Raw genomic sequence first — 56736 nt, 5'->3', positions numbered from 1 at the left:
CCTTCCCCGTGGCGGTTGCAGTGGTCATGGAGCGGTTTCCTCTAAGAATTTGTTGCCGGCCGACTTGTGTCCTTCGGATGCGGCCTTGACGATGCGCTCTTCCGTTGCCTCCGAACGGTCGAGGATCGTCGTGATCTTTCCATTGCTCATCACGGCAACCCGGTCCGACAGGGCCATGACCTCTTCAAGGTCGGACGTCGAAAACAGAATGGCCAGCCCCTCGCCTGCGAGCCTGCGCATGGTGCGGAAGACGTCCGCCTTGGCGCCGACATCGATGCCGCGGCTCGGCTCGTCCATGAGCAACACCTTGGGATTGGTCATCAGCGCCTTGCCGATGACGACCTTCTGCTGGTTTCCGCCGGACATGGAGGTGACGTCGAAATCCGGGTTCGGCGCCTTGATCGAGAGATTGCCGATCGCTTCCTTGATCGCCGACTGCTCGCGATCCCCGGAGATGTGGAAGCCGAGCTTCACGAACTTTTCCAGGCTCGCCAGCGTCAGGTTGGCGGCGATGGAGAGAACCTGAACCAGACCTTCCCGCTGCCGGTCTTCCGGGATCAGCGCCAGTCCCTTCTTGATGCGGGTCGAGGTATCCTTGGCGACGATCTCCTCGCCGGCCACGAAAATCTTGCCGGTCGAGTGGGCATGCGCGCCGATCACGCATTCGAAGAACTCGCTGCGCCCTGCCCCCATCAGGCCGTAGATCCCAAGCACCTCGCCGGCGCGAACCGAAATTGACAGATGATCGACGGCAAGGCCGCCGGTCTTGCGCGGCAGGCAGATATCTTCGGCGCGAAACGCTTCCGCACCGAGCTTGTGATCCACCGACTTGGAAAAGTCCTTGGCGTCCGACCCGATCATCGAGCGGACGATCCATTTGGTGTCGATGTCCTTGACCATGGCCTGGCCGGTGATCTGGCCATCGCGCAGAACGGTGATGTAGTCCCCGATCCGCATCAGCTCTTCCAGCCGATGCGAGATATAGACGATGGCCACCCCTTGCGCCTTCAGCTCGCCGATGACCTTGAACAGAATATCGACTTCCGCTGCCGAAAGCGCCGAGGTCGGCTCGTCGAGAATGAGAATGCGGGTATCGAGCGAGATCGCCTTGGCGATTTCGACCAGCTGCTGCTGGCCGATCGGCAGATCCTCGACCATGGTCTCGGCGCTGATGCCGGCATCCAGCTTGTCGAGGAAGTGATTGGCGCGTTCCACCTGCGCCTTGTGGTCGATGCCACGCAGGCCGCGGGTGATCTCGCGGGTGGCGAAGATATTTTCGGCGACCGAGAGATTGCCGAACAGGTTCAGCTCCTGAAACACCATGCCGATGCCGTGCTTCTGCGCATCGGCCGGTGAATGGAACTCGACTTCCTGCCCATCGAGCAGGATTCGGCCGAGAGACGGTTTCTCGACGCCGGCGATCATGCGCATCAGCGTCGACTTGCCAGCGCCATTTTCGCCGACGAGGACGTTGACCGCGCCCTTCTTCAGTTCGAGCGTCGCGTGCTTGACCGCGACAATACCCGAATAGACCTTCGTGACATCGTCCAGCCGCAGAATGGTTTCGTGATTGTCCACCATCTCAGCCGCCGATCGTCAGGGTCGCGGGCGTCAAGAGAGCCGGCTGACCGGTCGGTGGCAGCGGGTAAGCGCCGAGCGCTTCAACCTTCTTGCCCTCGAGCCCTTCACGCGAAAGCTTTTCCAGCGTCAGGCCGTAGACATGGGTGTTGAAGGCCTTGCCGAATTCGGCCCACTGGATCTGGTTCTTGAACTCGTTGAAATTGACGAAATCCAGGCTGTCGCGGATCGCCGTGCCCTTGATGACCGGGCCGATCTGGATGCGCACATCGCCCTTGCCATCGCCATCGACGTCGGCTTCGAGATAGGCCGCGCGGGATTTCGTTTCCGCCTTGACGATCGTGCCGGAGACCTTGGCAGCAAAAGTCCAGGGCGCGGTCCCGTCCTTTTCCTTGTGGCCGTATCTGGCAGCGGCGGCATCGAGGTCGGACTTGGAAAGCGCGAATACCTCCTGAAAGATTCCCGCGCGCTGCTGAAGGAAGGGAATGACTTTGCTGTCCCAGAGGTCGGCAACCTGCTTGTCAGGCGCGAAACCGCCACTCGCTTCGGCGGCGGCCTCTTCAGCCGTCGGGGTCTTGATGATCTTGCAGCCGGGCAACACAAGCGTGATGGCAAGCGAGATTGCAGCAGCGGCCCGGAAATTCGGCATGTAACTCACTCCGTATAGCCAAAAAGACGCGCAGGGCAGAGAGCGTCCGCCCTGCGCGCATCCATTGGGAGGATCAGTCCTTGAGCGCGAAGGTTTCGAGCTTGGCAGCGTTGTCGGCGTTGATGAGAACGCAATCCATCAACTGTTTTTCTTCAGCCGGGCCCTTGCCGGTCTTGATGTAGGTGTCAGCCTGCTCGACAGCCATCTGAGCCTGGGCGTAAGCCGGCTGCAGCACGGTTGCCTTGATGCCGCCCGACTTGATCGAGTCGCGAACGTCGTTGGAACCGTCGAAGCCGACGACGATCACGTCCTTACGGCCGGCAGCCTGAAGCGCTGCGATCGCGCCCATGGCCATCGTGTCATTGCCGGAGATAACGCCCTTGATATCAGGGTTTGCCTGCAGGATGGTCTCCATCTTGGAGTAACCTTCCGTCTGGCTCCAGTTGGCCGACTGCTGGGCGACCATCTTCATTTCCGGATATTCGTCGATGATGTCGTGGTAGCCCTTGGAGCGGATGCCGGCATTGAGGTCGGCTTCGCGGCCGAGCAGTTCAACGTAGTTGCCGCTTTCGCCCATCAGCTTGACGAACTCTTCGGCACCGAGCTGCGCGCCCTGATAGTTGTTGGAAACGATCTGGGAAACGGCAACGCCGGTGGCGTTGATTTCGCGGTCGATCAGGAACGAGGGAACGCCAGCGTCCTTGGCCTTCTGAACGGCTGCGATAGACGCTTCCGAACCTGCGTTGTCGAGGATGATGGCCTTGGCGCCGCGGCCGATGGCGGTATCGATCAGCTGCGACTGCTTGTTGGCGTCGTCATCATGAACGAGAACGAGGGTCTCGTAGCCGAGTTCCTTGGCTTTGGCTTCGGCACCGACAGCTTCCGCCTTGAAGAAGGGGTTGTCATGCGACGGGGTGATGATGGCGATGAGATCGGCGGCGAAGGCCGGCATCGCGACGCCGAGTGCAAGGGTGCCGGCGAAAGCCGCAAGTGTCAGTCTGCGTGTCAGTTTCATGTGGTTTCCTCCCAGGTGTGAAATGAACGGCCCCGTTCCCAGCGGGGCCGAAGGGGTTTGCGGGCGCGAGGCCCTGACGTCAGGTGATGCGCCGAATGCTTTCAGCGATCTCCTCGGGTTCAAAGACTTTCTTCCAGTCGTCCTTCATTAGGACGGGAATGCCGAATTCGATGGCCTTGTTGCAGGCATCGGAGAAGACGCCCGGCGTCTCTTCGAAGATGACCGCGCCGAGCACGTTCATGTGGCCGAGCAGGAAGTCGCGGGCAGCTTCCTTCGGCACACCACGGGCAACGCACTCATCCATGGCCTGACGCATGACGACGAGCAGCGATGCGCAGACGGTCTCGGAAAGACCCGGCTCCAGCAGAGCAATCTGTTCGACCGTGACGCGATGCGACCGCATGACCGGTGCCCAGATGACCTTGGCCACTTCTTCGCCCAGCGCGTAGTGCTCTTCAGGACCCTGCATCAGCGCGGACACGATATGCTGTTTGGCGGCAACGCCACCGAAGAAGTCGCGCTTGGCGGCCGGATCGGTTTCGTCGTTGAAGATCGGCGGATGGCAGGGATGCGTCACGAAATAGGTAAGATCGTCACGCTTCGGCAGATGGCCGGCTGCGGGAGCAGCGGCATCGAGCACGACGACGATGGTGCCGGCGACGAGCTTGTCGACGATGCCGGCCGCGACCTTGCCGATCAGCGTATCAGGAACGGCAAGCACCACAACTTCGGCGCCCGCAAGGCCGGTGTCCGCGTCGACGCACGACACACCGAGATCGTTCTGGAGGCGAGCCTTGCCCGCTTCGCTTACTTCGATGTGGCGAACGTCAAAGCGCGAACCCTTGAGGTTCTTGGCGAGCCGGTAGCCCATTTTCCCGCCAGCGCCGAACAGTGCGATAGAAGTCATGTTGTCCTCACAAAAGAATTGGCTGCGTTTTAGCGCTACTGGTATGATGAGTCAATCACTACATCATTAAGCCGAAAATTAATTCATTCACCGCGCCCGTCGCGCAGCTGGGCGAAGTAGCCATCCGTGCCGATCTGACCGCCTTTCAGCGCAATCTGCAGGCCGTTGGTCGGCGCGTGGTCGCCATAGGCGGTGCACAGCGGTGAGCCCGGCGTCTGCGGCAGCGGAAACAGCATGGTCAGCGCCTCGACCCGAAGCTCCTTCAGGGCATGGCTGGAGGTATCGCCACCGGCAATGACGGCGCGCGGCAGCGCCTCCGCATCGACGAGACGGCGCAAGATCGTGCCGAGAGCCCGGCCGAGGCGATGGCGGGCATCGGGAAGGCGATCGATATCCGCTCCCTGATCAGCCCCCGGCCCAAGAGCCGTGTAGAGAATGGCGCTGCGACCGGATTTCAGGATACCGATGCCCCGGCTGACGGCGCCTTCAATCGCCCGCTCTCCATCCTCGCCCACGAGCGCGAGCGGATCGAGCGACACGCCGTCAAAGCCATTTTCCAGCGCATTGCGGATCTGGCGTTCGGTGGTCGGCGAAACGCTGCCGGAAACGACGGCAAGCCGATCGACTTTTCCGGGTGACGTGAATTGCGGACGCTCGCCAATCAGCCCTTCCGCCCGCCAGGCATCCAGCAGCGCATACTCGACGCCGGATGATCCCGCAACAAAGGCACCGGATTGCCGCAACCGCCAGAGCTGGCGGCCGGCAGCAGCCTGCGACGTCGCGCTATTGACATCCAGCAACAGAATGCCCGGCGCTTTTGCCGCCAGCTGATCCAAAACCGCATCCGCACCGACTGACGCGAGCGCCGCAAGATCGGCGACGGAGACGGGCAGCGCGGTCTGCCTCGACAGATGCACTGCAAGATCGGCCTCATCCATAGGCGTGACGGGGTGACGGCTCATCACCGGATGCCGGTCGATGCGATAGACCTGCCCCTGATAGGCCGCGAACAGATGGCCGAACACCGTATAGCGCTTGAGCTGCGGCGCCCCGACGACAACCGGCACGAAGGGTTGGCCGAACAGCGCCTTGCCGATTTCGATCGCCTTGCCGATGTTCCCGACCTTCGGACTGGAATCGAATGTCGAGCAAACCTTGTAGTGACAGATGTCGGCTTCAAGGCTCTTCAACAATGTGAAAGCCGGGCCGAGATTGGCTTCCATCCACTCCGGCGTCTCGCTGCGGCTGGTGCCGGCGATGCCGATGGCGCGGCAGGACTTGAAGCGCTCCCGCATGGCATCGCTGGGAATGCCGAGAAAGAGCGCGGTTTCGACGCCATTCGAGGCCAGCGCCTCCATCACATCCGTCGAGCCGGTGAAATCATCGCCGTAATAGCTGAGAAGCAGCTTATCCACCGTCATGCTCCCTTGCCGTCGGCGAACTTCTCGATCGATGCGGCAAGCTCCGGATGCGTGCGGGCATAGTCTTCCAGCGGAATATCGGCGACGGCCGCTTCCCAAGCCTGCTGCACGGCACGAACACCGGCCGCCGGGCCGCCTGGATGGCTGACGATACCGCCGCCGCAGAGATAGAGCAGATCGGTCGTTCGCCCGGTGCGCCGATAGGTATCCGGCGCCTGCCCGCCCCACTGCCCCGAGCCAACCACCGGCAGCGGGCAATCGGAAGGATCGAACATCGGCGTGGTCACCGCCTTGAACGACTCCACGAAACTATCGTCCGGCTCCCAATATTTGATGCGGATGCCGTTGATCTGGAACTGGTCCACACCCAACAGGCGCCAGAATTGCTGGTAGACCTTGAAGTCCATGCCGGCGCCGGGATCGCGGGTGAGGATATCCCAGCCATTGCGATGGGCGTGCAGCACGAGGCCTGAACGCTTGCGCAGAAAGCTCATGCCGCCGAAACCGATGGAATTGATGTTGACGACGGCGCAATTGCCGCCGGCCTCCAGCACAATGTCGTGGTTGCGCATCATCTGGTCCGGATCGGCATGGGAAATGCCGAATGCGTACATCACCTTCTTGCCGGTCTTCTGCTCATGGTCGAGGATGCGCGGCATGATCGCCTTCACCCGCTCTTCCAGCGGCGAATAGGCAGGGCTCATCAGCTTCTCGTCATCCTTGATAAAATCGACGCCGGATTCAAGCAGCTCACCGACAAGTGCTGCCGTCTCATGCGGACGCAGACCCAGCGCCGGCTTGACGATGGTGCCGATGATTGGCCGTCCGTCGACGCCCGTCAGTTTCTTCGTACCGGGAATGCCGAATTGAGGCCCGGGATGGGCGCTGCGGAACTCCTGCGGCAGCTTCAGATCGACAATGCGAATGCCGGTCATGCCGCGGATCGAGTAAACGCCGCCGATAGCAATCGTCATCAGGGCGGAAAGATCGGTGCCGACAGCATCCATCGGAAAGGCGATATCGACATCCGCCCGGCGGATCGGTCGCTTGTCAGAGCCCGGCTCCTCCCATGTCGGGCGCCCGGCGTCCTCGAGCGGACGAATCGCCAGAACGCGGGCTGCGACACGCGCCTTCAGCTCTTCCGTCTCGCCCGGCACGTCAACGAAGGTTCCCGTCGACTGATCGCTGGCGATCTTGCTTGCCATCGCCTCCACGCTGCCGGGCGTTTCGATACGGTATGTCACGATAATCGACATGGGTGTTCGCAGCTCCTCTCCGCCCGCGCGCTTTCGGCATGGCGTCATCGCTCGAACTGGTATAATGAGTACATCATCTTCGCAACAAAATTTTTCCCCTACTCTCAAACCCGGTGTAAATGCTAAGCGAGAACGTGCGCCGAAGGAGAAAGACGTGAGCCAGAGAACCGCGACCCGCAAGCCGGCAGAACCGATTGTCCGCCGCAAGCTTTCGGACGAGGTTTTCGACCGGCTGGAGCGCATGATCACATCGGGTGAACTGAAGCCGGGCGATGAGATGCCGTCCGAGCGCGTGCTGATGGAACGCTTCGGCGTTGGTCGTCCGGCGATCCGCGAGGCCATGCAGTCGCTGGCCAATATGGGTCTGGTGGCGATCTCCCACGGCGAGCGCGCAAAGGTGTTGCAGCTGACGGCCCAGTCGCTCTTCCATCAGGTAGACCTGACGGCGAAAATCTTCCTCTCGCAGTCTTCGGATTCGCTGGAGAACCTGAAGAACGCCCGCATCTTCTTCGAGCGCGGCATGGCGCGGGAGGCAGCCTCGCGCGCAACGCCACAGGATATTGCCGACTTGCGCAAGATCATCGAAACCCAGCGGGAATCTCTGGGCGATGCCGAAGCCTTCATCGCCGCGGACATGCAATTCCATACCCGTATCGCGGAGATTTCCGGCAATCCGATCTTCGTCGGCGTCAGCGAGGCAATGCTCGCATGGCTCAAGGCCTACCATACGGACATGCTGATCTGGACCGGCAAGGAAAAGTTCACGCTTGTCGAGCACGAGGAAATCGTCGATCGGCTGGAAGCCAAAGACGGCAGCGGCGCGGAAGCATCAATGCTCAAACATCTCGAGCGCTCACGCGCGCTCTATACTCGCTAGGAAGTCGGCTTGCGGAGCCCACAACCGCGAGCGTTTGGCCTTGATGGCCGGCAAGGTTTACCCGCGGCGATAGCCTGATGCTCATCCGAAGATTGTCATGAGGCGGTCTGCAGACAACAATCCGCACTCATTTTGACGACCGCATTGCGGTGCCTCACTTGACCCGCTGCCATTCGATCCGAATTTCCGTGCCTTCCGGCCTGCGAAATTTCTCGGTCATTCGGTCGCCATCAACGACAAGCGTGAGATCATCGCGCGTTCGCACGCTGCCGACCCAGTTCGGAAATGTCGCGCCTTCGACACGGTTACCGCTGAATTGCCCGTTATCGTCCACGGTGTATGTTCCGAAAAAACCTATGCTGCGCGCCATGGCCATGCGGTTTTCGTCATCCGTTCCCTCACCTCGAGCATTGGAAGCGAACCGCGGGACATCGGCGTCGGCCAGAACTTCCACGAAATGCATATCGGGCGTGAAGACGAGAAGACCGTGGGGCTTCTCACCATAGGCGGGGATATTTTTTCCGCCGGGGTCGATCGTCGCCGACATCATTCGCCAGGTCCCTGACACCTGATTTTTACCGATGAACTGTGCGAAAGCAGACGACGACATGCTGAGGGCGATAATCAATATGAACGGTCGAAGGAACATGGCCTTTCCTTTCTATCGTGGACGATGCTTTTCTGCCGCTGCAAGGTTCACAAATCCTGCCGGTCGGCGGAAATTGCTACCTCCCGCTGCGTCTCAAGAGCAGCCAGACGTGTCGAAAGCGCCTGCGAGATCGAGGAATAGGCTGTGCTTCCCAGCGCCAGTCGCAACGGCGGCACTTCGCTCTCGCTGGCTGCAAGGAGTGCGGTCGCGGTGCGCGAGGCATCTCCCTTGATCTCGAAGTTCCCCTCGCTGATGGCGCGACGAACGGCACCGGCGGGAGTTTCATCATAGACGGGGATGGGGTCCGCACAGACCAGATTGGCTCCGAAATTCGTGCCGGTCGGTCCGGGCTCGGCTATGATGAAGTTGATGCCGAAAGGCGCCACCTCCTGTGCCACGGCTTCTATGAAGCCTTCGATGCCCCACTTGGTCGCGTGATAGAGGCTAAAACCCGGATAGGCGATCTGTCCGCCTTCGGACGACACCTGGACGATCCGCCCGCCTCCCTGCTTTCGAAGACGCGGCAGCGCGGCGCGGATCAGATGGATGGAGCCCAGGAGGTTTGTGGCGATCTGTCGATCGATCTCCGTGTTCGTCAGCTCTTCCGCCGCACCGAGCAGTCCGTAGCCCGCATTGCTTACAATTGTGTCTATACGGTCATGTCGCTGGAAGGCACCGTCGATAGCCAGGCTCATGTCCTCCGGCTCGACCAGATCGAGCTGAACGACATCCAGGCGGTCGCGGTAAGTCTGCGCGAGTTGCGCCAGCGCCTCAAGGCGGCGCACGGTTGCGACTACCGTGTGACCCTGCGCAAGCAATTGCTGCGTCATCTCGAAACCGAGCCCCGAAGAAGCGCCGGTTATGAACCATGTCTTTGGCATGTGATCTCCTTACCTTTCAATCGAATATAGACCTGCCGCATTGGTGCTATAAGATTGGCAATTTGAGATAACATGGTGAGGATAATTCACGAATGGTGCGTCCCAGCCTCAGCGATCTGGCTGCCGTTTCCACGGTGGCCGATCATCAAAGCTTTCGCAGAGCTGCCGATGCCATGGGTGTTTCGCGTTCCGCGCTGAGCCACGCGATCATCAGCCTTGAGGCGAAACTCGGAGTCCGGCTCTTCAATCGGACGACACGCAGCGTCTCGCTGACACATGCCGGCGCACGCCTGCTCGCCCGCCTCGATCCGGTTCTTCAGGATCTTGATCAGGCGCTCGATACCCTTTCAGAGGATCGTGGCACCCCGAGCGGCACGTTGCGGATCAATGCGAACAAGAGCGGCGCCCGCATCCTGCTCAAGGACGTCGTTCCGCGCTTTCTCGATCTTTACCCCGAAGTCGAGCTTGATCTGGTGTCGGAAGGGCGGCTCGTCGATATCGTGGAACAGGGTTTCGACGCGGGAATACGGCTGCTGGAAACCGTTCCAAAAGACATGATCGCAGTGAAATTCGGCGGCGATGTGCGCTTTATCGCTGTCGCAGCGCCGTCATATCTGGACGGAAAGTCGAGACCAGACACACCCGACGACCTCAACGCGCATCACTGTATCCGCCAACGTCTCCCCAGCGGAAAACGATACCGCTGGGAATTTTCCAAACGCGGAGAGGAAATCGCGATCGACGTGCCGGGCAACCTTACTCTCGATGATAGCGATCTTCTCGTGCAGGCGGCGGCACACGGTCGCGGCATTGCCTATGTGCCAGAACACTTCGCGCGGTCGCTCCTCGGATCGGGCCAGTTGGTGACCGTGCTGGATGACTGGTGCCCGCCCAACCCCGGCTTGGCGCTCTATTACCCGCGCAGCCGGCACATGCCGTCGCCACTGCGGGCCTTCGTCGACCTCCTCAAGGTAATGGAAAGGTTGAGGTGAACGGGCGCAGTTCACAATGACGACGCTGACAGTGCGGCGATTATCGCTGAACTTTTGAACAACAAGCTCTCGTGAATACCTCTCACAAGCCTTCGCCGTCGTTATCCGACCGGCTTCGTCTCCGGCTTTAGAGAGTGAAAAGCGACGTGGCCAATTGCCTGGATCGTCTCGGCGGCGGCGGCGCCCCGGCCCATCGTCATAATAGCGATTACCGCACCGGTCAGCGCTGCCACATGACGATCGATGTCGGTATCAACCGCTATTTCGCGCATCTTCACCGCGTCCCGCAATGCTTCGCGGAAAAAGTCCATGATCTCATTGAGGCGCGCTTGGGCAAGGGCCTGCGTTTCCGCGGAATGAGCAGACCGCTCGGCGACTGTGTTGACGATCAGGCAGCCCTTACGCTCGGGATCTTCCGTCGCAAGCCGAACCTGCGTGTCGAGCCACGACCGGATGGCCTCAAGCCCCCGGGCATTTTGAGGCAAACTGGCACGAAACTGTGCCGCATAGGCTTCGAAGGCCTTGCGGAACATGTGCTCTTTGTCTTGGAACGTTACGTAAAGGTTGCCCGGCTTCAGACCCGTCGCCTGGTAAAGATCAGACATGGATGTGGCGACATATCCCTTGCGCCAGAAGACATTCATCGCCGCGGTGATCACGGCTCCCTCATCGTAATTGCGCGGCCGTGCCATGGTTTGCTCCCGTTGAATCCAGTTACCACCGATGCTGTGAAAGTGTGAAAACACAAATTAGTGATCGATCGATCATTATTCAATCTTGTTTGTGATCGATCGATCATTTATTAAGCATCTCACGACGGAAGGCCCGTCGTCGCCGCCGACGCATCGGCTCCCAAGGACCAACGAACATGAAGATCCTCCTGATCGCCACCGTGCTGGCGAATGCTTTCGCATGGCCCATTTTTGCCGCCGCCACGGATCTCCTGCCCGCGCCGCCGGCCGAAAAGGGCACGATTGAATACAATGCGTGGCTCGGCCGCAGCTTCTCAGAGGTCATGCTCAACGAACCGGATCAGAACAAGCGCATCGAGATGCTGAACGTTCTCGTTGCCGAGGACTATATCCAGCACAACCCTCTCGTTCCCGAGGGCCGTCAGGGTCTGATCGACTTCATCCCCGTCATCTATCAGGCGATGCCCGATGCGCGTTTCACCCTGCGGGACGTATTCGCGACGGAAGAGCGGGTGGTCACGCGCTGGACCTGGCAAGGCACGGTAACGGGTGCGCGCCTGCTCGGCATAGAGCCGAAGGGGCAGAAGCTCGAGTTCGATGCTATCGATGTCTGGAGCGTTCGCGACGGCCAGCTGTACGAACATTGGGACCAGTTCGACTGGCCGCGAGCCTTTGCCCAACTCGGCGTCAAAGGCATGCCGCAGGCGTTCTACGACCTGGCCGCCAAGCCGGCTGACCGCTGAAGGAGGTTTACTGTGAAAAAGCTTTATACGACCACGGTGGTTATCAAGGGCGGGCGTGATGGCAAGGCACGGTCCGACGACGCTCAGCTTGATGTCGCACTTGCGTTCCCGAGGGTGCTTGGTGGAAGCGGGCACGGCACAAATCCGGAGCAACTCTTCGCCGCAGGCTTCGGCGCATGCTTCACCTCATCACTCGGTGTCGCGGCCAAGTCGCTTGGCCTCTCTCCCCAGTCGATCGCAGTAAGCGCGACCGTCACGCTGACGGTAAACGAGGCAGGTGCGTACGGGATCGACGCGCTGCTGGAGCCGGTCGTGGAGGGCCTCGGTCAATCCGACACTCTTCGCCTCGTGGACGAAGCCCGCCGGATATGTGCCTATTCGAATGCACTGAAAGGCACGGCGACAGTCGACGTCCAACTGCGATAGACATTTTGCGCGGCGGCAGCAGGTCTTGCTGCCGCCGCCCACGAACCGATCGTTGTAAACGGCTATGCCCCTTCAGCTTGACCATAAAAAATTTCAAGGTGCGTCAGGGCTTAGCGCCTGCCGAAAATAATGGACGGGTACCGGCAAGAGGTCCGATCTACATCGCGCCTAGCCTACCGAAATCGAAGGCCAGTTTCCCGTTCGTCGTCACGGCATTGGTGATGGCGGTTGCCAATGGAAATTCACTTTCCGCATTCTCGATTTGACTCAGCAGGGCGAGGACAACTCGGGCCGTATCGATGCCTTCAACCGTTTCACCCGCAAGCTCGCCGGCTTTCACTTCGGAGACCGAACGCCCCTGCCCCAACCCGTGACCGAGCCTGCTGTTGCGTCCGCCACCGACGGTCACATGGAGATCGCCAAGACCGGCAAGATCGAAGGCGGTGGCACGGCGCCCGCCAATGCGCTCACAGAGCGCCGCCATCTCTTGCGTCGCCTGATTGAAGGCTCCCGCCGTCGGGTTCTTGGATTGCCCGTCCGGTCGCGTCGGGTCGGGGTAGCGCGTCTGCATGGCGCTCACACCGATGGCAAAGAAGTTTTTCAGAGCCGCACAAGCCTCGACGCCTGTTACATCTTCGGTGACCGCAAGCCGATAATAGGGAGTACGCATCAGTTCTGCCGCCCATCCAGTCGCTTCGCGATCTGGGCCGGAATAAACGCTGAGTGTCGGGAGGCGGCTCGCAAGCTCCTTGGCGATACAGGGGCCGCCGATGCCGATGAAGGTTGCCATCCTGCGTATCCGGTGGGGCAGTGTCTCGGCATAGGTCACCACACGCTCTCCGTCGCGATCCAACCCCTTGGTTACGAAAGCGATGGGCTTGTCAGAGGCCAGCAGCCCGTTCAGCCGGTTTACCGCCCAGTCAATTCCGGGGCTGGAGACGCCGACGACAACAAGGTCGGCGGCTTCCGCGTGCTCCGCAGTCAGTTCCTCATTGGCCAGGACCTGTACGGTATTTGGAAGCGGGCTATCGAACTTCGGGTGGATGCCCCCTTTTTGCTTAAGTTGGTCGATGATAGGCGCATCAAGCGGGGTTCCCGCAAGCAGAACGATGTGCCCGTTGTCGCTCGCGGGAACGGCGAGCGCCGAACCCATGACGCCAGCGCCCAGAATGAGGATGGTTGCCATGCGCGATGTCCCTCCAATGCCATTTTCAATATAGCGGCGATGACCGGCACGCCGCCTCGGGAAGCCGCTTTCGCGCTATCGCATCATCGCGGCGACGTTACCCCCATCCACGGTGATGACAGCGCCTGTCGAAGCGCGGGCCTTGGCAAGGTGCAGGAATGCCGCCGCCACGTCCGCAGCCGTTACCTCGCGCTTCAGCATGTTGCCGCGCATGTATTCCTCCGGTGTCAGGCCGCGCGCTTTCGAGCGGTCCTCCACCATCTGGTCTGTCATCAAGCCGGTGCGGATGCGGTCGGCGTTGACAGCGTTCGAGGTGATGCCGGACGCGCCGTGCTCCACAGCATATTGCCGCATCAGCGCCATCAGCGCTGCTTTCGATGTGCCGTAGGGACCGAAATCTGCTCCCGGATTGACCGCCTGCTTCGAGACGTTGAAAACCAGCGCGCCGCCGGTTTGCTGTTTTTCCATCACGCGGACGACGGCCCGTGCAACATAGTGATGGCTCCAGAAATTCAGCTCGAAGGCCTTGCGGAATGTGGCCTCGTCCACCGAGAGAAGCCTGCCCTGAAAGGCCGCGCCGGCATTGGAGATCAGGATGTCGATGCCGCCGAAATGACGGGCGACCTCCGCCACGGCACTATCCACCGCGTCGGGGCTGCTCACATCGCAGATGACAGGCAACGCACCGAGCCGCTTCGCCGCCGCTTTCAGGGGCTCTTCCGAGATATCGAACAGGGCGACGTCTGCCCCTTCTGCCTTCAGCGCTTCGGCGACCGCCAGACCAAGGCCGCTTGCCGCCCCCGTCACAATCGCTACATGCCGGGTGAGCGGCTTCTCTTGAACCTTTGTGAGCTTGGCCTGTTCAAGCGACCAATATTCGATGTCGAAGAGATCGACCTCGGAAAGAGCCTCGAAAGCATCAATCCCCTCGGCATTGGTGATGACCTCGATGGTCGCCTCCGCCACGTCGGCTGCAACGACAGCATTTTTGTGCGCCGCGCCGGCGGCAAAGAGACCTACTCCGGCCACGTAGAAAACACGGGGTTTCGGGTCGAGCATTTGCTTGTTACCGCCTGCACGGGCATTGTTGCGGGTGAAATAGTCGGTGTAATCGGCCTCGTAGCGCGCGACCGCCGCGCGCACCTCTGCTGACCATTCGTCAAGCTTGTCCTTCTGCGGCGCCGGGAGTGCAACGCCAAAGCGCTTGATGTGAATGACGTGTTCCGGGGTTGCGTTGCCGCGATGCACAAGGCTTTCAACCTTATCCGAATTGCAGAAGTCGAGAATTCGTTCGTTCGAACGATGCTCGAGCACGAAGCGCCTGGGCTCACCGTCCTTGCCCGTGTCGATGGCAAGCGCGCCCCGAAGGATGGGTGCGATGTCTGCAGCATCGGCCAGCCCTCCCGGGACAGCGACGCTCCGGAACGGCTTTACCTGGCCTTTGGCGATGCGTTTTTCCGCCTTTTCGATCTTGGCGATCATGTCCTCATAGGAGGTTCGCGGATCGTCCGACCATGTGAAGATGCCATGTTTTAAGAGGATCATGCCGTCGCCCCTGGGATTGGCGCTGTAGGCCGCATCACAGACCTTGGCAAGGTCGAAGCCCGGCATGACATAGGGAACGATGATCGAATCCGGGAAAAGGTCACGGATGATCTCTTCGCCATGGGGCTGGTTGGTCAAGGATACGATGGCGTTCGCATGGGTATGGTCGATATGCTTGAACGGCAGAAGGGCGTGCAGGATCGCTTCGACAGACGGATTAGGCGCGGATGGATCGATCAGCAGCCGGCGCTGCAGCATCACCATGTCGTCATCGGAGAGCGTTTGGAAACCGACCATGGCGCGCAACGGCTCAAGGCGCACGGCTGGCAAACCCTGAGGCTCGATTGTCCCCATATCCCACCCGCTGCCCTTGACACAAAGCACCTCCACTTCGGTCCCATCCATTTCCGTCAGAACGGTTTTAACCGAGGTGTTGCCGCCGCCGTGCAGAACCAGCTCCGGATCGCAGCCGAGTAACCGGGTCGTGTAGGTGCGGACAGCAAGGTCGCGGTTGATGCCTTTGGCAACGTAAGCGTCGACAACGGCGGCAAATTCGGAATCCGACCAGCGCGATTTCATGAAACTTCCTTTCCTGACCGTCCGGGTCCGGCACGGCGCAAAAAACCTGTGATTGAGAGAGCCCGTGAACCTAAATGCGGGCCTCGGTCGCGGCATCGAAAACGTGAACCTTGGAGGTGGGCACACTGAAACGCACATCTGTTCCGGGCGAGAGACGCACGGCCTTGTCGACGACCGCGACGAACCGGCCATCCGGACCGTCGCAGAACAGCTGCGCATCATGCCCCAGACGCTCGACCAGGACCGACTTCGCCGCGAGCGGCCCGGCAGAATCCACCTGGATATCGGTCGGACGCAATCCGATCACGACAGACTGCCCCGGCTTCGCTGCCGTCGATTTATCGAGCGGTACCCGTCCGGTCGCCGTGTCGACAGCAGGAATGCCATCGGCCACGACGACCGTTCCGGGGAGGAAGTTGATGGCCGAGGAGCCGATGAAATCTGCGACGTACTTGCTTGCCGGGCGGTCATAGACATCATCGGGAGAGCCGATCTGTTCGATCTTACCGGCCCGCATGACGACGATCTTGTCCGCCATGGTCATGGCCTCAATCTGATCGTGGGTAACGTAGATGGTGGTCGTCCTCAGACGATTGTGCAGCTGGCGGATTTCCGTGCGCATATGGGCGCGCAGCTTCGCGTCCAGGTTCGAAAGCGGCTCGTCGAAGAGAAAGACCGCTGCCTCGCGCACCATGGCACGGCCCATGGCAACGCGCTGGCGCTGGCCACCGGAGAGTTCCTTGGGATAGCGGCCAAGATAGTCGGTCAGGTTCAGCGTCGCTGCCGCCCATTCCACCTTTTTCCGGATTTCGGCGGCAGGAACCTTGGCGACTTCGAGTGAGAAGGCGATGTTGTCATAAACCTTCATCGTCGGATAGAGCGCGTAGTTCTGGAACACCATCGCGATCGAGCGATCGCGCGGATGCATGTCGTTCACCCGCTTTCCATCGATCAGCAGGTCTCCCTCGCTGACGGTCTCCAGGCCAGCAGTCATCCGAAGCAGGGTTGTCTTGCCGCAGCCGGACGGCCCGAGCAGAACAACGAACTCGTGATCTTCGATCTTGAACGAGACATCGCGCATGATCGTAAAGGCGCCGAAGGATTTTCCGATGCGCTGATATTCCACGGTCGCCATGGTAATCTTCACTCCAATGAGTAGCTTTTCCCGTCCACACGGAACGGAGCTGCGATGCTTCAATATTTCTGCCGGGTTGGCGTGATGACGATTTCCTGGACGATGGCGCGTTGCGGCTTCTGGTAGGCATCGAGGATCAGCTCGGCCACGATATCCGCCGAAATCCCGCCGCCGATCGCCGCCTTGTTGGCCTTGTAATTGGCAAGCGTTGTTTCGTCGCGCACACCATCCAGCACCTCCGTATCTATAATTCCCGGGGAGATGACGATGACACGGACGTCATGTGGAGAGAGGTATTCACGCAGGCTTTCCGACACCGCGTGGACGAAGAACTTGGTGCCGCAATAGACGGTGTGATCGGGATAGACCTTCCGACCGGCGATCGAACTCATCATCATCAGTGTGCCGTGCTTGCGCTCGATCATGCCGTTCATGACGGCATAGACGCTGTTCATCACGCCCTTGGTGTTGATATCGATCATCTCGTCCCAGTCTTCGGGCGGCTGACGGGCAATGTCTCCGAGGCGAGCAATCCCGGCATTGGCAAACATCATATCCACCGGGCCATGTTCGCCTTCGGCCGCCTTGACCGCGGCAACGATGGCATCACGATCGCGGACGTCCGCCTGCCGCAACACCGCATTGGGCAAACCGAGTTTCTCCAGCCGGTCAAGCCGGCGGGCCATCAGCAACAAAGGGTGGCCGGCGACAGAAAAAGCACGGGCGACCGCCTCGCCTATCCCAGAACTCGCACCCGTAATCGCAATCAAAGGCTTTCCCAACGCAACATCCTCCCTTACGTGTTGCAGTGCGCCGATCGAAGGGGCGTCACGAGCATGACGCCCCTTCCAGCTTCCGGCATCAGCCCTTCATAACGGTCTCGATCTGGGAGGCGATGTCGTCCATCGCTTCTTTCGGGGAGCCGTAACTGCCGGCGAAATACTTGCCGAGACCGACGGGAATGGTATCGGAAGAGATCTGTGCCCATTCCGGCAGATCCGGCTCCGAACCCATATACTTGGCGATCGTTTCGCGAACGACCGGCAGATGCCGTGTCGTTCCGGCGCCGACGCGGGCATTGGCCTTGACGCGTGGATCGTCATAGACGGAGGCCCGGGTCGGGCCCGTGCCGCCGCCGAGCGCGGTGATAAGCGCCTGCGTGTCGGCGCAGGTCGCCCACTGCATAAACAGCCATGCGGCGTCAGGGCTCTTGGAATATTTCGACACGGCGAGCGAGGAACCGCCCTGGTGACCGACGCCAGGGATTTCGCCGTAGCCGCACTCCTCGGGCTTGCGAAGCGCGATCGGTTGCGGCGGGATGACCGCCTCGCAGAGACCGGAGACCTTGGTCTGGGTCGGATCGTCGAAATAGGGGAAGAACTCTCCCCAGGAGAGCATGGAGGCGGCAACCCCTTGCGCGACTGCCTGGCCTTGGCCGTCCCAGGTCCAGCCATCGACGCCGGGCGGCATGATTTCCCTGAGCTTGGTGTAGTATTCGAGCGCCTTGATGCCTTGCTCGTCGTTGCCGACGAATTTCTTGTCGGCGTTGAAGATCGAGCCGCCATGGCCCCAGAGCATCGACGTCCATTCGCATTCGAGCGCATAGTGACCGGACTTCATCTGACCGGCATAGCCAAAGGTCGTCGGGCCCATCTCCTTCGTGATCGCCACGGAGTTGGTGAGCAGTTCGTCGAAGGTCGCCGGCGCCTTCAGCCCGAGCTTCTCGTAGATATCCTTGCGATAGATCATGATGAAGATCGGGATGTCGTAGGGAACGCCAACCCACCGGTCTTCGTATTTCGAGATACCGTCGACGAGTGCCGGCAGGAAGTCGTCGATGTTGTAGTTCGGCATGGCCAGCTCGGTCTTGGCCGCGATCTGCTCACGCGGATCGAAGACATCCTGACTGAACGATGCCGACCAGCTCTGGTCGATGTAGTAAAGATCATAGGTGCCGAGCGAAGAGGCAACGTCGAGTGTGAGCTTCTGCAGGACCTGTTCGAGCGGCAGCACCTCGATCTCGACCTTGATGCCGGTCGCTTCCTCAAAATACTTCTTCAGCTGCGAATTGATGGCGTTCGAGGGTGGGGTCGATTCCGTCGCCAGCTTCAGCGTCGTGCCGGCGAAGGGCTTGCCAACGTCCTTCAGCCAGGCAATGACGTCCGGCGAGGGCGCAAGTTGCTCCTGCGCGAATGCCTTGTTCAGCATGAAGGGCCGGTTACCGAAACCCATGCCCAGAGCGGTCGCGCCGAGACCGAGCTTGCTGGCGGTGCGCAAGAAACTGCGCCGGTCCATCTCTCCTCGCACAAAACGATCCGTTACCGAGGCGAGATAGGCTTTTCTGTCATGTTCATTCATGCTTTCTTCCTCCTCCATATCCGGGACCGGGCTTGGTGCCGGAATTTCTCGTTGTTCGGGATCGGCCCTCCTACCGGCTCGATCCCATGTTTTTCTATTGTTTGAGCGACCCCATCGTCAGGCCTCGCACCAGATGGCGCTGCACCAGCAAGATGACGATGAAAGCAGGGACGATGGCGGCTGCGCCAAGTGCAGCCATGTTGCCCCATGCGGTACCGATCGAGGTCACGAAAGTCGAAGACACGACCGGAACCGTTTTCAGGCCTGTCTGGGTCAAGGTCAGGACGAACAGGAACTCCGTCCACGAAAAGATGAAGCAGAGAACTGCGCTGGCGGCGATGCCGCCCTTGGCCATCGGCAGAACGATGCGACGGAAGATCGTCCAGCGCGAAGCGCCATCCAGCAGCGCGCTTTCATCGATTTCGACCGGGATGTCGTCGAAGAAGCTTTTCAGGAGCAGGACTGCCAGCGGCAGGTTCATGAGCCCATGAATGAGGATCACACCGATGTAGGTATCGAGCAGGCTAAACTGCTTGAAGATGAAGAACATGGGAATGGCAACCGCCACTGGCGGCATCATGCGGGTAGAGAGCACCCAGTTGACATATTCATGCCGGCCGCGGAATTGCATGCGTGACAACGCGTACGCGGCAAGGGTCGCCACCACGATGGCAAGCACCGTCGACAGAGAGGCCACGACGATGGAATCCCAGAGGCGCGGCCCCATGTAGAAATTCCCGCCGCCCGGCGTGACCGCCGCGGGCGGCCCAAAGCCGAGGGAGATGCCGAACACCTGCTCGAAATTCTGCACCGTCGGCGAAAAATCGACGAAGATCGGCGGCCAGTTGAAAATGTCCTTGGCATCGCGAAAGGCGACCGATGTCCAGAAATAGATCGGGAAGAAGAAAATCCCGACGACGCACCAGCCGGCGATGGTGCGCAACGTGCGCGCAAATGCACTCTGTTGCATGTTACCACCTCACCTTTGCGATGCGAATGAACAGATTGGCCATGACCATGATGATGACGAGGCTCGTCAGGCTGAGCGTCGCGCCATAGCCCCACTTCAGGAAGGAGAAAGTCTGCTGCCAGGCATAGAGGCTGACCGTATAGGTCGAGGTGCCCGGCCCGCCCGACGTCATCACGAAGACGTAGTCGAAGACACGGAAGAGATCGATGCCGCGCAAGAGAACCGCGACCGCGATCACCTTGGACATCATCGGCAGCGTCAGCCGGCGAAACATCTGGAAGGCAGAAGCGCCATCGATACTTGCCGCTTCGTAAGGCTCGACGGGAAGTGCGCGTAGACCCGCCATGAAGATCAGCACCATAAACGGCGTCCATTGCCATATCTCCGCAACCAGCACGCCTGCGAGCGCGAGCGAAGATGTGGCCAGGATCGGCGTTCCTTTGCCGAGAATGCCGAGTTGGTCGAGCAGGTAGGGCAGCACGCCGAATTGCGGGTCCTGCATCAGCAGGAACATCATGCCGGCGATGGCCGGCGGGATGACCAGGGTCATCGACAGGATGGCGCGCAGGGCACCGAAGCCCGGCAACTCCGCATCGAGCAGCAGAGCAATGGACATTCCGAGAATGATCTCGATGGTGAGCGCCACGATGAAATAGAGGAACGTGACGCCCAGCGCGCTCCAGAAGCGTGTATCGTTCCAGAGCTGTATCCAGTTGGAAAACCCGACGAACTTCAGCCCGCGGCTCTTGGGCACGAATTCATGGAAGCTGAGCCAGATGTTGTAGATCAGCGGATAGATGGTGAAGACGACCAGCAGCGCGGTCAGCGGCAACAACCACGGCCAGGGCGAATCCGAAATCGCAATGCGTTTTACCTGCGCGACAGCCATTGTCTCTACCTCCCGTAACAAACCCATCGCGCATGGTCACCGCGCGTGAGGCCTGTTCACCCATCCATCGGGCGCGATCCTTACAGGCCCGCACCTGTCTCCTGTTTCATCCGAACCGTCTCCCGCGGCCGGATGTCATTTCTCAGCCAACAGTGCGGACGTTGCGTCCTTCGCTGCGCCAGAGCCGCTCATGCCGCTTGCCCTCGGGCTTCAAGAATGCGGTTGGCCACCTCGACGAACCCATAGCCCCCCTTCTTAGCGGCGACATAGGTTGGCTCGCTGTCGAGGTTTCCCAGAAAATCGAGAACATTGGCGACGCCGCAAGCATTGGGGAAGAAGCCGAACATAGGCGCGTCATTGGGGCTATCCCCCACAAAGACGATCCGATGCTTTTCGGCATCGAGATCCATGCCGAGAATATCGGCCGCAAATCGGCGGCTCGTGGTCAGCTTGTCATAGGCGCCATACCAGCCGTTGACGTGGATGGAGGAGATTTTTGCGACCGCGCCCTCTTCCTCGAAAATGTGCTTGATACGATCGACATCGGTGTCGGCAAGCGGCGGAATATCCTCGCAGAAATCGATGGCAAGATCGGCCTCGCGATACAGTTGGTCAGCGGAGATCGCCGCGCCGGGAACCTCCGCCAGTATCCGGGCACTCACCCGCGCGAGCCGTTGCCGGTCGGTGGCACGCTGCGTTTCGCCGATGGCAAAGCTGCGACGCATTCGGCGCGCTTCTTCGTCATAGGCGAAATAGAAGGCCCCATTTTCGCCGACCACCCCGACCACGGGCCACATCCGGGCGATCATATCGCACCAGCCCGCCGGCCGCCCTGTGATCGGGGCAACCGCGATGCCGGCGCCGCTCAGCCGCTCCAGGGCGTCATAGGCAACGGCCGGCAGCCGGCCCTCATTGGTCAGCGTGTCGTCGATATCGGCAAAAAGCACGCGAACAGCGCCCGCGACATCCTTCGGCATTTCGGCGACCGGGCGCATGGTTTACGCCTCCCCGGCCGCAAAGTCCTCGAGCAGCCCCGCATCGGCGGCTATATCGAGAAAGGCATAACGGTTGCGCATCTCGCGGCTATGCACGAGCGCTTCTCTGTAGATGTCTGCCGGCAAGCCGAGGTCGGCCGCCGTCATCGGGCCGCCAGCGTCCCGCAGGAGTTGTTCCATTTCTTCGACAGGAAGTGCAAACGCCTTCAACTCCTGCCGCAGTAACGGCCAGATGTCGGCTAGCTTTTCATTGATTTCGGCGGCAGTCCGCGCATCGAAGACTTTCGGCTGGATTTCCTGCCAGCACTGGGCGGCGATCTCACAGCCCATACGGGCTCTCATTCCTTCGGGGTCGATCCTTGTCGGGCCGATGACCGGTGGCTTTTCGCTGTCGAGGAACAGGCGCTGCAACCGCGCCATGGACAACGTCGCAACGCCGACTTGCTGGCCGTGCAAGGTGCCCGGGTGCCTGTCGCCGGCAAAGCAGTCGATATAGTGCGACACCTGGTGCTCGCCCATCGAGCCATGGTTCGACATGCCGGTGAAAGACACGCCGAGACCACACATCGTGAGGACCCGATGCAGGTAGCCATTGGCAGCGATATCGCCCTCGGCGATACCCTTGGCGCGTGCATTGAGTTCCCGCTCATCCGCGTCCTGTATAACGTAGGGCACTGTCGAATACAGGCTGCCGATCAGGCGATGGGACATCCACCAATCGACCTGCGCCACCGAACGCACAAGGCAATCGGCAAAGCCTGCAGCCGAAAGATAAGCCGGTGCCGCAGCATTGACACCGAGATCAATAAAGAAGCCGGAGGGTGCATGGGACGGCAACGACACCTTCAGACCGTTCTCCAGGGTGATCGAAGCCGTTGTGGACGTATACCCGTTCATCGATGCCGCGGTGCCGAAAACGGCATAGCGGCGATTGCTGCGGCCGGTGATGAACTTGCAGAGATCGTTGATCGTGCCGGAGCCGACAGCGACAACGCCCTCGGCGCCGGCGAGCTTTTCGCTCAGATCGGCAACATGGGCCATGTCGGCATGGGGATGATCGAGGATAACTGTATCCACGGGACCAAGCGAACCCAGAGCTCTCGCCACGCGTGAGCCCATCGCATCCCAGGTATCGGCATCTGCCACGACTGTATAGCGCTCGCCGAGTGCAAGGTCCGCGATCAAATCCGCCTCGCGACCGTCCAGGCTCTCCTCGATGACGATCTTCTCGTAGGGAACGGATGCCAGCATGCCCGTTTCCGGGTTTGTCCATCGACCGCCTACAATGTCGTCAATCAACGCCGTCCAGCCGCCGTCAGGCATCGTGACTGCCATTCGATCCTCCTCGCCCGACCCGCCGATCCCCTCCCAGGGCATGGACAACGCCGTCATCCTGCGTATGTGAAAACAAAAGACAACCGTAATTGTCATTTGTCAATACACATGACAACAAAGATTGACAAATGACAGACCGCTCTGCCAAATAGCGCCATGGGACGAGAAAAATCTTCAGGCAAAAGCGGCGACGAAATCGGGGTATCCTTGCCCACGGAGTTCGATGATGCCGTGATGTGGGCGGCTTGGCTTTATTATGCCGACCAGCTGACCCAGAGCGAGATCGCCAAGCAATTGAATGTCTCGCGCGCCACCATCGTCAACTACCTGCAGGAAGCACGCGAGCGTGGGATCGTTTCCGTCGTCATCAACCCCAAGGCCGGCGGGCGCACCAGCGTTGCGCGGGCGTTGATGAGCAAATACGGGCTTTCCGGCGTCTTCGTCATTCCCAACGGCACGGATGAAAGCTTGTCTCAACGCCTCGGAGACGCTGGCGCCAGGGTACTCGCTGATCAGATTGAGGACGGAGACGTGATTGGCGTTGCATGGGGCCGCACGGTGCTGGCCGTCGCCGACCAGATCGCCTTGACCCGACCGGTATCGAACCTGACGGTAGTGCAGGTTTCCGGCAGTTCCACCGGCGAGCCTGAATTTTCACCGGAGCTTTGCACCTCTCTGCTTTCCAATCGCATCCATGCGCGCTGCGTCAACCTGCTGGCGCCAGCCGTTTTGTCGACGCGCGAGCTGAAGGCGGCGCTGCTCGCCGAACCCGTGCTTAAAAAACAGATGCACCTGGTGCATTCCTCAAATCGCATCCTTTTCGGCGTCGGTGATTTGGGTCCCCGCAGCACGGTACGGGTCTCCGGTATCGCAAGTCAGGAAGAGATTGACGATTACGTCGCCCGTGGTGCTGTCGCCGTGATCATCGGTCGCTTTCTGGATGCCCATGGTGCTGCCGTCGGTGGAGATCATGACGACCGCATGGTCGGCATTACGCTCAACGAATTGCGCCAGGTGCCGAGCAGGATCTGCGTGGCCGGGGGGTCGTCTAAATTGCCCGCCATCGTTGCGACCCTTGAAGCGGGATATGCAACGCATTTCGTGACAGACATCGCCACGGGAGAGGCGTTGCTGGCGCTTTAAGTAAGCATCACGTTCGGCGCAGCGTGTGGAGGTCGGGTAAAGCCGACATGAGGAGGAGCCGGCAAACCGGCAAGGGCGCCTGGCGGAGAAAGCCTCCGCCTGTGGAGGAGAAAGCATGCGGCCCGACGAACGATACGTCATCGGCATGGATTCATCGACTCAATCGGTCAAGGCGGTCGCTTGGACCGCGGACGGCACGCCGCGCGCCGAAGGCCGGGCAGCGCATGTTATTTCAACGCCGCATCCCCTGCATGTGGAACAGGATGCCGACGACTGGTGGACCGCGGCCTGCATGGCGCTTTCATCGCTGATGTGCGAGATCGACCCCGCCCGGGTCGATGGCATCGCGATATCGAACCAGCGCGAAACCATGGTTTTGCTCGACAAGGATCGAAAGCCGCTTGCACCGGCGACGCTCTGGCTCGACCGCCGCGCGAAGGACGTGGTGCGCACGCTTGCCGCGGAGATCGGTGAAGAGCGGCTCCACGCAATCACCGGCAAACCGATCGACGTCATCCCTTGCGTCTACCGCCTGCGATTTTTCCGCGAAACCCAGCCGGACCTTCTCGACAATGCCGCACAGATCCTCAGCGTTCACGACTTCCTGACGCAGAAGCTGACGGGAGAAGCGCAGGCCAGCTGGACCAGCGGCGATCCGTTCGGCATTCTCGATATCGAAAAGAAGGTCTGGTCGCGCGAGATCCTGGACCATCTCGCGATTCCGCTCGAAAAGCTGCCGCCGCTCAACAAGCCGGGCGCCGCCATTGGTCGCGTCACGGCGAAAGCGGCCGCTGCAACGGGACTGCGTGCTGGCACGCCCGTCTTTGCGGGCGGCGGCGACGGAAACTGCGCCGGGCTCGGCGTCAATGCGATCAATCCCGGCGCCGTCTATCTGAACCTCGGCACGGCAGTCGTTGGCGGGGGATGGTCGCAAACGCCGGAGCTCAGCCGCTACTGGCGCACCCTGGCCTCCCCGAGCGGCGAAGGTTATCTCCTGGAAAGCTGCCAGCGCGGCGGCGCCTACTTTATAAATTGGCTGCTGGACACCTTCGCCGGCGGTCGCAACGATGCCCGCATCTTCGAACGGCTGGAGGCTGAAGCAAGTAAGCTCGGCGTCGGCTCCGGCGGCGTTACCGTATGCTCCTATCTTGTGGGCTGCATGGACCCCCACTGGGACGAGAACGCACGGGCAAGTTTCACCGGCATGGGGCCCGAAGCCGGTATGGCGCATCTCTATCGTGCGTCGATGGAGGCGATTACCCTGGAGTTCGTGCGCTCGCTCAATGAAATGCGGCAAAGGGGCGTCGCAGCCGACCGCATCTTTGTCATCGGGGGCGGCGCAAGCAGTCCGCTGTGGCGGAAAATGGTAGCGGATTCAGCCGGGCTTCCAGTCATCCGCAGCCTGTCGAATGAAGCGTCCGCACTCGGTGCCGGCATGTCGGCGGCCGTCGGCGCCGGATGGTATTCCGGTTTCCACGCAGCCGCCGATGCCATGTCACGCCTTGCCGAACAGGTCGATCCGGATTTGGCAACAAGCGCCGCGTGGGCCGAACTGTCCCATCGGCAAGCAAATGTCTATCTCGCGCTTCGGGATCGAACGCCGTGACATGGATGCCTGCCTTCGGCGGGACAGTTTGAGGCAGGCTGACAAAGACAACCTCACAACGACGTCCTCCCAGGACGCTATGTCGAGCGATGGTCAACCCGCTTCATTTTACCTTGGCAACGGCATCGCTGACGGCCGTGAGACCATGCGACTTCCCGACCAGATCAGCCGCCCGCTCCCCGATCACCACGCAAGGCGCCATGGTATTGCCGGTGGTGATCCGCGGCAGGATGGAGGAGTCTGCAATGCGAAGACCCTCTATGCCGTAGACCTTAAGCTCGCTATCGACGACCGACATGGTGTCACGTCCCATCTTGGCGGTGCAGGATTGGTGCCAGTAGGTGACGGCCGAGCGTCTGATGAAATCGATCATGCCTGACCTGCTGCGCGGGCCAGGAGCGGTTTCACCCGTTACCAAGGGCTTGAAACCATCGCTGTTTCCGAGTTCGCGACACAATTCCACTGCGGCCAACGCGGCTGCCATGTCTTCGGGCTCACTGAGGGAGTTCGGCTCAATCAGCACAGGATCGTTTATACCAGAACCGGAGAGCCTCAACCGTCCGCGGCTTTTCGGCTGTGCAAGACCGTTGAACATCGACCAGCCGTGTTCCGGTGTCTGGAGACCCGTTTCGGATGGCGAAGGCACCGCGAATTCCAGCTGGCACTGGAGAATGTCCGGCTGGGTCAAACGCGCGTCGCTCTTCCAGTAGATGTTCGCCTCGCAGCCGCTCCCGCCCACAGCTTCCGGCTTTCGATAGGCCCAGGTGCAGCCGAAAGCGAGATGATCCTGATGATTGCGACCGACACCCGGCAGGTCCTGCACCACTGGAATACCATGCGATTGCAGCTCCTCTTCCGGGCCGATCCCGGACTGCATGAGGATCTTCGGCGTATTGATCGCCCCCAGTGACAGAACCGTTTCGCAATGCGCCATGAACTGGCAATGGCGGCCATCCACCAGAGCCTCCACCCCTGTCACCCGCTTACCATCGAAGATGACGCGCGTAACCAACGCACCGGTCATCACCGTCAGGTTCGGACGCGACAGCATTGGACGAACATAAGAGTCGAACACCGTTTCTCGCTTGCCATCCCGGATCCGCAACTCGGCGATCGACGCACCTCCGGAGACCTCCATCATCTCACCATTGGTCGAACCGAAAATCGGAACGCCCACAGCGGACGCAGCGCTTAACAGGGCCTCTGCCACCGGCTGTGGAGACAAAGGCTGCGCAACATGCACAGGCCCGCCAGTTCCGCGGCGAACCGGGTCCACGGCGCCTTGCCAATCTTCGATCCTGCGATAGTAGCGGAGGATCGACTCGTATCCCCAGGCATCGTCACCGGCCTCGGTTGCGAAGTAATCCCAGTCCGCCTTGTGTCCCCTCGCCCACACCATGACATTGATGCTCGAACCGCCGCCCAGGCCCTTGCCCATGCTGAGAGGAAGACGTCGCCCATCCAAACCGGGCGTCGGTTCTCCGACAAACCCCCAGTCCCGGCTCGATCCGAGGTTAAGCGGCCAATGCGCGGGGTTGGATACGGTTTCGGATTGATCGTCTCCACCGGCTTCAAGCAGCAGAACACTGGCGTTCCCGTCCTCAGCAAGCCGCGCAGCAATAACCGAGCCGCTGGACCCTGCCCCGCAAACGATGAAATCAAAGACATTGCCGCCGACCTTCTGCGGATAAACGGAGTTTGTGGGCACATTTTTGTCATGGGTATAGGGTTTCACGAGCGTTCCTCCGTGAATTGTTTCAGATAAGCTGTCGAAGTTGAGGTCGCGGAATGCGAGGAATGCCTAGGGATTGGAGCCGGGGATCCGGTTCACAACCGGTATCTCGCTTCCGCAGTGCTGGTCGTTAAGGGATGTTCACCAGCGCTATCGGGAGTGCTCTTGACCGTCCCGATAGCGCCGCACCGTTCACTGACCTTTCGCGGATGTAGCCTTGGCCGCCTCGTCGATGGTATCGGCGATGGCCGCCGGCTGCGTCATGAACAGGGCATGGCTCGCCGATACCTTGGTGATCTTGGCGTTGATGCGCTCCGCCATATGGATCAGCATGGCTTGGTCGAAGGCCTTGTCTTCCGTCGCAATAACCGCCCAGCTGGGCTTGGAGCGCCATGCCGCATTCTCGAGCTTGGTGGCAAACGCCGACAGATTGATTGGAACCTGCGCATCCCGCATGAACGCGGCATCGGCGTCGCTGACGTCGTGCGCGAAACCTGACTTGAACTTGGCTGGGCTCACATAGCCAAAACCATCCTTCGTGGTCTCGATCACGAACTCGGACGCAGGCGCGAATCCCTCGTACTGCTGGGCCGTCGTCTCGCCAGCATCCGGGGAGAGAGCGGAGACATAGACAAGGCCTTTCACCTTTTTATCGATCCCGGCTTCCGTGATGACGGTGCCGCCCCAGGAGTGTCCAACGAGAATGACCGGACCATCTTGCCGCTCAAGGGCGCGCTTGGCGGCAGCGACGTCGTCTTCAAGCGACGTCAGCGGGTTCTGCACGATGGTGACGCGATAGCCGCGGTTTGTAAGATTGTCGTAGACGCCCTTCCAACCGGAACCATCAGCGAATGCACCGTGAACCAGAACGACATTCCGAACGGATTGATCTTGCGGAAGCGATTGACCGGCCTCGGCCGGCAGGGCAACGGAAAGGGAGGCCGCGGACGCGATTGCGGCAATGGTGGTGATGGTCTTGCGTGACATGGCTTTTTCCTCTTAGTTACTGCGATATTTGTTATCGCGATATCTATAAGCTGCCTGATGTTGCGACCCGCGTCAACATGATTCTTATCGCGATATTGGTTTTCGTGATATTTTCGATTATATGTGCGGGCACAGGAGTTCAAAATGACCCAACGCCACAACGATCCCCCGCCCCTGCGCGACCAGCTCTGCTATGCTATCTATACCGCCGGAATTGCAATTCAGCGTGCCTACAAACCGCTCCTCGACGAGCTCGGACTGACATATCCGCAATATCTCGTCCTCAACATTCTTTGGGCGCGCGACAAGCAGACCGTGGTTTCCATCGCCGACCAGCTTGCTCTCGAATCCAGCACGTTGACACCTCTTCTGAAACGCCTGGAAGCCGCCGGGCATGTGCGCCGGACACGAAATCTCAGCGATGAGCGCCAGGTTCTGGTAGCGCTGACGGACCAGGGGCGCGCATTGCAGCACAGGGCCGGTTGTCTCAGCGATACCTTGCTTGCAGCCTCGACCCAGACGCCACCGCAGCTCGCTGCCCTGAACCGCGACGTGCGGTTTCTGCGCGATGCGATCTACTCGCAGATCGGCGGGTGGGATGCACCCGCCTGACCTGCAAGGGCAGTAGACTGGCCTGGAGGTTCAGGCCGTGGGAACCGTCCCGCCGTCGATCACATGCTCTGTCCCGGTAATAGACGATGCTCGATCCGAGGCGAGGAAGGCGATGAGATCGGCGACTTCTCCCGGCCTGGCTGGCCGACCCAGCGGTATGCCCCCGAGCGAGTTCATGATCGTCTGCACAGCTTCATCGTAGCTGATGCCTGCTTCCTCCGCGATGCGAAGCGCGAGACCATTGGAGCCCGGATCGGCGATCCAGCCGGGGGAAACCCGCACCACCCGCACCCCCTTCGGCGAAACCTCCTTGGAGATGCTTTTACTGTAGGTGTTAAGCGCGCCCTTCGCCGATGCGTAGCCGGTTGTCGCCTGGTGCAGCGGAAGGGCACGCTGGATCGAGGTTACGTGAATGACGACCCCGCTTCCCTGGGCGATCATTCCGGGAATGAGCGCCCGATCCAGCCTGACGGCGGGAAAGAAGTTGAGGTTGAATTCCTTTTCCCATTCGGCTTCGGTGAGCGCGGCGAAGCCGCCGGACGGTGCCGAGGAGCCGCCCAACACGTTCACCAGAATATCCAGTCCGCCAAGCTCCCGGTGAACAGCGTCAACGACAGTCTGAACCCCATCGACGGTGGTGAGGTCGGCCTCGATGAAGGCTGCGCCGGAGAAGTGTGCCGGCTTCTTGCGAGCGGTGGTCAGCACGCGGGCGCCGAGTTCCTTGAACAGCGCCACGGTCGCCGCGCCTGCACCCGAGGTGCCGCCGGTGATGAGAGCCCGACGGCCCTCCAGGGTAAGAAAAGCGCTCATACGGTGATCTCCAGCTCGGCAACCTTCTCGTCCGACAGGGCGAAGATAAAACGCAGGTCCACCGGGCTGCCAGGGAAGTCGCCAACTGCGTGGGCCGTTACCTGGGTCTTGCCGTTCTCGATCGCGATCGAGAAGGGTTCGACCGTGTAGCTGTACTGCTGCGCTTCATCAGCCATCCATGCGCGGATGGCATTTCGTCCCTTATGGATCTTGCCCTTATCCTTCACGATACCGTTTTCGGTGAAGGTGCCAGCGATGGCATCCGGATCGCCTGTCCGGTCTGCCTCGAAATAGGCTTTGATGGCCTTTGGTAACGTGATCGTCATTGGATTTTCCAGTCCTTCTCTCTGTCTCGACGGATGCGGTTCGACCCCCTTGGAAGTCGACTGACAGAAAGGTAGATCACCCCCATTGACGGGATAAGTCGGATAAACAAGGATGATACGTTGCGAAAAGAGGGACAATGACTCTATCCGTTCTTGCTGAACTCGATGCCGTTCTGGCGATCGCCCGCCTCGGATCCTTCCGAGCCGCCGCCCTTGATCTCGGCATCTCCACCACTGCCTTGAGCAATTCGATCGCAAAGCTTGAGCAGCGACTGGGCATCCGCCTGTTCAACCGGACGACTAGAAGCGTGTCGCTCACCGATGCGGGGCGAACATTCGTCGAGCGGGTTGGGCCGGCTGTGACCGATATCCGTGACGCGATGCAGACGGCCCAGTCGTTGCAGGAAATTCCGAGCGGCACACTGCGCATCAACGCGTTTGCCACCGCCGCCCGAGAGGTGATGGAGCCGCTGATTCTCTCGTTCCTCCAGCGCTATCCGCAGGTGCATATCGACCTGGTCACGGAAGGCCGGATCGTCGATATCGTCGCAGCGGGCTTCGACCTTGGCCTGAGGCCGGCGGATCTCGTTCCCGCTGACATGATCGCCGTACCACTCGGCCTCAAACGCAGCAACGCCGTCGTCGCGTCGCCGGAATTCCTGCGCACGCATGGCACGCCAAACGTCCCAGCAGACCTCTACCGGTTTCGCTGCATCCGCGCCCGCCTTCCCAACAACGCGCTGTTCCGATGGAAATTCGAGAGAGACGGGGAAGCGCTACAGATCGACGTGCAGGGCTCGATCACCCTGGACGAGTCAAGTCTTGTCCGGATCGCGGCGCGCAATGGCATCGGTCTCGGCTACGTTATGGAGGCGGACGTGCGAGATGACATCGCTGCCGGTCGGCTTGTCCGTGTGTTGGAAGACTGGACACCGTCTCTGGCGCCACTAGCGCTGTACTACCCCGGCCGGAAGAACCCACCGGCCGCGTTCACAGCATTCATTCAAGCTGCCCGCGAATTCTCAAGAGGTTGAGCGCCCGAGGTTGCGTCGCGAAGCAACGGCTTGCTCGCGATGTTACGGGTTTCCAGCATTAATCGGTATTGTGTCTCCGCCTGGTCGGGAACACCGCTACCCAGCTTCATCACCACCTTGCAGACCGGGTGCATTGAACGACGATGAGGTTCGCACCATCTAGGCGGCATGGCGAAACGCGAAAAGAACGACATTGAGCTGATCAGGACGTGGACCTTGTCGACATCGGTCACCATGGGGTCGTCCGTGCGGGCAAAGGGGCTTCTTCAAGAAATCCAGGCGCGACTTCCCGCCACCTCCAAGAAAGCAATCTCGCTCGACGGGGTCGATCTGATTCTGGCGATGCCAGCCGAAGCGAAGACTGCTTTCAACGCCGCGGCATCGGTGATCTCCAAGGCTGTGGCAGAAGGGCCGTCCCTTCCCGTCATCCCGCGCGAAATCCAGGACATCCTTGGAATGAAAACGAGCGAGCGGCATCGCTGGCTGGCAGATGGACGCCTTCCCAGCGCCGGCACGAGAACCGTGAGACTTGCAGGACGCGCCCGCCAGATCACCTTCCATGTTTTCGATCCGAAAGTGGTCGAGGATCTTCTTGACCGGGGTGTCGTCGACGAGTGGCGTGTTGAGGATGCGGAGGCGAAGGCAGAGAAGAGAGCGAAGGCTGCATACCAGAGTAAGGTGACGCGGCTTTCAAAGAAAAAGAAGCAGGAGAAAAAGACGGACGAAGGCACCGACGATCTCACGTCGAACCTCCGCGGGTGGGAGGATTTCGATCTCGATGGACTGCTGCGCTGATCAAGAGGGGCGATTATGCCCGGACGTGATGAGGAGTTCGCTCTTTACTGCCACGGCAAGCTCCGTCCGGACCATCAAGGTCACCTCGGATGCGTTTCTCGAAAAGAACCGCTCCGCCATCGCCGATCTCGCGCGACAGTCTTTCGCGCTGATCAGCGAGCGGCTTGACGGCTCCGGAACTTTCGTAACACTGCGGCCCGACCAGCCAAGTCCGTGAAAGACTTTTGAAAATGTAGGCACCCTCCGAGCTGCTGTGTGCTCGACCAAGCGAATTGCGTCGTCAAGGGCTCTGCGGCCTTGAACACCTCTCATCCGCTTCCCAAATCATGCTCGACCCGCTGGTCCGGGCCCCTCTGGTGAAAGCCCTCGGCGCTTTCACGATGTCGGACCTTAACTGACAGATGCCGTAAGCATGGGACCAGAATGATGATCGCAGATATCGCCGCGTGGATTTTTACTCTGTTTGTCGTTGATCCGCTTCACGCCGAGATGCGGGAACATATCGATCGTGCAAACATGCCGGTGGAAATCGTGCAGCAGTCGCGTCAATGCCTGGCTATCGAGGGTCCACGCCTCATCGAGAGGGCCGGCAACGAACCCGGCTGGGCGACGGCGACGGCGATCGGCATCTCGATCGGGTGGATATCACCCGAGCGGCTATTTGAGGGGGCCGATCCCAGGTGCGGCGCTTTGCGTGGCCTGATTGTGTCAGAGAGCGCACGCGAGGCGGAAGGTTGAGCTTGGCAACCACCAGCTGCGAGCACGCTACCTGCTGACCTGAGGCTCATTGTGATCGTCGCCGTTCGTTCAACGCCGTTGCGTGCACGGGGTTGTCCAACGGGCACCGTCGCCCGTCGATTTCAGGCGCAGTGCCAGAGGTTTAGGCTACGCGAAGACGACCGACGTTGGCCTCGACGCTTGCGCCAGCCGCCACTGCTTCAAGCAGCATGTCGAGAATTTGTCGCAGTTGGTATGGCTTCGCTAAGAACCGCGTGCCGCCTGGAAGCTCCTCCTCCCTCAAAAGATGTCCACCGGACGTGACGATCACAGGAAGTCCCTTGCGGCACGAGGCCACATAACGCGTGAGATCAAGGCCGCTCAGCCCGCCCGGCATGTCGATGTCAGTGACCACTGCGCTAACGTCATTGATGCCCAGAACGGCCATTGCTTCGAGAGCGGTTCCGGCTTCAATGACCGAATAGCCTTCGTCACAGAGCGCCTCGGCAAGCATCATTCTGATGAGCGGTTCGTCTTCAACAATGAGAACGGTACGAGAGCACATGGCCGTTTCCTTCTGCAAGCCCGAGCTAAACTCGCCGGTCCAGTTTTAGATCGTCCCCCCGTCATGACTCTTTGCGAACAAACTTAATAAAATGCGAACGATCTTGGCGACGCCCAAAGATGTCTCATCGGACAGAAGGTGCTGCCCGCCGCTTTGATCAAGTCGACTTTGGAGCCTTTATCTGATTTGCATCACCCGATTGGGAAAGAACTAGCAGATCACCGCAGCGCCACTTCGGCCACGACGCGCAGATAGATCGCTGTGGTGACCGGGTACATGGCAGCCGCCTTGGCGCGCGTAGCAATCGCTGCGAAGGCGGGCGATCGTGCGCGTTTCGCCTGAAGGAATAACGGCGATATAGCGGGCGATTTCGCCCGGTGAGGAGATCAGCATCATCGCGCCGGCCGGCACGCCAGCGAAGGTTGAAGCCAGCATAAAGACATGCGGGTCCTTGGCGGATCCGAAACGCTTGCAGATAAACTTCCGCAAAAGTCTGCGGATCAAAGAACAGTCGAGCCATGACGCAGCCGAGCGGACTGTCGATTGTGGCCCGCTCCACCACCGTCACCCGCGTGCCCGTCGGCTGCGGTTCCAGTTCCGCCTGCCGCATGCCATGATAGCCCGAATCGGCGCGAAATGTCAGGGCAAGCTTCGACAGCTCGCGCTCAGACCACGATACCGGCCACGGTGTCATCTGACCAGTAATCGACAAGTCGCCAGCGCCAGCGGGAAAAACAGGCAAAATAAAGCAAACTGGTCGCGGAATAACAATACCAGTTTACCTGTTAAAAAAAATTTTGCATAAGGAAGCTCTTTTAAGCGAGTGCTTCGATTGAGCGATGTAGCGGTTCTAACCCTCCTCACAAAGGCTATGGCCAGCGAAAGTGGCGAGCCGCTTTATCGCAAGCTTGAAGACGCGATTAAGGCGGCGATCGGGGCAGCACATATCAAGCGCGGTGCCGTCATCCCAAGTGAACGCGCATTGTGTGCGGCTCTCGACATTTCTCGGGTGACAGTACGCAAGGCTATAGACAATCTGGTTTCAGACGGTTTCCTCGATCGTCGCCAAGGTGCCAAAACGGTCGTTTCATCCCGTCTCGAGAAATCGCTGGCGACCATGACCAGCTTTTCCGAGGATATGCGCTCCCGTGGGCTGGAGCCTGGTTGCGTATGGATTTCGCGTGATATTTCAAGACCTTCACCCGCCGAAATGATGGCCCTGGGGATTTCCGGGAACGAAAAAGTCGTTCGGCTAAAGCGGTTGCGCACAGCCGACAATACCCCCATCGCGATCGAAATCGCGACCTTGCCGGCACGCTTCGTGCCCAACCCGCAGGCGATCCAGGCATCTCTCTATGAATATCTGGAGGCCCACAGCGCGCTTCCCGTGCGCGCCCTTCAACGGATGCAGGCAAAGCCCGCCAGCGAAGAGGAGTGCCACCTTCTCGGCACCCCGGAAGATACCAGTCTGCTGGTGATGGAGCGACGCTGCTTTCTTGCCGACGGCCAGATCGTTGAGTTCACGCAAACCAAATATCGCGGCGACGTCTACGACTTCGTCATTGAGCTTATGCGATAATACCAGTTAAAGTCCTGTTGCAATCTGGTCTTGTCCTGTTACCGTGATCAGGCAACAGGAGAGCCGGATGTGCTGCTTGACATTCAAGCTTTGAAAAATGGACTGATCGTATCTTGCCAGCCGGTAAAGGGTGGCGCGATGGACAGTGCCGCGATGGTGGTCGGCTTCGGTCTAGCGGCGTTGGATGGCGGCGCCGCGGGGCTCCGCATCGAGTCGGCTGACTATGTCCGCGCCGTCCGTGCGGCAACAGACAAGCCGATTATCGGATTGGTCAAGCGAGACCTTGATGACACGCAGGTGCGCATCACGCCATGGATCGAGGATGTTGATGCATTGGTAGCAGCCGGTGCAGATATCATCGCCTATGACGCAACCCAGCGCATCCGCCCCGTCGACACCAAGACTCTGATTGACCGTATCCATGCACATGGCCGCATCGCCATGGCGGATTGCTCCATTCTGGCCGACGTTGAATGGGCACTGGCTGAGGGCGCCGAGATCGTCGGCACCACACTCGCCGGATATACCGGGCCGATCGAACCCACCGAGCCCGATTTCGCGCTGATCGCGGCGGCCTCGAAGCTTACGCCTCATGTTATCGCTGAAGGTAACGTCCGCACTCCCGAGCAAGCCTCGAAAGCCCTTGCAAGTGGCGCCTTCACGGTGGTGGTTGGTTCCGCGATCACACGCCCGGAACACGTCACCTCCTGGTTCCGCGCCGCGCTCGATGACACCCTCGCTTCGGCCGGAGCACGACCCGCATGATCGACCCGGACACTGTTCTCGCACTCGACATAGGGGGCACCAAGATGCTTGCCGCACTGGTGCGCGGAGGCGTTGTCCTGGAAACCCACAAGATGCCGACACCCCGCGGCGGCAATCCGGAGCAGTGGCTTGAAGCGCTGTTTACGGCCATCACGTCGTGGCAGGGGCGTTACGCGACGGCGGGTGCGGCGGTCACCGGCATTGTGGATCAAGGCTTCTGGTCTGCGCTCAATCGCAACACGCTTGATCTCCCGGATCGCTTTCCTCTTGCAGAAACGGTTGCACGCCTTTCTGGAGTGCCGGTTCTAGCCGCCAACGATGCGCAGGCCGCAGCCTGGGGCGAATACCGTTTCGGCGCTGGCCAAAACGAAGACATGGTATTTCTGACCATATCGACCGGCATCGGCGGCGGTATCGTCGTCAACGGCAAACCGATGTTGGGCCTTGCCGGCCATTTCGGGCAGTTCCGCGTCGCCGAGGATGTTGCCGGCACGCTGGAAGATCAGGTTTCAGGTCGCTGGATAGCCAGTCGGGCCAAGGACCATCACCCGGGGGCTACGGCACGCGATGTCTTCGCGGCTGCAGCCACGGGCAGCTCCTGGGCCAAGGACATCATTGGCGCATCGGCACGCCAGACTGCACAGCTTTGCCGGAATATCCATCTTGCACTCGATCCACCACGCATCGTCATCGGTGGCGGAATCGGGCTTGCTACGGGTTATCTCGATGCCGTGCGCCAGGCCTTGGAAGACCTGCCGCCCCGGCTCAAACCGCAAATCCACGCCGCCGCCCTTGGGGAAAATGTCGGCGTCGTGGGCATCGCCGATCTTGCAAAAAATCATCAACGAGGAGAACGGACATGACATTTACAAAGATCAAGCAAGGCGGCTTTTTGGCCGTTGCCATCGCCAGCCTGCTGGCCAGCCCCGCTTTTGCCAAGGTAACCGTGCTGGGCTGGCCCGGCGGTCCGGAGGAAACGGCGCTGCGCGCGGCAGCCGATGTCTACAATGCCAAATCCGATGTCGCCGAAAACGACAAGGTTGAGCTGTTGTTTTTCAACCGCGACGGCTTCTGGGACAAGCTCCAGGCCGACCTCGCTGCCGGTTCCAAGGCTTTCGACGTCAACCTGCTGGCAACCTATTCCATCGGCCGGTATGCGCCGTTCATGGAACCGGTCGAACTATCGGGCGAGGCAGCCTCGGTCTACGGCGAATCCGTGCTCAAGACCATGCAATATGAAGGCAAGCAGTTCGGTGTTCCGACCGACCTTTCGATGCACTTCATGTACTATCGCAAGGACCTGGTCGAGGCCCTGATGAAGGACGACGCCGCCAAGGCGAAGTATGCCGAAATCTCTGAAAAGCACCTTGGCAAGAAGCTTGAGCCGAAGAACCCGGACGAATGGACATGGGATGACTACGCCGCAACCGCGCTGTATTTCACCCAGGCCGTCAATCCTGACAGCCCGACGCGCTACGGCACGGTCCTGCAGCTCAAGAACCTCCTGTTCAACATCATGGTGTTCCAGTCGTTGCCACGTGCTTTTGGTGGTAACTGGATGGATGAGAGCGGCAAGATCACGGTCAATTCCGATGCCTACCGCAAGGGGCTCGAGACCTACAAGCTGCTCTACGATGCCGGCGCGACACCGAGCGATTCCTTGTCGTACGAATTTGCCGAAGCCAATGCGGCCTACACGTCGGGCCAGGTTGCCGCGATGATGCAGTGGAATGCTGCCGCATCCGACCTGACCAGCAAGGAAAAGTCGCCGACCGTCGCCGACGTCACGGAAACGGTTGCTCCGCCCGCTGGCCCTGAAGGTCGCTTTACACACATCCACGGCCTCGGTTTCGGTCTCAACAAGAACGCTGAAAACAAGGCCGGTGGCCAAGCTTTCATCAAGTGGCTTTCCTCGAAGGAAGCTGCCCTGACCTACGCCCGGAACAACGGCGCCCCGGCGCTGACGCCGGAAGTCGTCACCGAAGTCGCGAAGGAACGCCCTGATCTCGTCAAGCTCGGCGAGTTCGCGTCCAAATACGGCTATGTCATGAACGGCGGCACCGCTGCAAAGGCGCTGTCTGTCTATGAACTTCAGGCCAAGGAATTCACCGGCTACTGGTCCGGCCAACAGTCGCTGGACGATGCACTTGCCAATACCGAAAAGGGCATGGCTGAACTGCTCAAGTAACGGCTTTGCTGGCGACGGGTTGATCGCCGCCAGCATCAACCGCAAGAACCGACGCAGCGACGTGGGGCCGCCTAGAGTTTGTCAGAGAAAAGTGGGAACCGTTTTCCCGAAAAGACAAACGAAATCAAAGAAATTTAGGGTTCTGTCAGGTTCTGACAGACCCTAGCAATCTCCCAACCAAACGGACATGCCAGATGAACGCCTACCCAGTTGCGACACGAAGGATAGCGGTTCGATGAACACACAGGGCGCCCATTCTTCGGAGTTTCGGCTGCTGGCCATGCCGCTCGTGCTGTTCCTTTTGGTCTTTCTCGGCTTTCCGGCAATCGTCAACCTGATCTATTCCGTCTCCGACGTATCATTCGAGACGCTGCGCCAGCCCAGGATCACCGGTCTGTCCAATTTTGCCGCCGTCTGGAACGACAGGGCATTCTGGCAGGCCAGCTGGTTTTCATTTCGCTTCGGGGCGCTGACCGCGCTGCTCGAATGCGCACTCGGGCTGGTTCTTGCTATCTTCCTGTCGCCGCTGATCGAAAGGCGCAGCTGGTTGATGGCGATCCTGATGCTGCCGCTGATGGTGGCACCGGCGTTGGTCGGTCTGATGTACCGACTCGTGCTGCACGAATTCGCCGGCCCGGTGCCTTATTATCTCTGGGCCTGGTTCGGCACCAGTGTCTCCTTCCTCGGTCCTACCTCCGCATTCTGGACGCTGATCGTCGTGGAAACCTTGCAGTGGACGCCTTTTGCCCTGCTGTTGTTCTACATGGCCTATCGGGCGATCCCCACCGAGATCGTCGAGGCCTCCGCCATGGACGGCGCGCGGCGGTGGCATCTGTTGTGGTATGTTGAACTGCCCTTGATGGCCCCGACGATCGTTGTCGCCCTTCTCATCCGCTTTATTGATGGCTTCCGGGTTTTCGACAACGTCTACGTTCTCACAGGCAGCGGCCCCGGCGGCTCCACGGCCTCGCTATCGATCTACATCTACGAGGCCTTCTTCAAGCAGGGGGCTATCGGCAAGGCGGTCGCAGCGTCCGTGATCCTGTTTGCCGTCTCCTTCGCCGTCCTCTACGGCCTCAACTTCATTGCCAGCCGTCGCAAGGGAGCCCTCAGATGATCAACGCCCTTCGCTGGCTCGTCTTCGCCATCGCGGCGCTGGCCATGAATTTTCCGATCCTTGTCACGCTCGTCACGTCCTTCAAGAGCGCGCGCGAACTGTCGACCAACCCCGGACTGTGGGTACAGGCGCCGACACTCGACAACTATCTTGCGGTGTTCCAGGTATCCGACAGGTTGAACATATTTCTCTATCTGTTGAACAGCATCACAGTTGCCCTGATCGGAACTACCCTTGCAGTCGCGCTTGCACTGCCTGCGGCCTATGCGATCGCTCGCGGCCGGCTCGGGGAACGCACGCTCTTACCGTTCATCGTCAACTTGCGAGCCGTACCGCTGATCATCTTCGCGATCCCGCTTTATATGATGTTCCAGTGGCTGGCGCTGCTCGATACCCGCCTCGGCCTTGGTCTGATCCTTTCGATCGTCAACCTGCCGCTCGCTCTGGTTATACTGGTCAATGCCATCCGCGACCTCCCTGGCGAGCTCGACGAGGCAGCCCTGATGGACGGCGCCAATCGCCGGCAGATCCTGTTGCGTGTCATTGCGCCGGTCTGTCGCCCGGCCATCGTCACCAGCCTGATCTTCGGCTTCATCACCGCATGGAACGAATTCCTGTTCGGCCTGATGCTGACCACGTCGAAGGCGGTGCCGATCACCGTCGGCGCGTCCTTCTTCTTCGCCGCCAGCGGGGGCGGCGTGCAATGGGGCGTCGCCTCAGCCGTCATGGTCGTCGGCGCACTGCCGCCCGTCCTGCTCGGTCTCATCATGTATCGCCAGATCAGCGGGTCTATGACGGCCGGCGCGGTCAAGGGCTGATCTTATTTCAGGAGAATACCATGGGTAAGATTTCGCTGCGCAAGGCAGGCAAGCAATATGGCACTGTCGAGATCATCAGGGATCTCGACCTGGAGATCGCCGACGGCGAGTTCGTCGTCATTGTCGGTCCTTCCGGCTGCGGCAAGTCCACCTTGTTGCGGATGATCGCAGGGTTGGAGGCCACGACGTCCGGCCAGATCGTCATCGACGGACACGACGTGACTGCAGCCTTGCCGGTGGAGCGCAAGCTCGCCATGGTGTTCCAGTCCTATGCGCTTTACCCGCACATGACCGTTCGCCAGAACATGGGCTTCGGCCTGAAACTGGCCAAGCTTTCGGTTGGCGCGATCAGAGCCAAGGTGGATGCGGCAGCCGATACCTTGAAATTGACCCCGCTGCTCGACCGCTACCCGAAAGAACTGTCCGGCGGCCAGCGCCAGCGTGTTGCCATCGGGCGGGCGATCGTGCGCGAACCGGTCGGCTTCCTGTTCGACGAACCGCTGTCGAACCTGGATGCCGCCCTTCGCGTGGATATGCGGCTCGAGATTGCCAAGCTCCACCGTTCGCTGGGCGCCACCATGATCTACGTCACCCACGATCAGGTCGAGGCGATGACGCTGGCGGATCGCATCGTCGTGTTGAAAGACGGCCGCGTTATGCAACAGGGTACGCCACACGAACTGTATGAAAACCCCGCCAATCTTTTCGTCGCCCAATTCATCGGCAGCCCGAAGATGAACATTCTGCCCTGCAAGCGAAATGGCGATGGCCAGCTTGATCTCTCAGGTCAAGGGTTGCTTGAAATGCCGTTAAGGAGCGACGCGGCGCCCGTGCAGCTCGGCGCGCGTCCCGAGCATCTGTCGCTCGTTGCGCCGGAAAACGGTCACTGCCGGGGAACGGTCGAAGCCCGCGAGTACCTTGGCGGCACCACCTCTGTTTTTGTGCGCAATCCTGAACTTGGGCTGATCAACGTCAGCGCACCTGCGGACATCGGCTTCGGCATCGGCGAGACGGTAGGTATTCATATCGACAATGTCCGCTTATCGCTGTTCGATGCAGCCGGAGCCGCTGTCATCGCTTCACCGTGAAACGCCTTCTGCCATAGGAATTACGACTTGCCCGAGACGGATGCCGGCATCGAATCCCTCCTCCACGATATCGACGAGGCGGTCGGTCGCGACGATTTCCCGCTGGACACTGGGGTTTTCTGCAATCAGCGGACCAATGACCGATCAGAATACGAAGGGTTCAACCGAATTGGGCGCGTTGCGAACCTTGCCAAACGGCGTGTCGCGAAACTGGTTGAGGGCATCGAGCGCCGAGCCAATCTCGCTGAAAGCCGGCGACAGTTGCGCCAGCAGCATCGCTCTTGCATCGGTCAGCGACACGCTTCGGGTCGTCCGGTTGAGCAATTGGATGCCGAAACGTGCTTGAAGAGAAAGAGGCTGCCGAGACGATCTGGACGCTGGCAACAGGCTCGAATTCAAGCTGGGAAGCCGTCTACCCCGCAAACGCCTTCAATGGAAACTGACATGACAGAAGAACCGACTTCGCTGGCGCGTAAGCGAGCCGGACGATATAGGCCGTCTCATCGCCAGCCTGCTCTCCGACACAACCGCTACTGCAATATGGGTGGTGGTGCGTAGATCATATGGGCTATCCTGCCATTCAAGATCGGCTCCAGCGACAAAGAGAACGCATCGGTGTTGACCTGGATATCTTGCGGACAAACGTGCCACATACACAGTCATAGGGGTTACTTTCCACATCGAAACCATGCAGGCACCCACGTCGATCCTCATCTGACATGCGCCGCGCTCCGTGACGTGTGGAGGAACCTTCGGCCAGCACATGACTTCCACGAACTTCAGAAGGTCTGCCGGAATAAATCGGGTCAAGCAAAGTATGAGTTGGCATCGGGAGCAGAGTTTTGTGACGCGCGCAGTACAGAGCGGGGCGGGTCGTGAAAAGCAGACGCCACCGAAAGAGTCCAGTGGCGTGTGTTGCAGGGTCTTCTATTCATGCCGGCGTTCCCGACCCCCCAAAAAACTACCAGAGGAAGTCGTCGTGGCTCAGCTGGTTGAGACGCGTGTCTTCGAGCACGATATAGTCCTGACCGGACTTGACGATGACATCACTGCCCGACTGGCTGGACGCGGCGCGAATGTCGGAGAAACTGTCGAAACGGCCGTAGTATGACACGTCGATCCGATCATCACCGTTTTCGAAATCGGTGACGACATCGCGGCCGCCATTGAAGACGAACACGTCGGCGCCTTCGCCTCCGGTCATGATATCGTTGCCAGCGCCACCGTTCAGAATATCGTTGCCTTCGTGGGCGACGATACGGTCATTGCCGGCCTGGCCATAGATGTTATCGTCCCCCTCGCCGCCGCTGAGGTTGTCGTTGCCAGCCCCCGCATAGATGACATCGTTGCCTTCGCCCCCGCTGATGATATCGCTGCCGCTGCCCGTGACGGCGTAATCATTGCCCTCGGACAGGCTCAGGCGGTTATTGCCGCTGCCGGCATTGATGGTATCATCGCCTTCTCCGCCCCAGATGCTGTCGTTGCCGCTGCCTGAAACAATACGGTCATTGCCTTCTCCGCCCCAGATCTGGTTGTGGCCGCCGCCTGCGTCGATCGTATCGTTGCCTTCTTCGCCGTACAGGAAGTCGTTTCCGCCGTAGCCGTACAGCAGGTCGTCGCCAGAACGACCATAGAGGTAGTCGGTGTCGTTCGTCCCGGTGAGCCTATTTGCGTCGTCGTTTCCGCGTTTCGTGACCATCGTTCATCTCCACATGTTTGCGGGGCACCATTGCCCTGTTGCGATGGGAAGAACGAAGGGGTTTCCGGCTTATTCCGTCCTACGCGGGATTTTATGCGATACCGCGAAAACAAAGCTCCGGCAGTTGCCTGGCCAAAAGCGGGCAACACAATTCGGGCCGACTGTCTGTCCAACAGCCGGCCCGAAGTCTGTGTTGATGTAAGGACGTGATCACTTGCAGGCGCTATCGCTTGCTAATCAATGTTGCGCCTCCAAGCCATGCTGAGCCGCGGGCTGGGAAGAACTTTGAACCGCCCTTCTCTTGCGATCAGACATCAATCGTCGTCGGAAGAGGAATTGGATGATGAATTGGAGCTGGAGTTGCTGGAAGAATTGGACGAGCTGTTCGAACTCGAATTGCTCGATGAATTCGAATTGCGGTTGGAGTTCGAATTCGAATTGCTATTCCGCGACGAGTTTGAGTCGCGGTTGGAGCTCCAGCTGCCGCGCCGGTCGTCATCACGGTCGCGGCTGTAGCGGGAGTGGCTCGTCTGGTGATGTCGCGCCATTTTTTGCAGGAAGCGCGAGACCGGATCATCGTCCGCCACCGCCGGGGCCGGCGCGGCGATGCCTGCCAGCAAAAATGAAACGAAAACTGCAACAAGCTTTTTCATGGTGTTTCTCCTTGATGAACAGCCTTGTTGGCTGCAGCGGAGAAACGTCGGAGAACAAAGTCTATTCCAAAGAAAATTAATAATATCAATTATTTAATCTGAAATATTGTAGAACATGGCTTCGCCGCCGCGATCTGCGAAGGCGGCGGTGATAAGATCCATTCGGTGGCGAACACTTATCGTTGCGCGCGCGCGAACTTTCGATACCAGCCATCCGCAGCGAGCGTTTTTCGCAGGATTGTCGTGCGAACCATGCCTTCGGTCTCGCTCTCGGAACGGATATCCGCGTCCAGATCGGATGTCTGCCGGCGGAAGGGAATGACCTGCACGATCGGCGTTCCGCGCTCCAGAACGTGCAGGCCATCTTCGCCCGTTGCGAAGAACGGAAAATGAATTTCGGATTGATAGGTATCGGTATCGACAACGCCGGCAACGATCTCGAACACGCCGTTCGGACGATTCAACGGCGGAACGAACAGGCAGCTCCAGCCGGGCGGCGTACGGATTGTCCAGTAGTTATGAAACTTGCACGGAGGCAGGGGCTCGCGCGGATTGCCCGCAACTTGGTGGCTGGCGTGGTTGCTGACGAGTGTCCGGTCGAAATCCCAGCCGCAATCCACCCGGCGGCCGCCTTCGGAAATGTCCATGCGCACGGTGGCTGCTAGCCCGATGACCCAGCCGGCCGCCATCGCATCGATAAATGGCATGCAGCGCTTGACCGTTATGCCGCTGTTTGTTGCCGATACATGTGCGGTATCGACCGGTGGCAGCTTGCGGAACCATTCAGGCAGGGCAGTCTTCGCGCGAACGGGAGCGGGTATCACACCTTCATCTTCCTTGCGGCAAAGAAAAGTGAGACGCGGCTGCGGTTTCTTCAGAAGTGTGAGTGCCATCGTTGTTCTCCTCGGTAACGGGATGAGAGAAGAACGACGCTGACACGATCATATTCCCGAATGACCGAAGAATTTTTGGCTTTTCTAGGAAAAACATCCTGGCCTTCAGCACCAAAGAAAGGCGTGGGAGCTGTCTTCCGGGTTTCATAAGGAAGTGCGCCATAGCCGGCGCACAACGGGCACAGGAGCAATCATTGTCGCTTATCGGTTGAGTGCCTGCTTTTCCTCGTCGCTCGAAAGCGGCGCGCCGGCTTGGATAGTGGCCAGATAGCTGTCAACAGTTTCCTGGGACGAAGCTGGAGCGTAACCTTCGGAAACAGGCGTCGTCAGCGCAAGGCGTGTCGTCCAGGCATCGTCCATCCGGCAGGCAACCGCGAGCGTGCGGCTGCCTGCCTCCCGCAATTCGTATTCGCGGCACAGCTCGCCGCCTTCGGCCTGGAACGTGGAAACCAGGCGGAGGACAGAGCCGGTGGCGCCGAGAGGCACATCCTGCCCCGATGGCTCGCGATCGAGCGCTGTCGCGATGGCGGCAGCGGATTCGTTCGAAGCAGATCCGGATTGCCCGATGGAGAAACCGACAACACCGCTCATCAAGGCGACGACGCTGGCTGCGAGCGGTACAAGCCACCGCGGCTTCGCTCTGAGGGAAGCATCAGCCTGCGGCCTTGAATGAAACGCGACCACATTTTCTTGCGGCGTTGCCGTCTTCTTCTGCGCGTCCTCCGCAATTTTCCGGACTGAAGCAAGCAAGGCATCCGGCACGGGTTCGTCGATCAGCGGTTTCAAGGCGTCGCCGACCATCTGGCGGCTGTCCATGAAAACGGCCAGCCGCTCGGCAAGCGCGTCATCCGTGGCGAGTGCTTCCTCGATAGCAAGTGTCTCCGCCTCGTCAAGTTCGCCATCGGCAAACGCCATCAGTGTTTCATCGTCGAAATTCTGTTTTGTCATAGAACGCCGCCTTTCTTATCGAGCGAACGTTTCTCCCCGAAGCTTATTCCCGTCAATTCGATGAGATTTTTCCGCGCCCTTGCCAGCCTGCTCATCACGGTTCCGATAGGAATGGATAGAACCTCGGCTGCATCCTTGTAGCTCAGCTCTTCCACGCAGACGAGAACGAGAACTTCGCGCTGCTCCTCCGGCAATTTCTGCAAAGCATCGAGGACGAAAGCGAGGTCCATGCGCGCATGAGCAGCAGATTCTCCAGAGGGCACAACCAGGTCTCGCGCCTCATCAAGTTCCTGATGCGGTCCGGCCGTCTTTTGCCGGCGCAGGTGATCGATCCAGAGATTGCGCAGAATTCGGAACATCCATGCATCGAACCGGCTGTCCGGTGCGAAGCTGTCTGCGGCGAGAATTGCCCGCTCGCATGCGGCCTGCACCAAGTCGTCCGCAAGCTCACGCGAACGGCATAACGATATGGCAAATCGCCGGAGATTCGGCAGAAAGGCCACCAGTCTTTCCGGCACGCTAGGGCTTGCGCTTGTCATGCGATTTCTTTGACATGGGATGGAATAGGATGTCGAGTCAAACGTAAACGGCGAATGTGAATGAATGCGCGCAGCCGGAGGCGGAGAGAAAGATGTTGAGTTATCTTGCAGAGCGGGCGCTGCGCCTGATGTTGATTTCGCTCACCGCCGCCGCCGGCATCGTTGCATTTCCGGTGATGCAACCCAACAGCCTCACGATCGGCATGTCTGTCGCATTCGCCGATGACGATGACGACGACGACGGTGGCGATGATGACGGCCGCAGCAGTGGACGCGCAGATCGCGGATCGAGCGGTTACCGCGGCGAAAGCCGGCCGCTGCGCGACGTCTTTCGATGGCCTTTCCGCGCGGAAAGGGAACTTCGCCGCGCGCCCGTCCGTCGTCAGGCCGCCGTTCCGACGCGCGTCCCGAACGAAATCGTCGCAACCGGCCTCGATCAAAGCGCCATTGCCAGCCTGCAGCAACAAGGATTTGCCGTCGAAGATCGCATTGCGGTTAGTCTTGTCGGTGGCGACATGGTTCGGCTCAGCATACCGCGCGGCCTGAACCTGAACGCGGCGCGTGCCGCTGTCGTCGCTGTAAGTTCCTCGGCCACGGTCGACTTCAATCATATCTACCAGCCCGAATCTTTGGATCAGCCGAGCTGTGTGCGGGAAAGCTGTGGGCTTCTGCGCCACATGGTGGGGTGGCCGACAGGTGGAGACGGCAGCGGCAGGGCTTGCCTGAAATCGCTCCCCATCGGCCTGATCGACACGGCGATCAATGCCGATCATGCGGTATTTGCCGGCATAAAGCTCGAAGTCTTGCGACTGGATGAAAAGGAAGACGGAAGGTCGGGAGAGCAGCATGGGACGGCCGTCGCGGCTCTTCTCGCGGGAACATCCGGGGGCCGGTCCCCCGGCCTTCTGCCGGCGGCAGAGATCGTCGCTGTGGATGCATTCCGACGCTTCAGAAAAGGCACCGACATTGCCAATGCGTTCGATCTTGTTCGCGCGCTCGATCTGTTGACACAGCGTGACATCAGGGTCATCAACCTGAGCCTGACAGGACCGCCGAACCTGCTTCTCGAACAGGCCGTCGAGGCCGCGATCGACATGGGCGCCATACTGGTCGCAGCAGCCGGAAACGATGGACCGAAGGCGAAGCCGGTCTACCCTGCAGCATACGATGACGTAGTCGCGGTGACGGCCGTCGACAGCGCCCGCAAAGCCTATCGGCGGGCGGTACAGGGTAGCCATATCGATATTGCTGCCCCCGGCGTCAATGTTTGGACGGCAGCCTCCATCTCTGGTTCACGCCAAAAAAGCGGCACATCGTTCGCCGCACCTTTCGTTACGGCAGCCGTGTCCGTCTTGCTTGCATCCGGGCCAAACCTTTCGCCAGCAGAGATAGAGACCGCGCTCACCCAGTCGGCTCAGGATATTGGACCGCCTGGCAAGGATCCCGTCTATGGCTGGGGACTGCTCGATGCCAGCATCCTGTGCGAGAGGAGCTGAAAACGCATGCGTATGTCGCACAAACGCGCCTTGCGGGATATGCATATCGTTGAACGTTGTGCGAGTCCGACTCTGACCAGCGCTTTGCGCGTCACGCCGGTATCGTGACGCGAACGATCAGCCCATGCGGTTGCCGGTCTTCAAGACGCAGCACGCCATCATGCGCCTGCACGATCTCCGAGACGATCGACAAACCGAGGCCAAACCCCTTGTCGGCGCCGGTGCGTGCGGAATCGCATTTGAAGAATGGTTCCAGCACCTTCTGATGAAACTCCGCCGGGATACCAGGGCCATTGTCCGCGACTTCGATCGTGATGAGACCGTTTTTCGAACTCAGGCCGACATGGACTTCGGTGCCGAACTTGGTCGCGTTCTCGCAAAGGTTGGAGACCGCCCGGTTCAACGCGATCGGCTTGAAATTCCCGACCAGCCGGTTCGGCCCTTCGTATTCCACGGAATGGCCGATGTCCTGAAACTCATCGCAGATAGTCCTGACCACCGAGGCGAGATCCGCACGTTCGAGCGCTTCGCGCTTGAAGTCGTCGCGCAGGTAATCCAGGCTTTCGGACAAGAGGTGATCCGTCTGCTCGATATCCTTCAACAGGGCGTCTCGCAGACCCGCATCTGTGACGCGCTCGACCCTTAATCTCATTCGCGTCAGAGGTGTCCGCAGATCATGACTGATACCGCGCAGCATCCGTGTACGTCCTTCCAACATATCGGAAATCCGGCTACGCATATCGTTCAACGCGCGCGCCAGGGCCACGATCTCGACACTGCCGCGCTCCTCGAAAATCGGAGGACCAGTCGAGGCATCGGCATTGATCGCGGCAGCCGCGATCCGGCGCAAAGGCAGGGTGATTGCCCAGACCGCAAACGCTGAGAACAGGCCGATCAGCGTCAGCAATGCGAAAAGATAGTTCGATCCCCGGCCAAGAACATCGTCGCTCCAGAAGAATGTCTTCGGCAGCTCGCTCAGCACGACCATGGTTTCGTCATCCACCTTGGCAGCAATCACGCGCTGGTCGTTCAGGAATGTTCTCCAGCCTTGCAGCGGAACAGGAATATCGTCCGGCGGGAAAATCCATTCCAGAATAACCTGGATCGTCGGCTCGGTGGATGACGAACTCCTGAACAAAGCCAAATCGGACAGCGGCAGCAAATCCACTTGCAGGCCATCCCGCTTCGCGGCATCCATGATGATATTTCGGTCTTCCGGTGCCGTATTCGCGAGAATACCCGAAATCGCATGCACGCGCGCCGACATCCGCTCGATATCCGATATGTCTGCGTCGGTGCGCACCGCCCGCTCAAGCATGGGGCCACCCACGATCACAATCAACAATCCAAGGATGATGATACAGGTGATCTGACCGTTGATCGTCGATGGCCAAAGGGGCAATCGAAAGCGCATGTAACCTCCGAAGAAAAACAGACCGCACGCACTTGCGATAGAGACCTCTGCCGTAAACACCATATCGTGGCGCGGAAGACGAGCATGTTAAGTTTTGTTACAGGCGACGCACCTTCGCCCTTAACACAGTGCAACACAACATCACGCACGGCTCCAACGGCAGATGCCACAAAGCCAGGGTCCCCCATCTCCGTCCGGAACGATCGGACAGGTCTGGCTATACACTCTGGAGCAAACATGGACTTTTTTTACCCCGCCAAACAACGCGTTTCGCGCCACATGCTTTGCATGGCGCTTGCGCTCGCCGGAACGACGCTGAACGCCCGGGCCGCCGACCTGATGCAGGATCCGCAACCAACCGACCAGCAGTTCGACGGCGAGCGTTTCGCCAAGGACCCCGCATCACGCAACTGGAGCCTCATTCTCGGCGCCGGCGCCATGTTCGAGCCGGAATATGAAGGCGGCGACAAATTTGCCATCAACCCTATTCCCGTCTTCATCTTCACCTATGGCGAATGGTTTGAAATCGATCCCACCGGCGCGACGATCAAGGCTTTCGAGCGCGACGGCTTTTCCCTCTCCGCACGGGTCGGCTACGAGGCCGGCCGCGACGAAGGCGATGCTGATGAACTCAAAGGCCTTGGCGACATTGATTTCGCCGCGACCGTGGGCGTGAAGGCCGCCTATGAAATGGGGCCGCTCGAAATCTATGCGGCGATCGACCAGACCATCGGCGGCAGCGAAAGCCTGATCGGAACCATCGGCGCGGAATACTCCGCCCCTGTCACAGAGCAGCTCATTCTCGGCGCCGGCGTCGAGGCCACCATTGCCAATGGCAAGCACATGGATGCCTATTTCGGCGTCAACGCCGACCAATCGGCCGCGTCCGGCCTCCCGCAATACGACCCAGGTGCAGGTCTGAAGCGCGTCGATGTCAGCCTGTCCGCGACCTACCTCATCAATGAACACTGGATGGTTCGCGGCGAAGCGGGCGTCGGCGTCTTGACAGGCGATGCGGCCGATAGCCCGATCGTGAAGGAGAAAGTCCAGCCCTCGACATCGATTTTCGTCGGCTACAAATTCTAAGCGCTCGGCATCAATGTGGAGCAACGGAGCCCGGCCCTTTTGGTCGGGCTTTTCATTTGGGGGGCCTTTAGGCTTCGTCGACCCTGGCGGTGAACGTGTAGCCGCCGAGGCGCACGGTCTGCAGCAGCGTTGGCTCCTTGGGATCACGCTCGATCTTCTGCCGCAGCCGGCTGATATGGACATCGACGCTGCGCTCGATCGGCCCCGCCAGGCCGGAATGGGTCAGCGAAAGGAGCTCTTCCCGCGTGATCACCCGGCCCGGATTGCGGCAAAAGGCGAGCAGCAGGTCGAATTCCGTCGTGGTCAGGGCAATGCGCGCGTTGCTTGGATCATGAAGCTGGCGACGAAGCGGGTCGATCTGCCAGCCGTCGAAGCGCAGCTTGCGCTGGCTGTTGGTTTCCACCAGACCGTAAGATGCCCGCCGGAGCAGGCTTCGGACACGGGCAACCACTTCCCTGGGACTGAACGGCTTGGTGACGTAATCGTCGGCACCGACCTCCAGGCCGACGATCCGGTCGACTTCCTCGCCAAGCGCCGTCAGCAGGATGATCGGAATGGTCTTCCCCGACCTGATCTTGCGGCAGAGGCTGATCCCGTCCTCGCCAGGAAGCATCACATCGAGAATGATCAGGTCATAGGTATTTTTGCGCAGCAGGGCCTGCATGACATACCCGTCCTCGACGACGGTCGGGATCATGCCATTTTCCTGCATGGTCAGGGCCAGCAGCCTGCCGATTTCGGGATCGTCTTCAACGATCAATATCTGCGCGCCGCCCGAACCTAATTGCATCTTGGTTTGTCCCCCGATTTCACCAGAATGCGCCCGGGCAGCGCCGTTAATATTTCAATGTGTTAAGTTTTGTTGCGAAGGCAAGCCGTTTTCCATGGTCGGAGACAACGGAGGATGGGTGTCGTCACGCAACCTCCCGCTCCCGCACATCGAAAAATGTCCGCGTCACCCGCCGAATTCTATCGCCGAAGCCGGAGACGATCAGGTGAAGCGCCGGGATCACCAGCAGCGACAGAACGGTGGAGACCAGCAGTCCGCCGATCACCGTGATGGCCATCGGTGAGCGAAACTCTCCACCGTCGCCGACACCGATGGCTGACGGCAGCATTCCGCCAACCATTGCCAGGGTCGTCATCACGATGGGCCGCGCCCGCTCCAGGCAGGCCCTGCGGATCGCCTCGACCCTGCTCAGGCCCTCTCGTTCCCGCTCGATAGCGAAATCAATCAGCATGATCGCATTCTTCGTGACGATACCCATCAGCATCAGAATCCCGATGACGACCGGAAGGGAAACGGCGCCGCCACTGATAAACAGCGCGGCGGCAACGCCGGCAATCGCAAGTGGCAGCGACGCCAGGATGGTGAAGGGTGCTAGGACGTTACCGAACAAGAGGATGAGGACACACAAGACCAGCATGATCCCTGCGACCATCGCCACGATGAAGCTTTCGAACACATCGCCCTCACTGTCGGAATCACCCGTCGCCTGAAGGGTCACACCACTGGCGAGGTTTTTTACAGGCGCAAGCGTATCGAGGCGCTCCAGCCCCTGCCCCGGGGTGAGCCCGTTCGCCATATCCGCGCCGATCTCGATGCGACGCTGGCGATCAAACCGATCGATGAACGATATCGTCTCGCCAAACGAAAACGTCGCGACAGCCGAGAGCGGCACGCTGGCGCCGGTGTCGGATGCAACGGACAAATTTTGCAGAATAGCGAGATCGTCGCGCTGGCTTCGGTCTAGAAGCAGACGGATCGGGATCTGCCGGCTCCCCTCGATCAGCTTCGGCAGTCGGTCATCGACGTCGCCAACCGTCGACACGCGAATGGCTTCCGCGACCGCTGCCGGAGAAACGCCGAAGCTGGCGGCCTTGTCGGCCATCACATCCATCGTCAGTTGCGGGCTCGTCAGGGCGCCATCGGCGGTCGGATCGATGAAGTCAGAATCGGCGGACAGAGCTTCGACAATCGCATTCGCGGCCGCCTCGACGGCTGCACCATCCGAACCGAGAACCGCGAAGGAGAGATCACGCGCGCCGCGGCTGTTGAGAAAACGCATCTTGGCGTCAGGCAGCGATGCCAGTCGCACATCCAGATCCGACTCCATTTCCGACAGCGATCGCTTGCGTTCGGACTTGTGCGTCAGATCGACCAGCATGACGGCATAGCGCACATCGGACTGGCCGCCCATGCTCGACCCGGCGCGGGCAAACACACCCTCGACGTCTTCATCCTGTCCGAGACGCTTCGCAATCTCGTCGGTGACGGCGCGGGTATCGTCGAGGGTCGATCCCGGGGGCAATTCAACGGTCAGCGTCAGGCGTCCGTTGTCCTCATCCGGCAGAAAGCCGGTGGGCGACGAAGCGATGATCATCACCGCCGCGACGAAGACACCAATGGAAATCCCTGCTGTCGTCCAGCGCCAGCGGAGGCTGACCTGCAGAAGGCGCTCATAGGCCGATGCAACACGCCCCAGCTTTTCCGACGAAGCTGCATGACCCTTCATCAAATAGGCGGCCATGATCGGCGTGATCAGCCGGGCGACGACGAGCGAGAAGAATACCGCAATCGCAACCGTCAGGCCAAACTCACGGAAATAGAGACCGACGACACCCGTCATCGTGCCGACGGGCACAAAAACGGCGATGATTGTTGCCGATATGGCGATCACCGCCAGGCCGATCTCATCAGAGGCATCAAGGGCGGCACGGTAGGCTGACTTGCCCATATTGCGATGACGCACGACGTTTTCGATCTCGACGATCGCATCATCGACAAGGATGCCGGTGACCAAGGTGATCGCCAGAAGGCTCAATATGTTCAGCGAAAAGCCGAGATGGGCGATGACGAAGAAGGTCGGGATAACGGACAAGGGCAGTGCAACGGCAGCGACAAGCGTCGCGCGCCAGTCCCGCAGGAAGATGAAGACAATGACGACCGCGAGCGCGGCGCCCTCGATCAGCGTCTGCATCGCCGAGCGGTAATTTCCGATCGTGTAAGCGACATTGTCTTCTACCAGCCGAAAGCCCACGCCTGTGTGTTTTGCCTCGAGGTCTTCGATCGCCTGGGCAACGCCAGCAGCAACGCTGACATCGCTTGCTCCCTGTGTGCGATAGACCGAGAAACCGACGACATCGGCGCCATCGAAGGTGGCGAAGGATCGCGGCTCGGCGACAGTGTCACGGACATGGCCAAGGTCGCCCAGACGGACACTTCGATTGTCTGGCAAGGGGATGTGCAAATCGGCCAGATCCGCGGCCGAGCGGGCAGCGGCCATGGTGGAAACGCCCTGTTCCCGCTCACTGAGCTGCGTCCTGCCGCCCGACCGCTCGACCTGGGTTCGGAACAGGGCCTGTGTTGCCGCCGCCGCTGTCAAAGAAAGGGACTGCATCTGCGCGGCATCAAGCTCGACCTGGATTTCGCGATCGACGCCGCCGATTCTATCGACACGACCGACGCCGGCCACGCCCTGGAGATCACGCGCAACGACATCCTCGATAAACCAGGAAAGCTCCGCCCAACTCATGCCCTTGCCCGTCACGGCATAGCTGACCACGGACTGCGCCTCTTCCTCGACACGCTCGATCACCGGTTCGTCGATATCGGCCGGAAGATCGGACCGGATTTTCGCGACCACATCCCGCACATCGGCGATCGCCCTGTCCGGCGACACGACGCCCAGTTCGAATTCCACGGTCGTCACCGAAACGCCCTGTACGACGCTGGACGTCAGTTCATCAATGCCGGGCAGGCTCGCAATCGCATCCTCGACCGGGCGCGTGACCTCCGTCTCCAGTTCCGTCGGGGTGGTGCCGGATTGCTCGACGGTAACCTTGACTGTCGGGGTGATGATGGTCGGGAAATAGGTGACCGGGAGACGGCTGAAGCTGTAGAGACCGACGACCGTCAGGATCACGAAAAGAAGGATCGACGGCAGCGGATTGCGGATCGCCCAGGCGGAAATATTGGCTTTCATCACCGTACCGCTTCCGCCGGATCCTGTAGAACCACGGTCGCGGAAACATCCTGCGGAAGGTCACCCGAGATATCGGCAACCAGCGGCTGGACGTGTTCGCGCCCCTTGAAAAAACCGCCTGCCTTGAGCACGACCAGTTCCCCCGCGCTCAACCCGTCGCGGATTTCGATCCGATCGTCCTGGCGTGGGCCCGTCGATACCGTGCGCATGGCGACTGTGTCGTCCTTCACCACATAGACGACAGGCCCCGTCCCGGTGTTCCGGACCGCTGAAACCGGAACGAGAACGCTGTTCCTCGCCGATGTCTCGATCGCGGCCCTGATGAACATGCCCGGCGCCAGATCTGCCGTATCCGCGAGCTGGATGCGGACCAACGCGCTTCCCGTCGCGGTATCGAGCCTTGCCGCCTTCAATCGGATCGTGCCCCCGATGGTCCGGCTCTCGCCCGGGATCGTAATCCTCGCCACCATTCCTTCCCGAAGACCAACGAAATTATTTTGCGTCACCTCGGCAAGCATTTCGATCGTATCGTTCTCTCCCAGAACGAAAAAAGGCGGTGAAGCTTCCGATGTCGTCGAACCGATCCGCGCATCGCGGCTGAGAATCCTGCCGGCGCGCGGCGCACGCACGGTGCTCCGTTCGATCGCAAGCTCGATTTCTTGCCGCTCGCGCTCGATCAGTTTCTCGTCAGCTTGTCCAAGTGCCAGTGCCTGGCGCGCAAGCTCCAGTTCGGCGACCGCGCGTGCATAGGCATTCTCATGGTCATCGAGAACCTGTTCGGCGAGCGCCTGCTTGGCGTGCAGAGCACGGCTTCGCTGGACCCGTTTCAAGGCCTCGCGCTCGACCACGCGGGCGACTTCGACTTTCCGATCCTCCACAAGGACGGCCGCCTGCGCACGAATACTGCTGACCGCATTCTTGTCGAGCAGGATACGCGCCTCCGCTGTATCGAGGATCGCCAGCGCCTGCCCCTTCGCGACGACATCACCGGCGTCGACAAGAACATCGGTGACTTGCCTGCCGAAGACCAGCGGATGCACGGCGATCTCTTCTCGCGCCGCCAACCGGCCGACCACCGGGATGCTTTCGCTGATTTCGCTGCGCTCCGCACGCACCACCGTGACTGGCATGGCATCCTGCGCGCGGACCATCGAAGGCGAAATTATCGCAACACTGGCGGCGAGAAACGCCCTGCCGCACCATTGCGAAAGATGCTCAATCCGAACCCGTACCATCGTCGATCCTTCCATTCTGGGTGCTGTCCCTGTGTGGCGCACTCTTCATGATGGCAGCATAGGGAGGATCGGCAGGCGCGCCGTTTCATCGTTTTAAGAAATGTTGCGAGGCTGGCCCGCCCCGATATTCGGCAGGCCCGGCGACCGTCGGCAGCCGCAATTTCGCCAGACGTCAAAATATTTCGCAACAAAACGTAGCGATGGAGACGCTCGCGATTGCCTAGTTCTGGAGGCCCTTGAACCAAGTCAGGCGCTCCCGATGCTTCAGCTCGTATCCGTCCCACCTCCAGACGAAGCCACTTCATTCCATTCTACGCCATCCGCAGTCCGTCGCGTCTCGGTCATCGTGCCGACGCTGAACGAACTTGAAAATATCGACCATGTCCTGCTGGCGATCACCGCCCAAGAACGCCATGATCTTGCCTTCGAGATTCTTGTCGCTGATGGCGGCTCGACGGACGGCACGCAAGATCGTGTTCGCCAATGGGAGGCGAGCGCGAATGTCAGTCTCATCCAGAGCGATGGTAAAAGAGGCCTGGCCGGTGATGTGCTCGATGCGGCCTTGCTCGCCACGTCAGATGTGATCGTCGTCATGGATGCCGACCTCAGCCATCCGGCCGATCGCCTTCTCCCGCTGGTCGAACCCGTTCTCAACGACATGGCCGATATGGCGATCGGAAGCCGCTATGTTCCAGGTGGTGAAACACCGGGCTGGCCCATGCACCGCCGTCTACTCTCACGCCTCGGCGGCCTCCTGGCGCGGCCGTTGACCGATGTCCGCGACCCGATGTCTGGCTTTTTTGCAGTGAAGCGCGAGCGATTGCTGGCGATCGACCCGCAGGCGGCCGGCTTCAAGATCGGGCTGGAAATCATTGCGGCCGGCGGCGGGACTTTGAGAACCACGGAGGTCCCGATCGCCTTTATCGACCGCACGCTCGGCCATTCGAAGATCGGCTTGTCGCAATTGTTTGCCTATCTCCAGAGGCTCGTCGTGCTCGCCGGCGGCCGGGTCTCCGCGCGCACTGTCCTGCTCTTTGCGCTGACAGGACTGATCGGGATCGGCGTCGATTTCCTGATATTCCAGATCCTGAGGCAGATGGGGATGTCGATCGCCATCGCCCATATCATCAGCTTTGCTGCGGCGACGATATCCAACCTGCTCCTCGGATCACGGTGGCTGTCGAAGGTAAGGGAACGATCCGGACGGGAATGGCTGATCCTCTCCGCACGCTACTTCGCCATTTGCCTGCTCGCACTTTTCATCCGCGGCGGCATTCTGGCCGGTCTGACGAGCGTCGATCAAATACCTGTACCGCTCGCGATGCTCGCCGCCATCGGTGTTGCATCCGCCGTCAACTTCATCGGGTCCACTCTCTTTGTCTGGCAACCGCGCTCCCCGCAGCGGAGCGGAACGATCAGGTGGCGCATCACCGCGCTCGGCATCATCGCCTATGTCGTCATTCTGCGCCTGACCTTCATCGGCGTGGTCGACCTGATCCCGCAGGAAGCCTATTACTGGAATTATGCACAGCATCTGGATATCGGCTATCTCGACCATCCGCCCATGGTCGCCTGGCTCATCTGGAGCAGCACGGCGATCTTCGGAGACACCGAATTCGGCGTCAGGATCATGGCCAGCCTGTGCTGGGCCGTCGCAGCCCTTTTCACTTTCCGGCTGACACTCCGACTGTTCGATGCGACCACAGCCATCATCAGCCTCATGCTTCTGGCGACGATGCCCTTCTTCTTCTCGATCGGCTTTGTCATGACCCCGGACGCTCCGCTGACGGCGGCCTGGGCCGGCACCCTCTACTTTCTCCACGGCGC

Annotated in this window: 54 protein-coding genes and 2 pseudogenes (2 of these 56 running past the window's edge); 21 read left to right on the top strand and 35 right to left on the bottom strand. The window is 60.1% G+C overall.

Annotation, left to right across the window (positions count from 1 at the left end; translation table 11 throughout):
- The 7 genes from BLX89_RS03940 to oiaX form a co-directional block, all read right to left on the bottom strand.
- On the bottom strand, nucleotides 1-28 hold the beginning of the coding sequence (locus BLX89_RS03940) for an ABC transporter permease (RefSeq protein WP_075289361.1). The gene continues 1037 nt to the left of window position 1, outside the view; the window shows 28 of its 1065 coding nt (coding positions 1-28); its start codon is at nucleotides 26-28; its stop codon lies off the left edge, out of view.
- Complete coding sequence (locus tag BLX89_RS03935; RefSeq protein ID WP_075289360.1) at nucleotides 25-1581, bottom strand: sugar ABC transporter ATP-binding protein; 1557 nt, start codon at nucleotides 1579-1581, stop codon at nucleotides 25-27. The genes BLX89_RS03940 and BLX89_RS03935 overlap by 4 nt, the downstream gene beginning before the upstream one ends.
- Before the next feature lies 1 nt (nucleotide 1582).
- Nucleotides 1583-2227, bottom strand: coding sequence for a DUF2291 family protein (locus tag BLX89_RS03930; protein WP_075289359.1), 645 nt, complete (start codon nucleotides 2225-2227; stop codon nucleotides 1583-1585).
- Between the two features lie 73 nt (nucleotides 2228-2300).
- Nucleotides 2301-3242 carry a D-ribose ABC transporter substrate-binding protein gene (locus BLX89_RS03925; protein WP_075289358.1) on the bottom strand — a complete coding sequence of 314 codons (942 nt, stop codon included), beginning with the start codon at nucleotides 3240-3242 and terminating at the stop codon, nucleotides 2301-2303.
- Nucleotides 3243-3321: 79 nt separating this feature from the next.
- Entirely contained in the window at nucleotides 3322-4149 is an 828-nt protein-coding gene (locus tag BLX89_RS03920) for a phosphogluconate dehydrogenase C-terminal domain-containing protein (protein WP_075289357.1), read from the bottom strand.
- A gap of 83 nt (nucleotides 4150-4232) precedes the next feature.
- On the bottom strand, nucleotides 4233-5564 hold the full coding sequence (locus BLX89_RS03915) for a four-carbon acid sugar kinase family protein (RefSeq protein ID WP_075289815.1): 1332 nt from the start codon (nucleotides 5562-5564) through the stop codon (nucleotides 4233-4235).
- Nucleotides 5565-5566: 2 nt separating this feature from the next.
- Nucleotides 5567-6826, bottom strand: a complete 1260-nt coding sequence (gene oiaX, locus BLX89_RS03910; protein WP_075289356.1) for a 3-oxo-isoapionate-4-phosphate decarboxylase OiaX — start codon at nucleotides 6824-6826, stop codon at nucleotides 5567-5569.
- 154 nt (nucleotides 6827-6980) lie between these two features.
- Here oiaX and BLX89_RS03905 point away from each other — a divergent pair, with 154 nt between their 5' ends.
- Nucleotides 6981-7703, top strand: coding sequence for a transcriptional regulator NanR (locus BLX89_RS03905; RefSeq protein ID WP_075289355.1), 723 nt, complete (start codon nucleotides 6981-6983; stop codon nucleotides 7701-7703).
- A gap of 154 nt (nucleotides 7704-7857) precedes the next feature.
- Here BLX89_RS03905 and BLX89_RS03900 read toward each other — a convergent pair whose 3' ends face one another.
- Nucleotides 7858-8352, bottom strand: coding sequence for a lipocalin-like domain-containing protein (locus BLX89_RS03900; protein WP_075289354.1), 495 nt, complete (start codon nucleotides 8350-8352; stop codon nucleotides 7858-7860).
- A gap of 47 nt (nucleotides 8353-8399) precedes the next feature.
- On the bottom strand, nucleotides 8400-9233 hold the full coding sequence (locus BLX89_RS03895) for an SDR family oxidoreductase (RefSeq protein ID WP_075289353.1): 834 nt from the start codon (nucleotides 9231-9233) through the stop codon (nucleotides 8400-8402).
- Between the two features lie 92 nt (nucleotides 9234-9325).
- Here BLX89_RS03895 and BLX89_RS03890 point away from each other — a divergent pair, with 92 nt between their 5' ends.
- Nucleotides 9326-10225 carry a LysR family transcriptional regulator gene (locus tag BLX89_RS03890; protein WP_075289352.1) on the top strand — a complete coding sequence of 300 codons (900 nt, stop codon included), beginning with the start codon at nucleotides 9326-9328 and terminating at the stop codon, nucleotides 10223-10225.
- A 101-nt stretch (nucleotides 10226-10326) separates the two neighbouring features.
- Here the strand turns inward: BLX89_RS03890 and BLX89_RS03885 are convergent, their stop codons facing one another.
- Nucleotides 10327-10917, bottom strand: a complete 591-nt coding sequence (locus BLX89_RS03885; RefSeq protein WP_075289351.1) for a TetR/AcrR family transcriptional regulator — start codon at nucleotides 10915-10917, stop codon at nucleotides 10327-10329.
- Nucleotides 10918-11093: 176 nt separating this feature from the next.
- On the opposite strand from BLX89_RS03885, the gene BLX89_RS03880 reads away from it, so the two are divergent.
- A complete protein-coding gene (locus BLX89_RS03880; RefSeq protein ID WP_083637319.1) occupies nucleotides 11094-11660 on the top strand; it encodes an ester cyclase in 567 nt (188 codons plus the stop codon).
- Nucleotides 11661-11672: 12 nt separating this feature from the next.
- A complete protein-coding gene (locus tag BLX89_RS03875; protein WP_075289350.1) occupies nucleotides 11673-12086 on the top strand; it encodes an Ohr family peroxiredoxin in 414 nt (137 codons plus the stop codon).
- 157 nt (nucleotides 12087-12243) lie between these two features.
- Here the strand turns inward: BLX89_RS03875 and BLX89_RS03870 are convergent, their stop codons facing one another.
- The 9 genes from BLX89_RS03870 to BLX89_RS03830 all read right to left on the bottom strand — a co-directional run bounded on the left by BLX89_RS03870 (nucleotide 12244) and on the right by BLX89_RS03830 (nucleotide 23078).
- The gene (locus BLX89_RS03870) at nucleotides 12244-13272 is read right to left on the bottom strand and encodes an NAD(P)H-dependent glycerol-3-phosphate dehydrogenase (RefSeq protein WP_075289349.1); all 1029 of its coding nucleotides are present in this window, start codon (nucleotides 13270-13272) and stop codon (nucleotides 12244-12246) included.
- Between the two features lie 75 nt (nucleotides 13273-13347).
- Nucleotides 13348-15396, bottom strand: a complete 2049-nt coding sequence (locus BLX89_RS03865; RefSeq protein WP_075289348.1) for a bifunctional aldolase/short-chain dehydrogenase — start codon at nucleotides 15394-15396, stop codon at nucleotides 13348-13350.
- Between the two features lie 70 nt (nucleotides 15397-15466).
- A complete protein-coding gene (locus BLX89_RS03860; protein ID WP_075289347.1) occupies nucleotides 15467-16531 on the bottom strand; it encodes an ABC transporter ATP-binding protein in 1065 nt (354 codons plus the stop codon).
- A gap of 59 nt (nucleotides 16532-16590) precedes the next feature.
- Nucleotides 16591-17301 (bottom strand): SDR family oxidoreductase, encoded by a 711-nt coding sequence (locus BLX89_RS03855; RefSeq protein WP_245292752.1) that lies wholly within the window; start codon nucleotides 17299-17301, stop codon nucleotides 16591-16593.
- Nucleotides 17302-17392: 91 nt separating this feature from the next.
- Entirely contained in the window at nucleotides 17393-18889 is a 1497-nt protein-coding gene (locus tag BLX89_RS03850; RefSeq protein ID WP_075289813.1) for an ABC transporter substrate-binding protein, read from the bottom strand.
- Between the two features lie 94 nt (nucleotides 18890-18983).
- Nucleotides 18984-19859, bottom strand: coding sequence for a carbohydrate ABC transporter permease (locus BLX89_RS03845; RefSeq protein WP_075289345.1), 876 nt, complete (start codon nucleotides 19857-19859; stop codon nucleotides 18984-18986).
- Nucleotide 19860: 1 nt separating this feature from the next.
- Nucleotides 19861-20748, bottom strand: coding sequence for a carbohydrate ABC transporter permease (locus tag BLX89_RS03840; RefSeq protein ID WP_075289344.1), 888 nt, complete (start codon nucleotides 20746-20748; stop codon nucleotides 19861-19863).
- Nucleotides 20749-20936: 188 nt separating this feature from the next.
- A complete protein-coding gene (locus BLX89_RS03835; RefSeq protein WP_075289343.1) occupies nucleotides 20937-21743 on the bottom strand; it encodes a Cof-type HAD-IIB family hydrolase in 807 nt (268 codons plus the stop codon).
- Between the two features lie 3 nt (nucleotides 21744-21746).
- Complete coding sequence (locus BLX89_RS03830; RefSeq protein ID WP_075289342.1) at nucleotides 21747-23078, bottom strand: iron-containing alcohol dehydrogenase; 1332 nt, start codon at nucleotides 23076-23078, stop codon at nucleotides 21747-21749.
- A 156-nt stretch (nucleotides 23079-23234) separates the two neighbouring features.
- On the opposite strand from BLX89_RS03830, the gene BLX89_RS03825 reads away from it, so the two are divergent.
- The gene (locus tag BLX89_RS03825; RefSeq protein WP_075289341.1) at nucleotides 23235-24221 is read left to right on the top strand and encodes a sugar-binding transcriptional regulator; all 987 of its coding nucleotides are present in this window, start codon (nucleotides 23235-23237) and stop codon (nucleotides 24219-24221) included.
- A gap of 115 nt (nucleotides 24222-24336) precedes the next feature.
- Entirely contained in the window at nucleotides 24337-25827 is a 1491-nt protein-coding gene (locus BLX89_RS03820) for a xylulokinase (RefSeq protein ID WP_075289340.1), read from the top strand.
- A 103-nt stretch (nucleotides 25828-25930) separates the two neighbouring features.
- Here BLX89_RS03820 and BLX89_RS03815 read toward each other — a convergent pair whose 3' ends face one another.
- Both BLX89_RS03815 and BLX89_RS03810 read right to left on the bottom strand, forming a co-directional pair.
- Nucleotides 25931-27562 carry a GMC family oxidoreductase gene (locus tag BLX89_RS03815; RefSeq protein WP_075289339.1) on the bottom strand — a complete coding sequence of 544 codons (1632 nt, stop codon included), beginning with the start codon at nucleotides 27560-27562 and terminating at the stop codon, nucleotides 25931-25933.
- A 189-nt stretch (nucleotides 27563-27751) separates the two neighbouring features.
- Nucleotides 27752-28546, bottom strand: a complete 795-nt coding sequence (locus tag BLX89_RS03810; RefSeq protein ID WP_075289338.1) for an alpha/beta fold hydrolase — start codon at nucleotides 28544-28546, stop codon at nucleotides 27752-27754.
- Nucleotides 28547-28690: 144 nt separating this feature from the next.
- Here BLX89_RS03810 and BLX89_RS03805 point away from each other — a divergent pair, with 144 nt between their 5' ends.
- Nucleotides 28691-29158 carry a MarR family winged helix-turn-helix transcriptional regulator gene (locus BLX89_RS03805; RefSeq protein WP_075289337.1) on the top strand — a complete coding sequence of 156 codons (468 nt, stop codon included), beginning with the start codon at nucleotides 28691-28693 and terminating at the stop codon, nucleotides 29156-29158.
- A 30-nt stretch (nucleotides 29159-29188) separates the two neighbouring features.
- On the opposite strand, the gene BLX89_RS03800 is transcribed toward BLX89_RS03805, so the two are convergent.
- Both BLX89_RS03800 and BLX89_RS03795 read right to left on the bottom strand, forming a co-directional pair.
- Nucleotides 29189-29968, bottom strand: a complete 780-nt coding sequence (locus tag BLX89_RS03800; RefSeq protein WP_075289336.1) for an SDR family oxidoreductase — start codon at nucleotides 29966-29968, stop codon at nucleotides 29189-29191.
- Nucleotides 29965-30294 (bottom strand): nuclear transport factor 2 family protein, encoded by a 330-nt coding sequence (locus tag BLX89_RS03795; protein ID WP_075289335.1) that lies wholly within the window; start codon nucleotides 30292-30294, stop codon nucleotides 29965-29967. Before BLX89_RS03795 ends, BLX89_RS03800 begins: the two co-directional genes overlap by 4 nt.
- Nucleotides 30295-30431: 137 nt before the next feature.
- Between BLX89_RS03795 and BLX89_RS03790 the strand changes: the two genes are divergently transcribed.
- Nucleotides 30432-31328 carry a LysR family transcriptional regulator gene (locus BLX89_RS03790; protein WP_075289334.1) on the top strand — a complete coding sequence of 299 codons (897 nt, stop codon included), beginning with the start codon at nucleotides 30432-30434 and terminating at the stop codon, nucleotides 31326-31328.
- Here the strand turns inward: BLX89_RS03790 and BLX89_RS24765 are convergent.
- On the bottom strand, nucleotides 31298-31564 hold the full coding sequence (locus BLX89_RS24765) for a hypothetical protein (protein WP_198935127.1): 267 nt from the start codon (nucleotides 31562-31564) through the stop codon (nucleotides 31298-31300). The genes BLX89_RS03790 and BLX89_RS24765 overlap by 31 nt on opposite strands.
- On the opposite strand from BLX89_RS24765, the gene BLX89_RS03785 reads away from it, so the two are divergent.
- From BLX89_RS03785 to BLX89_RS03775, 3 genes are all read left to right on the top strand, one after another.
- Complete coding sequence (locus BLX89_RS03785) at nucleotides 31497-32123, top strand: hypothetical protein (RefSeq protein WP_075289333.1); 627 nt, start codon at nucleotides 31497-31499, stop codon at nucleotides 32121-32123. The two genes, BLX89_RS24765 and BLX89_RS03785, sit on opposite strands and share 68 nt — an antisense overlap.
- Before the next feature lie 25 nt (nucleotides 32124-32148).
- Nucleotides 32149-32340, top strand: coding sequence for a hypothetical protein (locus BLX89_RS03780; RefSeq protein WP_143523482.1), 192 nt, complete (start codon nucleotides 32149-32151; stop codon nucleotides 32338-32340).
- Nucleotides 32341-32546: 206 nt separating this feature from the next.
- Entirely contained in the window at nucleotides 32547-32861 is a 315-nt protein-coding gene (locus BLX89_RS03775) for a hypothetical protein (RefSeq protein ID WP_342587585.1), read from the top strand.
- Nucleotides 32862-33003: 142 nt separating this feature from the next.
- Here BLX89_RS03775 and BLX89_RS03770 read toward each other — a convergent pair whose 3' ends face one another.
- Nucleotides 33004-33405: a response regulator gene (locus BLX89_RS03770; RefSeq protein ID WP_075289331.1), complete on the bottom strand. Its 402-nt coding sequence runs from the start codon at nucleotides 33403-33405 to the stop codon at nucleotides 33004-33006.
- Between the two features lie 210 nt (nucleotides 33406-33615).
- Nucleotides 33616-33840 (bottom strand): hypothetical protein, encoded by a 225-nt coding sequence (locus BLX89_RS03765; protein ID WP_143523481.1) that lies wholly within the window; start codon nucleotides 33838-33840, stop codon nucleotides 33616-33618.
- 397 nt (nucleotides 33841-34237) lie between these two features.
- On the opposite strand from BLX89_RS03765, the gene BLX89_RS03760 reads away from it, so the two are divergent.
- The 6 genes and pseudogenes from BLX89_RS03760 (at nucleotide 34238) to BLX89_RS03730 (ending at nucleotide 40960) form a co-directional block, all read left to right on the top strand.
- Nucleotides 34238-34984, top strand: a complete 747-nt coding sequence (locus tag BLX89_RS03760) for a GntR family transcriptional regulator (RefSeq protein WP_075289329.1) — start codon at nucleotides 34238-34240, stop codon at nucleotides 34982-34984.
- A gap of 138 nt (nucleotides 34985-35122) precedes the next feature.
- Nucleotides 35123-36612, top strand: a pseudogene (locus BLX89_RS25400) (putative N-acetylmannosamine-6-phosphate 2-epimerase).
- Entirely contained in the window at nucleotides 36609-37937 is a 1329-nt protein-coding gene (locus BLX89_RS03745) for an extracellular solute-binding protein (RefSeq protein WP_075289326.1), read from the top strand. The pseudogene BLX89_RS25400 and the gene BLX89_RS03745 overlap by 4 nt, the downstream one beginning before the upstream one ends.
- 235 nt (nucleotides 37938-38172) lie before the next feature.
- Nucleotides 38173-39054, top strand: a complete 882-nt coding sequence (locus BLX89_RS03740; protein WP_075289325.1) for a carbohydrate ABC transporter permease — start codon at nucleotides 38173-38175, stop codon at nucleotides 39052-39054.
- The gene (locus BLX89_RS03735) at nucleotides 39051-39872 is read left to right on the top strand and encodes a carbohydrate ABC transporter permease (RefSeq protein WP_075289324.1); all 822 of its coding nucleotides are present in this window, start codon (nucleotides 39051-39053) and stop codon (nucleotides 39870-39872) included. Before BLX89_RS03740 ends, BLX89_RS03735 begins: the two co-directional genes overlap by 4 nt.
- A 20-nt stretch (nucleotides 39873-39892) precedes the next feature.
- Nucleotides 39893-40960, top strand: coding sequence for an ABC transporter ATP-binding protein (locus BLX89_RS03730; RefSeq protein ID WP_075289323.1), 1068 nt, complete (start codon nucleotides 39893-39895; stop codon nucleotides 40958-40960).
- Between the two features lie 21 nt (nucleotides 40961-40981).
- Here the strand turns inward: BLX89_RS03730 and BLX89_RS24930 are convergent.
- Nucleotides 40982-41338, bottom strand: a pseudogene (locus tag BLX89_RS24930) (LysR family transcriptional regulator domain-containing protein); the annotation flags it as partial.
- Nucleotides 41339-41921: 583 nt separating this feature from the next.
- Entirely contained in the window at nucleotides 41922-42659 is a 738-nt protein-coding gene (locus BLX89_RS03720) for a calcium-binding protein (RefSeq protein WP_075289322.1), read from the bottom strand.
- A 336-nt stretch (nucleotides 42660-42995) separates the two neighbouring features.
- Between BLX89_RS03720 and BLX89_RS24865 the strand changes: the two genes are divergently transcribed.
- Entirely contained in the window at nucleotides 42996-43175 is a 180-nt protein-coding gene (locus BLX89_RS24865) for a hypothetical protein (protein ID WP_075289321.1), read from the top strand.
- 313 nt (nucleotides 43176-43488) lie between these two features.
- Here BLX89_RS24865 and BLX89_RS03710 read toward each other — a convergent pair whose 3' ends face one another.
- From BLX89_RS03710 to BLX89_RS03700, 3 genes are all read right to left on the bottom strand, one after another.
- Nucleotides 43489-44205 (bottom strand): DUF6065 family protein, encoded by a 717-nt coding sequence (locus BLX89_RS03710; protein ID WP_075289320.1) that lies wholly within the window; start codon nucleotides 44203-44205, stop codon nucleotides 43489-43491.
- A gap of 201 nt (nucleotides 44206-44406) precedes the next feature.
- Nucleotides 44407-45153 carry an anti-sigma factor family protein gene (locus tag BLX89_RS03705; RefSeq protein WP_075289319.1) on the bottom strand — a complete coding sequence of 249 codons (747 nt, stop codon included), beginning with the start codon at nucleotides 45151-45153 and terminating at the stop codon, nucleotides 44407-44409.
- Nucleotides 45150-45692, bottom strand: a complete 543-nt coding sequence (locus BLX89_RS03700) for an RNA polymerase sigma factor (RefSeq protein WP_075289318.1) — start codon at nucleotides 45690-45692, stop codon at nucleotides 45150-45152. Before BLX89_RS03700 ends, BLX89_RS03705 begins: the two co-directional genes overlap by 4 nt.
- A 92-nt stretch (nucleotides 45693-45784) precedes the next feature.
- Here BLX89_RS03700 and BLX89_RS03695 point away from each other — a divergent pair, with 92 nt between their 5' ends.
- Nucleotides 45785-47188 (top strand): S8 family serine peptidase, encoded by a 1404-nt coding sequence (locus BLX89_RS03695; RefSeq protein ID WP_075289317.1) that lies wholly within the window; start codon nucleotides 45785-45787, stop codon nucleotides 47186-47188.
- 91 nt (nucleotides 47189-47279) lie between these two features.
- On the opposite strand, the gene BLX89_RS03690 is transcribed toward BLX89_RS03695, so the two are convergent.
- A complete protein-coding gene (locus BLX89_RS03690; protein ID WP_075289316.1) occupies nucleotides 47280-48602 on the bottom strand; it encodes an ATP-binding protein in 1323 nt (440 codons plus the stop codon).
- Between the two features lie 237 nt (nucleotides 48603-48839).
- Here BLX89_RS03690 and BLX89_RS03685 point away from each other — a divergent pair, with 237 nt between their 5' ends.
- Nucleotides 48840-49688, top strand: a complete 849-nt coding sequence (locus BLX89_RS03685; protein ID WP_075289315.1) for a MipA/OmpV family protein — start codon at nucleotides 48840-48842, stop codon at nucleotides 49686-49688.
- Nucleotides 49689-49755: 67 nt separating this feature from the next.
- Here BLX89_RS03685 and BLX89_RS03680 read toward each other — a convergent pair whose 3' ends face one another.
- The 3 genes from BLX89_RS03680 to BLX89_RS03670 all read right to left on the bottom strand — a co-directional run bounded on the left by BLX89_RS03680 (nucleotide 49756) and on the right by BLX89_RS03670 (nucleotide 54909).
- A complete protein-coding gene (locus tag BLX89_RS03680; RefSeq protein WP_075289314.1) occupies nucleotides 49756-50478 on the bottom strand; it encodes a response regulator transcription factor in 723 nt (240 codons plus the stop codon).
- A gap of 124 nt (nucleotides 50479-50602) precedes the next feature.
- Nucleotides 50603-53674, bottom strand: coding sequence for an efflux RND transporter permease subunit (locus BLX89_RS03675; RefSeq protein WP_075289313.1), 3072 nt, complete (start codon nucleotides 53672-53674; stop codon nucleotides 50603-50605).
- The gene (locus BLX89_RS03670) at nucleotides 53674-54909 is read right to left on the bottom strand and encodes an efflux RND transporter periplasmic adaptor subunit (protein WP_210187152.1); all 1236 of its coding nucleotides are present in this window, start codon (nucleotides 54907-54909) and stop codon (nucleotides 53674-53676) included. The genes BLX89_RS03675 and BLX89_RS03670 overlap by 1 nt, the downstream gene beginning before the upstream one ends.
- A 259-nt stretch (nucleotides 54910-55168) precedes the next feature.
- On the opposite strand from BLX89_RS03670, the gene BLX89_RS03665 reads away from it, so the two are divergent.
- On the top strand, nucleotides 55169-56736 hold the 5' portion of the coding sequence (locus BLX89_RS03665) for a glycosyltransferase family 39 protein (RefSeq protein ID WP_158025934.1). 1090 nt of this gene lie beyond the right edge of the window; the window shows 1568 of its 2658 coding nt (coding positions 1-1568); its start codon is at nucleotides 55169-55171; its stop codon lies beyond the right edge, outside the window.

This window comes from Pararhizobium arenae (assembly GCF_001931685.1).
GTDB lineage: Bacteria > Pseudomonadota > Alphaproteobacteria > Rhizobiales > Rhizobiaceae > Pararhizobium > Pararhizobium arenae.
The sequence above is the reverse complement of the archived record's forward strand: the minus strand, read 5'-3'. Positions and strand labels throughout refer to the sequence as shown.

Excerpts from the sequence above, each read along its gene's own strand:
- BLX89_RS03935 (WP_075289360.1), bottom strand. The coding sequence starts at position 1,581 with ATGGTGGACAATCACGAAACCATTCTGCGGCTGGACGATGTCACGAAG.
- BLX89_RS03930 (WP_075289359.1), bottom strand. The coding sequence starts at position 2,227 with ATGCCGAATTTCCGGGCCGCTGCTGCAATCTCGCTTGCCATCACGCTT.
- BLX89_RS03925 (WP_075289358.1), bottom strand. The coding sequence starts at position 3,242 with ATGAAACTGACACGCAGACTGACACTTGCGGCTTTCGCCGGCACCCTT.
- BLX89_RS03920 (WP_075289357.1), bottom strand. The coding sequence starts at position 4,149 with ATGACTTCTATCGCACTGTTCGGCGCTGGCGGGAAAATGGGCTACCGG.
- oiaX (WP_075289356.1), bottom strand. The coding sequence starts at position 6,826 with ATGTCGATTATCGTGACATACCGTATCGAAACGCCCGGCAGCGTGGAG.
- BLX89_RS03900 (WP_075289354.1), bottom strand. The coding sequence starts at position 8,352 with ATGTTCCTTCGACCGTTCATATTGATTATCGCCCTCAGCATGTCGTCG.
- BLX89_RS03895 (WP_075289353.1), bottom strand. The coding sequence starts at position 9,233 with ATGCCAAAGACATGGTTCATAACCGGCGCTTCTTCGGGGCTCGGTTTC.
- BLX89_RS03890 (WP_075289352.1), top strand. The coding sequence starts at position 9,326 with ATGGTGCGTCCCAGCCTCAGCGATCTGGCTGCCGTTTCCACGGTGGCC.
- BLX89_RS03885 (WP_075289351.1), bottom strand. The coding sequence starts at position 10,917 with ATGGCACGGCCGCGCAATTACGATGAGGGAGCCGTGATCACCGCGGCG.
- BLX89_RS03880 (WP_083637319.1), top strand. The coding sequence starts at position 11,094 with ATGAAGATCCTCCTGATCGCCACCGTGCTGGCGAATGCTTTCGCATGG.
- BLX89_RS03870 (WP_075289349.1), bottom strand. The coding sequence starts at position 13,272 with ATGGCAACCATCCTCATTCTGGGCGCTGGCGTCATGGGTTCGGCGCTC.
- BLX89_RS03865 (WP_075289348.1), bottom strand. The coding sequence starts at position 15,396 with ATGAAATCGCGCTGGTCGGATTCCGAATTTGCCGCCGTTGTCGACGCT.
- BLX89_RS03860 (WP_075289347.1), bottom strand. The coding sequence starts at position 16,531 with ATGGCGACCGTGGAATATCAGCGCATCGGAAAATCCTTCGGCGCCTTT.
- BLX89_RS03850 (WP_075289813.1), bottom strand. The coding sequence starts at position 18,889 with ATGAATGAACATGACAGAAAAGCCTATCTCGCCTCGGTAACGGATCGT.
- BLX89_RS03845 (WP_075289345.1), bottom strand. The coding sequence starts at position 19,859 with ATGCAACAGAGTGCATTTGCGCGCACGTTGCGCACCATCGCCGGCTGG.
- BLX89_RS03840 (WP_075289344.1), bottom strand. The coding sequence starts at position 20,748 with ATGGCTGTCGCGCAGGTAAAACGCATTGCGATTTCGGATTCGCCCTGG.
- BLX89_RS03835 (WP_075289343.1), bottom strand. The coding sequence starts at position 21,743 with ATGCGCCCGGTCGCCGAAATGCCGAAGGATGTCGCGGGCGCTGTTCGC.
- BLX89_RS03830 (WP_075289342.1), bottom strand. The coding sequence starts at position 23,078 with ATGGCAGTCACGATGCCTGACGGCGGCTGGACGGCGTTGATTGACGAC.
- BLX89_RS03825 (WP_075289341.1), top strand. The coding sequence starts at position 23,235 with ATGGGACGAGAAAAATCTTCAGGCAAAAGCGGCGACGAAATCGGGGTA.
- BLX89_RS03820 (WP_075289340.1), top strand. The coding sequence starts at position 24,337 with ATGCGGCCCGACGAACGATACGTCATCGGCATGGATTCATCGACTCAA.
- BLX89_RS03810 (WP_075289338.1), bottom strand. The coding sequence starts at position 28,546 with ATGTCACGCAAGACCATCACCACCATTGCCGCAATCGCGTCCGCGGCC.
- BLX89_RS03805 (WP_075289337.1), top strand. The coding sequence starts at position 28,691 with ATGACCCAACGCCACAACGATCCCCCGCCCCTGCGCGACCAGCTCTGC.
- BLX89_RS03800 (WP_075289336.1), bottom strand. The coding sequence starts at position 29,968 with ATGAGCGCTTTTCTTACCCTGGAGGGCCGTCGGGCTCTCATCACCGGC.
- BLX89_RS03795 (WP_075289335.1), bottom strand. The coding sequence starts at position 30,294 with ATGACGATCACGTTACCAAAGGCCATCAAAGCCTATTTCGAGGCAGAC.
- BLX89_RS03790 (WP_075289334.1), top strand. The coding sequence starts at position 30,432 with ATGACTCTATCCGTTCTTGCTGAACTCGATGCCGTTCTGGCGATCGCC.
- BLX89_RS03785 (WP_075289333.1), top strand. The coding sequence starts at position 31,497 with ATGGCGAAACGCGAAAAGAACGACATTGAGCTGATCAGGACGTGGACC.
- BLX89_RS24765 (WP_198935127.1), bottom strand. The coding sequence starts at position 31,564 with ATGGTGACCGATGTCGACAAGGTCCACGTCCTGATCAGCTCAATGTCG.
- BLX89_RS03775 (WP_342587585.1), top strand. The coding sequence starts at position 32,547 with ATGATGATCGCAGATATCGCCGCGTGGATTTTTACTCTGTTTGTCGTT.
- BLX89_RS03770 (WP_075289331.1), bottom strand. The coding sequence starts at position 33,405 with ATGTGCTCTCGTACCGTTCTCATTGTTGAAGACGAACCGCTCATCAGA.
- BLX89_RS03765 (WP_143523481.1), bottom strand. The coding sequence starts at position 33,840 with ATGCTGGCTTCAACCTTCGCTGGCGTGCCGGCCGGCGCGATGATGCTG.
- BLX89_RS03745 (WP_075289326.1), top strand. The coding sequence starts at position 36,609 with ATGACATTTACAAAGATCAAGCAAGGCGGCTTTTTGGCCGTTGCCATC.
- BLX89_RS03740 (WP_075289325.1), top strand. The coding sequence starts at position 38,173 with ATGAACACACAGGGCGCCCATTCTTCGGAGTTTCGGCTGCTGGCCATG.
- BLX89_RS03735 (WP_075289324.1), top strand. The coding sequence starts at position 39,051 with ATGATCAACGCCCTTCGCTGGCTCGTCTTCGCCATCGCGGCGCTGGCC.
- BLX89_RS03730 (WP_075289323.1), top strand. The coding sequence starts at position 39,893 with ATGGGTAAGATTTCGCTGCGCAAGGCAGGCAAGCAATATGGCACTGTC.
- BLX89_RS03720 (WP_075289322.1), bottom strand. The coding sequence starts at position 42,659 with ATGGTCACGAAACGCGGAAACGACGACGCAAATAGGCTCACCGGGACG.
- BLX89_RS03710 (WP_075289320.1), bottom strand. The coding sequence starts at position 44,205 with ATGGCACTCACACTTCTGAAGAAACCGCAGCCGCGTCTCACTTTTCTT.
- BLX89_RS03705 (WP_075289319.1), bottom strand. The coding sequence starts at position 45,153 with ATGACAAAACAGAATTTCGACGATGAAACACTGATGGCGTTTGCCGAT.
- BLX89_RS03700 (WP_075289318.1), bottom strand. The coding sequence starts at position 45,692 with ATGACAAGCGCAAGCCCTAGCGTGCCGGAAAGACTGGTGGCCTTTCTG.
- BLX89_RS03695 (WP_075289317.1), top strand. The coding sequence starts at position 45,785 with ATGTTGAGTTATCTTGCAGAGCGGGCGCTGCGCCTGATGTTGATTTCG.
- BLX89_RS03690 (WP_075289316.1), bottom strand. The coding sequence starts at position 48,602 with ATGCGCTTTCGATTGCCCCTTTGGCCATCGACGATCAACGGTCAGATC.
- BLX89_RS03685 (WP_075289315.1), top strand. The coding sequence starts at position 48,840 with ATGGACTTTTTTTACCCCGCCAAACAACGCGTTTCGCGCCACATGCTT.
- BLX89_RS03680 (WP_075289314.1), bottom strand. The coding sequence starts at position 50,478 with ATGCAATTAGGTTCGGGCGGCGCGCAGATATTGATCGTTGAAGACGAT.
- BLX89_RS03675 (WP_075289313.1), bottom strand. The coding sequence starts at position 53,674 with ATGAAAGCCAATATTTCCGCCTGGGCGATCCGCAATCCGCTGCCGTCG.
- BLX89_RS03670 (WP_210187152.1), bottom strand. The coding sequence starts at position 54,909 with ATGGTACGGGTTCGGATTGAGCATCTTTCGCAATGGTGCGGCAGGGCG.